This is a genomic window from Peptostreptococcus equinus (assembly GCF_027125355.1).
In the GTDB taxonomy this organism is placed as follows: domain Bacteria; phylum Bacillota; class Clostridia; order Peptostreptococcales; family Peptostreptococcaceae; genus Peptostreptococcus; species Peptostreptococcus equinus.
The window spans coordinates 57,672-115,342 of sequence record NZ_CP114052.1 but is presented as its reverse complement, the minus strand read 5'-3'; the positions used below and the strand labels follow the sequence as shown (position 1 = coordinate 115,342).

The 57,671-nt window shown below is 31.5% G+C and carries 43 protein-coding genes, 2 rRNA genes and 1 other annotated feature (1 of these 46 only partly in view); of the genes, 12 read left to right on the top strand and 33 right to left on the bottom strand.

What is annotated here, in order from left to right; genetic code table 11:
- Nucleotides 1-252 precede the first annotated feature (252 nt).
- Nucleotides 253-1,236, top strand: coding sequence for a biotin--[acetyl-CoA-carboxylase] ligase (locus tag O0R46_RS00680; protein ID WP_269311698.1), 984 nt, complete (start codon nucleotides 253-255; stop codon nucleotides 1,234-1,236).
- 56 nt (nucleotides 1,237-1,292) lie between these two features.
- Here O0R46_RS00680 and ftsH read toward each other — a convergent pair whose 3' ends face one another.
- The 11 genes from ftsH to O0R46_RS00625 all read right to left on the bottom strand — a co-directional run bounded on the left by ftsH (nucleotide 1,293) and on the right by O0R46_RS00625 (nucleotide 10,802).
- On the bottom strand, nucleotides 1,293-3,206 hold the full coding sequence (gene ftsH, locus O0R46_RS00675; RefSeq protein WP_269311697.1) for an ATP-dependent zinc metalloprotease FtsH: 1,914 nt from the start codon (nucleotides 3,204-3,206) through the stop codon (nucleotides 1,293-1,295).
- An 18-nt stretch (nucleotides 3,207-3,224) separates the two neighbouring features.
- Nucleotides 3,225-4,616: a tRNA lysidine(34) synthetase TilS gene (gene tilS, locus O0R46_RS00670; RefSeq protein WP_269311696.1), complete on the bottom strand. Its 1,392-nt coding sequence runs from the start codon at nucleotides 4,614-4,616 to the stop codon at nucleotides 3,225-3,227.
- Complete coding sequence (locus O0R46_RS00665) at nucleotides 4,603-5,031, bottom strand: YwiB family protein (RefSeq protein WP_269311695.1); 429 nt, start codon at nucleotides 5,029-5,031, stop codon at nucleotides 4,603-4,605. Before O0R46_RS00665 ends, tilS begins: the two co-directional genes overlap by 14 nt.
- Before the next feature lie 24 nt (nucleotides 5,032-5,055).
- Entirely contained in the window at nucleotides 5,056-5,862 is an 807-nt protein-coding gene (murI, locus tag O0R46_RS00660; RefSeq protein ID WP_269311694.1) for a glutamate racemase, read from the bottom strand.
- A 3-nt stretch (nucleotides 5,863-5,865) separates the two neighbouring features.
- On the bottom strand, nucleotides 5,866-6,543 hold the full coding sequence (locus O0R46_RS00655) for a GntR family transcriptional regulator (RefSeq protein WP_269311693.1): 678 nt from the start codon (nucleotides 6,541-6,543) through the stop codon (nucleotides 5,866-5,868).
- Entirely contained in the window at nucleotides 6,530-7,426 is an 897-nt protein-coding gene (ispE, locus tag O0R46_RS00650; protein ID WP_269311692.1) for a 4-(cytidine 5'-diphospho)-2-C-methyl-D-erythritol kinase, read from the bottom strand. The genes O0R46_RS00655 and ispE overlap by 14 nt, the downstream gene beginning before the upstream one ends.
- 127 nt (nucleotides 7,427-7,553) lie before the next feature.
- The gene (locus O0R46_RS00645) at nucleotides 7,554-7,811 is read right to left on the bottom strand and encodes a Veg family protein (protein ID WP_269311691.1); all 258 of its coding nucleotides are present in this window, start codon (nucleotides 7,809-7,811) and stop codon (nucleotides 7,554-7,556) included.
- A 110-nt stretch (nucleotides 7,812-7,921) separates the two neighbouring features.
- Nucleotides 7,922-8,416 (bottom strand): SEC-C metal-binding domain-containing protein, encoded by a 495-nt coding sequence (locus tag O0R46_RS00640; protein ID WP_269311690.1) that lies wholly within the window; start codon nucleotides 8,414-8,416, stop codon nucleotides 7,922-7,924.
- A 98-nt stretch (nucleotides 8,417-8,514) separates the two neighbouring features.
- Entirely contained in the window at nucleotides 8,515-9,231 is a 717-nt protein-coding gene (locus O0R46_RS00635) for a peptide arginase family protein (RefSeq protein ID WP_269311689.1), read from the bottom strand.
- A gap of 8 nt (nucleotides 9,232-9,239) precedes the next feature.
- Nucleotides 9,240-9,923 carry an RluA family pseudouridine synthase gene (locus tag O0R46_RS00630; RefSeq protein WP_269311688.1) on the bottom strand — a complete coding sequence of 228 codons (684 nt, stop codon included), beginning with the start codon at nucleotides 9,921-9,923 and terminating at the stop codon, nucleotides 9,240-9,242.
- A gap of 9 nt (nucleotides 9,924-9,932) precedes the next feature.
- A complete protein-coding gene (locus tag O0R46_RS00625) occupies nucleotides 9,933-10,802 on the bottom strand; it encodes a class I SAM-dependent methyltransferase (protein WP_269311687.1) in 870 nt (289 codons plus the stop codon).
- 225 nt (nucleotides 10,803-11,027) lie between these two features.
- On the opposite strand from O0R46_RS00625, the gene O0R46_RS00620 reads away from it, so the two are divergent.
- On the top strand, nucleotides 11,028-11,498 hold the full coding sequence (locus tag O0R46_RS00620) for a DUF1700 domain-containing protein (protein WP_269311686.1): 471 nt from the start codon (nucleotides 11,028-11,030) through the stop codon (nucleotides 11,496-11,498).
- Between the two features lie 43 nt (nucleotides 11,499-11,541).
- Here the strand turns inward: O0R46_RS00620 and O0R46_RS00615 are convergent, their stop codons facing one another.
- From O0R46_RS00615 to cysK, 5 genes are all read right to left on the bottom strand, one after another.
- A complete protein-coding gene (locus tag O0R46_RS00615; RefSeq protein ID WP_269311685.1) occupies nucleotides 11,542-12,498 on the bottom strand; it encodes a glycosyltransferase family 2 protein in 957 nt (318 codons plus the stop codon).
- A gap of 23 nt (nucleotides 12,499-12,521) precedes the next feature.
- Nucleotides 12,522-13,883, bottom strand: coding sequence for a DUF3329 domain-containing protein (locus O0R46_RS00610; RefSeq protein ID WP_269311684.1), 1,362 nt, complete (start codon nucleotides 13,881-13,883; stop codon nucleotides 12,522-12,524).
- A complete protein-coding gene (locus O0R46_RS00605) occupies nucleotides 13,884-14,315 on the bottom strand; it encodes a GtrA family protein (protein WP_269311683.1) in 432 nt (143 codons plus the stop codon). It abuts the gene before it with no gap.
- A 172-nt stretch (nucleotides 14,316-14,487) separates the two neighbouring features.
- Nucleotides 14,488-15,084 carry a serine O-acetyltransferase EpsC gene (epsC, locus tag O0R46_RS00600; RefSeq protein ID WP_269311682.1) on the bottom strand — a complete coding sequence of 199 codons (597 nt, stop codon included), beginning with the start codon at nucleotides 15,082-15,084 and terminating at the stop codon, nucleotides 14,488-14,490.
- A 23-nt stretch (nucleotides 15,085-15,107) separates the two neighbouring features.
- On the bottom strand, nucleotides 15,108-15,995 hold the full coding sequence (gene cysK, locus O0R46_RS00595; protein WP_269311681.1) for a cysteine synthase A: 888 nt from the start codon (nucleotides 15,993-15,995) through the stop codon (nucleotides 15,108-15,110).
- 430 nt (nucleotides 15,996-16,425) lie between these two features.
- Here cysK and O0R46_RS00590 point away from each other — a divergent pair, with 430 nt between their 5' ends.
- Nucleotides 16,426-16,992 carry a hydrolase gene (locus tag O0R46_RS00590; RefSeq protein WP_269311680.1) on the top strand — a complete coding sequence of 189 codons (567 nt, stop codon included), beginning with the start codon at nucleotides 16,426-16,428 and terminating at the stop codon, nucleotides 16,990-16,992.
- Nucleotides 16,993-17,076: 84 nt separating this feature from the next.
- Here the strand turns inward: O0R46_RS00590 and O0R46_RS00585 are convergent, their stop codons facing one another.
- The 4 genes from O0R46_RS00585 to pyrF all read right to left on the bottom strand — a co-directional run bounded on the left by O0R46_RS00585 (nucleotide 17,077) and on the right by pyrF (nucleotide 22,827).
- A complete protein-coding gene (locus tag O0R46_RS00585; protein ID WP_269311679.1) occupies nucleotides 17,077-17,634 on the bottom strand; it encodes a hypothetical protein in 558 nt (185 codons plus the stop codon).
- 166 nt (nucleotides 17,635-17,800) lie between these two features.
- Nucleotides 17,801-21,013, bottom strand: a complete 3,213-nt coding sequence (gene carB, locus O0R46_RS00580) for a carbamoyl-phosphate synthase large subunit (RefSeq protein ID WP_269311678.1) — start codon at nucleotides 21,011-21,013, stop codon at nucleotides 17,801-17,803.
- Between the two features lie 32 nt (nucleotides 21,014-21,045).
- Entirely contained in the window at nucleotides 21,046-22,095 is a 1,050-nt protein-coding gene (gene carA / locus O0R46_RS00575) for a glutamine-hydrolyzing carbamoyl-phosphate synthase small subunit (RefSeq protein WP_269311677.1), read from the bottom strand.
- A gap of 9 nt (nucleotides 22,096-22,104) precedes the next feature.
- Nucleotides 22,105-22,827 carry an orotidine-5'-phosphate decarboxylase gene (gene pyrF, locus O0R46_RS00570; protein WP_269311676.1) on the bottom strand — a complete coding sequence of 241 codons (723 nt, stop codon included), beginning with the start codon at nucleotides 22,825-22,827 and terminating at the stop codon, nucleotides 22,105-22,107.
- A gap of 492 nt (nucleotides 22,828-23,319) precedes the next feature.
- Here pyrF and O0R46_RS00565 point away from each other — a divergent pair, with 492 nt between their 5' ends.
- Nucleotides 23,320-24,726 carry a cell wall-binding repeat-containing protein gene (locus O0R46_RS00565; protein ID WP_269311675.1) on the top strand — a complete coding sequence of 469 codons (1,407 nt, stop codon included), beginning with the start codon at nucleotides 23,320-23,322 and terminating at the stop codon, nucleotides 24,724-24,726.
- A 204-nt stretch (nucleotides 24,727-24,930) separates the two neighbouring features.
- Here O0R46_RS00565 and rpoC read toward each other — a convergent pair whose 3' ends face one another.
- The 6 genes from rpoC to speD all read right to left on the bottom strand — a co-directional run bounded on the left by rpoC (nucleotide 24,931) and on the right by speD (nucleotide 36,665).
- A complete protein-coding gene (gene rpoC / locus O0R46_RS00560; RefSeq protein WP_269311674.1) occupies nucleotides 24,931-28,464 on the bottom strand; it encodes a DNA-directed RNA polymerase subunit beta' in 3,534 nt (1,177 codons plus the stop codon).
- 75 nt (nucleotides 28,465-28,539) lie between these two features.
- Nucleotides 28,540-32,289, bottom strand: coding sequence for a DNA-directed RNA polymerase subunit beta (gene rpoB / locus O0R46_RS00555; RefSeq protein ID WP_269311673.1), 3,750 nt, complete (start codon nucleotides 32,287-32,289; stop codon nucleotides 28,540-28,542).
- 413 nt (nucleotides 32,290-32,702) lie between these two features.
- Nucleotides 32,703-33,545: an agmatinase gene (gene speB / locus O0R46_RS00550; RefSeq protein WP_269311672.1), complete on the bottom strand. Its 843-nt coding sequence runs from the start codon at nucleotides 33,543-33,545 to the stop codon at nucleotides 32,703-32,705.
- Nucleotides 33,538-34,392 (bottom strand): polyamine aminopropyltransferase, encoded by an 855-nt coding sequence (gene speE, locus O0R46_RS00545; RefSeq protein WP_269311671.1) that lies wholly within the window; start codon nucleotides 34,390-34,392, stop codon nucleotides 33,538-33,540. Before speE ends, speB begins: the two co-directional genes overlap by 8 nt.
- 1 nt (nucleotide 34,393) lies before the next feature.
- On the bottom strand, nucleotides 34,394-35,854 hold the full coding sequence (locus tag O0R46_RS00540; protein ID WP_331275600.1) for an aminotransferase class I/II-fold pyridoxal phosphate-dependent enzyme: 1,461 nt from the start codon (nucleotides 35,852-35,854) through the stop codon (nucleotides 34,394-34,396).
- Nucleotides 35,835-36,665 (bottom strand): adenosylmethionine decarboxylase, encoded by an 831-nt coding sequence (gene speD, locus O0R46_RS00535; RefSeq protein ID WP_331275599.1) that lies wholly within the window; start codon nucleotides 36,663-36,665, stop codon nucleotides 35,835-35,837. The genes O0R46_RS00540 and speD overlap by 20 nt, the downstream gene beginning before the upstream one ends.
- 705 nt (nucleotides 36,666-37,370) lie before the next feature.
- Here speD and O0R46_RS00530 point away from each other — a divergent pair.
- From O0R46_RS00530 to ispF, 6 genes are read left to right on the top strand one after another with little or no spacing between them, the layout of a single operon-like run.
- Nucleotides 37,371-38,549 (top strand): CapA family protein, encoded by a 1,179-nt coding sequence (locus O0R46_RS00530; RefSeq protein ID WP_269311669.1) that lies wholly within the window; start codon nucleotides 37,371-37,373, stop codon nucleotides 38,547-38,549.
- Nucleotides 38,550-38,583: 34 nt separating this feature from the next.
- The gene (locus O0R46_RS00525; RefSeq protein ID WP_269311668.1) at nucleotides 38,584-39,810 is read left to right on the top strand and encodes an aminopeptidase; all 1,227 of its coding nucleotides are present in this window, start codon (nucleotides 38,584-38,586) and stop codon (nucleotides 39,808-39,810) included.
- A gap of 12 nt (nucleotides 39,811-39,822) precedes the next feature.
- Nucleotides 39,823-41,268, top strand: coding sequence for an MDR family MFS transporter (locus O0R46_RS00520; protein ID WP_269311667.1), 1,446 nt, complete (start codon nucleotides 39,823-39,825; stop codon nucleotides 41,266-41,268).
- Between the two features lies 1 nt (nucleotide 41,269).
- The gene (locus O0R46_RS00515; RefSeq protein ID WP_269311666.1) at nucleotides 41,270-41,812 is read left to right on the top strand and encodes a hypothetical protein; all 543 of its coding nucleotides are present in this window, start codon (nucleotides 41,270-41,272) and stop codon (nucleotides 41,810-41,812) included.
- A gap of 27 nt (nucleotides 41,813-41,839) precedes the next feature.
- Complete coding sequence (gene ispD / locus O0R46_RS00510; RefSeq protein WP_269311665.1) at nucleotides 41,840-42,511, top strand: 2-C-methyl-D-erythritol 4-phosphate cytidylyltransferase; 672 nt, start codon at nucleotides 41,840-41,842, stop codon at nucleotides 42,509-42,511.
- A 10-nt stretch (nucleotides 42,512-42,521) separates the two neighbouring features.
- The gene (gene ispF, locus O0R46_RS00505; RefSeq protein ID WP_269311664.1) at nucleotides 42,522-42,995 is read left to right on the top strand and encodes a 2-C-methyl-D-erythritol 2,4-cyclodiphosphate synthase; all 474 of its coding nucleotides are present in this window, start codon (nucleotides 42,522-42,524) and stop codon (nucleotides 42,993-42,995) included.
- A gap of 60 nt (nucleotides 42,996-43,055) precedes the next feature.
- On the opposite strand, the gene proS is transcribed toward ispF, so the two are convergent.
- From proS to O0R46_RS00485, 4 genes are all read right to left on the bottom strand, one after another.
- Complete coding sequence (gene proS / locus O0R46_RS00500) at nucleotides 43,056-44,501, bottom strand: proline--tRNA ligase (protein ID WP_269311663.1); 1,446 nt, start codon at nucleotides 44,499-44,501, stop codon at nucleotides 43,056-43,058.
- Between the two features lie 73 nt (nucleotides 44,502-44,574).
- Nucleotides 44,575-44,782 (bottom strand) — a binding site (T-box leader).
- 73 nt (nucleotides 44,783-44,855) lie between these two features.
- Entirely contained in the window at nucleotides 44,856-45,938 is a 1,083-nt protein-coding gene (locus O0R46_RS00495) for a PIN/TRAM domain-containing protein (protein ID WP_269311662.1), read from the bottom strand.
- Nucleotides 45,939-45,961: 23 nt separating this feature from the next.
- Nucleotides 45,962-47,344 carry a DNA repair protein RadA gene (gene radA / locus O0R46_RS00490; RefSeq protein ID WP_269311661.1) on the bottom strand — a complete coding sequence of 461 codons (1,383 nt, stop codon included), beginning with the start codon at nucleotides 47,342-47,344 and terminating at the stop codon, nucleotides 45,962-45,964.
- Between the two features lie 233 nt (nucleotides 47,345-47,577).
- Nucleotides 47,578-48,891, bottom strand: coding sequence for an APC family permease (locus tag O0R46_RS00485; RefSeq protein ID WP_269311660.1), 1,314 nt, complete (start codon nucleotides 48,889-48,891; stop codon nucleotides 47,578-47,580).
- A gap of 377 nt (nucleotides 48,892-49,268) precedes the next feature.
- Here O0R46_RS00485 and O0R46_RS00480 point away from each other — a divergent pair, with 377 nt between their 5' ends.
- A complete protein-coding gene (locus O0R46_RS00480) occupies nucleotides 49,269-51,191 on the top strand; it encodes an elongation factor G (protein ID WP_269311659.1) in 1,923 nt (640 codons plus the stop codon).
- 85 nt (nucleotides 51,192-51,276) lie between these two features.
- On the opposite strand, the gene O0R46_RS00475 is transcribed toward O0R46_RS00480, so the two are convergent.
- Nucleotides 51,277-54,732, bottom strand: coding sequence for a pyruvate carboxylase (locus tag O0R46_RS00475; protein ID WP_269311658.1), 3,456 nt, complete (start codon nucleotides 54,730-54,732; stop codon nucleotides 51,277-51,279).
- 517 nt (nucleotides 54,733-55,249) lie between these two features.
- On the opposite strand from O0R46_RS00475, the gene O0R46_RS00470 reads away from it, so the two are divergent.
- Nucleotides 55,250-56,020, top strand: a complete 771-nt coding sequence (locus O0R46_RS00470; protein WP_269311657.1) for a CAMP factor family pore-forming toxin — start codon at nucleotides 55,250-55,252, stop codon at nucleotides 56,018-56,020.
- A 111-nt stretch (nucleotides 56,021-56,131) separates the two neighbouring features.
- On the opposite strand, the gene rrf is transcribed toward O0R46_RS00470, so the two are convergent.
- Nucleotides 56,132-56,248: ribosomal RNA gene (gene rrf / locus O0R46_RS00465) — 5S ribosomal RNA — on the bottom strand.
- A 59-nt stretch (nucleotides 56,249-56,307) separates the two neighbouring features.
- A 23S ribosomal RNA gene (locus O0R46_RS00460) occupies nucleotides 56,308-57,671 on the bottom strand (it continues 1,535 nt past the right edge of the window).

The window sequence follows — 57,671 nt, the reverse complement described above, 5'->3', positions numbered from 1 at the left end:
GGCCCAATGACACTATCATTGAGTTTTTATCTATATTATATATAATTAAAAATTTCCTTTTAATTAACTTTTAACTTATGCTTAACAGTACTATTTTATCACCCTTATATCATATTATCAAGAAATATGAACATTATTATAATATTTAAAGAATTCCACTATACTATTAACTTAGTGAAATTATATTTTTTTTATGCTAGAATAAGTGTAAAGAAATTATTTAATTTTAATAATAAAAACAGGAGCAGTATGATGAATAATACAAAAGATTTAATTGCAGAAATACTATTAAATAATAGAGATACATATATGTCTGGAGAAAGCATTTCTGAGAGACTTAATATATCTAGAGCATCTGTATGGAAACACATTAACAGCCTAAAAAAAGAAGGTTTTATAATAGAGTCAAAAAATGGAAGTGGATACAAATTATTATCTACCCCTGAAAAAAACTTTTTACAATATGAATTATTACAAAAACTAAATACTAAATATATAGGTCGTAATATACATTACTTTGAAACTATAGATTCGACAAATTCACAGGCAAAGAAAATCGCCGATAAGTCAAGAGAGGGAACTTTGATAGTTTCTGATGAGCAAACTAAGGGAAGAGGTCGTATTGGGAAGACATGGATATCAAAACATGATGAGGGTTTATATTTTTCTCTGATACTCAAACCAGATATCCCCATTATAAAGGCTAATTTTATTACACAAGTGGCAGGTGCATCTATAATTAAAGCTCTCAAGAATCTAGGAATAAGTGCTACAATCAAGTGGCCAAATGATATTATTTTAAATTCAAAAAAAATATGTGGTATTTTGACTGAAATGGTGGCAGAAATAGATAAAATTTCATACATAGTAGTTGGAATTGGCATAAATCTAAAGGCAAAATCATTTGATAAAACAATACAATCAATTGCAAGCTCACTTTTGAACGAAGGATACACTATAAATAAAGTTGATTTATTAGTAGAATTTCTAAAGGAATTTGAGTATTTCTATAATGAATTTTTAAACTATAATTTTAAACCATGTTTGGATTTACTAAGAAACAACTCTGCTGTCATAGGTAAAGATATATATATAATAAATAAAGACAAAAAAACAAAAGTTCATGCAATTGATATTGATGACAATGCAAATTTACTTATAAGATATGAAAACGGAAAAATAGATACAATATATACTGGTGAAATTTCAATTAGAGGACTTGATTCATATATATAAATTTTTAAAATTAAAAATCCAACTATACTAAATGTATAGTTGGATTTTTGTATTAGCTATATTTCTTTATTATCTATATTTTTTACACTATCTTTTATTTCTTCTATCTCTTCTTTTACTTCTTGTGCCTCCATGATAGTCTCGGCCTTTAAAGGGAGAACCATATCATATGCATCCTTAAATTCTTTGTCATTTAAAGTTTCATATTCAAGTAGAGCCTTTGCTATATAGTCTACACGATCTTGATTTTCTAGTAAAATTTTTCTAGTTTTTTCGTATGCGTCAACTACTATTCTTCTAACTTCAGTATCTATTTCTGAAGCTACACCTTCCGAGTATTCCTTTGTATGACCAAAACTATTTCCTAAAAATACTTCATCAGAAGATGAGAAGTTAAGAGGACCAAGTTTCTCACTCATTCCATATTTTGCCACCATATTTCTAGCTAATTTAGTTACTCTCTCAAGGTCATTTGATGCTCCTGTAGATATATCATCAAGATTTATTTCCTCAGATACTCTTCCCGCTAATAGAACTATCAATTCTTGCATCATTTCACCCTTAGTTGAATAATATTTATCCTCCGTTGGCAACTGCATAGTAAATCCACCAGCCATACCTCTTGGTATAATTGTAACCTGATGAACTGGATCCATTAAATCTAGTACATGTGCGCATACTGCATGACCACCTTCATGGTAAGCTGTAAGTATTTTTTCTTTTTCACTTATAACCTTAGATTTCTTAGCTACACCTACTACTGTTTTAGTTATAGCTTCTTCAATGGTCTTCATATCCAACTTATCTTTTTTATTTCTAGCTGTTAGTATTGCTGCTTCATTCATTATATTTTCTATATCAGCTGGAGTGAATCCTGCAGTAGATTTAGCTAATGTGGCTAAGTTAACATCATCAGCTAGAGGTTTATTTCTTGAATGAACTTTAAATATTGCTTCTCTACCTCTAACATCAGGTGTTCCTACTACTACCTGTCTATCAAAACGTCCTGGCCTAAGCAGAGCTGGATCTAGTATATCTGGCCTATTTGTAGCAGCCATTATTATTATACCTTGATTTATACCAAAACCATCCATTTCAACCAACAACTGATTTAGAGTCTGTTCTCTTTCATCGTGTCCACCACCAAGACCTGCTCCTCTTTTTCTCCCTACAGCATCAATCTCATCTATAAATATTATAGCTGGAGCTTCTTTTTTAGCTTGTTCAAATAAATCTCTGACTCTAGATGCTCCTACACCTACAAACATTTCAACAAAGTCAGATCCACTTATTGAGAAAAATGGTACACCCGCTTCTCCTGCTACTGCCTTAGAAAGATAAGTCTTCCCTGTACCTGGAGGTCCTACCATTAATATTCCTTTTGGTATTCTTGCTCCTAACGATATATATCTTTTTGGATATTTCAAGAAATCTACTACTTCTTGTAATTCATCCTTCTCCTCTTCTAATCCTGCTACATCATCAAATACTACCCTATTTTTATCCGATGACTTATGTAATTTGGCCTTTGATTTTGAAAAATTCATCATCTTTCCGCCACCGCCTTGTGATTGGCTCATCATCACATAAAAAGCAAATACCATAAATAATATTAATATTAAAGTTGGAAGCATTTCTACTATCCAAGGAGTAGTAGGTTTTCCTTCACCATTTATTATCAAGTTATTTTTTTCTATTCCATTTAATAGGTCTGTAGAAAGTTTATCTCCTCTTACTTCTTTTGGAATATAAGATTTAAACTTTGTTTTTCCGTCTTTTAATGTTCCTTCAATTAACGTATCATCAACCATATGAACGCTACCTATCTGGCCAGTTTTTAATTGGCTATACATCTTAGAAAATGGTATATTTTCTACTTTCTCTTGGCTACCACCCATATATTGATATATAAGCGCTATTATTAAAATAATAGCCAAGTACGAGCCAACATTTCTTAGCATTTTTTTCAATAAAACCCCTCCTTGTGTTTACTCTATTATAAATTCGAGTATATTGTTTGTATTTTCATCTACTTTATAGTCAACATTTACTCTATACCCACATATACTTGCAATTATATCTTCACTAAGTAACATAAGTGTAGATCCTTTGTCTTCATTAGATATTTTCATGTCAGTAAAAAAGTTTTTTATCTTCTTCGTTCCGCCTGACAATTTTATTCTATCACCTTGACGTCTATTTCTCAACTTTATATTTTCTGATAATTTATCATAATCCAAATACTGTTTTTTATTTCCTATCAATCCTCTATCAAAATATTGTGAAGAGATTACATTGAATTTGAAGCTTTTATCTATTTCTTCTATATATACTTGACCTCTTAAATTATCTTTTATATTAACTGTGTATTCAAAATCATTCTTACTTATTTTTACTTCATCTTTGCCTATATATACATATTCTCTATGTCTTATTGCTTTTAATCCATTTGGCAAATCTAATTTTTTATTTAATTTATCCTCTTCAAATAATTCTAACAAATTATCAATATGCTTTTTACCTACAGAATTGCCTTTGCCTATTATCTCTTTTATAGTTTTTATTAATATTCTTGTTTTTATAGATTTATGCAAATCATTCATATAATCGGTAAATATATATGCACCACTTCTATATAATTTTACACAATTTTCATAGTTTTTTTCTACTTCTATGTCTATAAAATCCAAGTCTTGTCTAATGCTATGCCCCATTCTGACTAGGGTATCTACAATATTTTCGTTGAATTCTTTTTTCATATATGGAAGTATATTTAGCCTAATCTTATTTCTAGAATATATATCTTCCAAATTAGTCTTATCTATCTTAGGATTAAGCTCATATTCCTTGCAATACTCTTCTATATCCTGCCTATCTATGTCAAGTATGGGTCTAATTATCTTAGAATCTCTTATGTAATCAATGCCACATAATCCCTTTAAACCAGTTCCTCTCATTAGTCTCATCAAAATAGTTTCCGCTTGATCATTTTTATTATGACCAACCGCTATTTTATTTGCACCAAGCCTTTGTCTTACATCTTCAAATATCTCATATCTTAAAATTCTTGCTCCATCTTCAATACCTAGACCTTTCTCTCTACAGTATTGGGGAACATCTATGGATTTTATAAAACAAGGTATATCCAACTCATTACAAAAATTGGATGCATAAAGTGCATCCAAATGTGCATCTAAACCTCTTATTTGATGGTTTAAATGTACAGCATATAAGCTTAAATTATATCTTTCTGATAGTCTACTCAAAACATGCAATAAAAAAACAGAATCTGGCCCTCCAGATAGGGCTACAATAATAGAGTCATTTTTTTCTATTAAATTATTATTTTCAATAGTTTTTACAACTTTATCTATTATCATTACAATCCTCCGAGCTAATAATTATCTCAACTCTATTCTCTGAATCCATTAACTTATCTAAATTTAGTGAGTAGTGGAGTATAATTCTCATTTCTTTATCGCAAATCATTTTTTCTATTTTTTTAGTATGTATAACCATATCAAAAACGGCACTACCTGCATCATATATAGTTTTATGAATTTGATTTTCAATAAATATCATTTTAGAATTTATATTACCATTTCTATGGACTACAATCCTATCTTCAGATATTTTTATTAGACCTTTACTGGTATTTTCACCACTTATTTCATCAAATTTAACAAATATACTAGCAGATTTTTCTATCATAATTCCACTATAAGTTTCTTCAATAGTGTCAATTTGCTCTTTATTAATAATTTGCGATGTCCTAATCTTCAATTTTACATTCATAATTTCCTCATACCCTACTTTTGTTTAGTATTTATGTATTTCTACTTTTTTCAATCCTTCTATTTCTCTTTTCAAAAACTCACTTGCTACTTCTTCAAATTGCTCATTGATATCAGATACATAATACTGACATTTACCTTTTATTGTTGATTGAGTCTCCATATTATTTTCTTCTAAGATTTTCTTCAGATAGAGAGCTGTTTCCTTTGCTGGATTTATTAGTTTTACATCCATACCTACAGCTTCGCCAATTGTTCTCTTTAAAATTGGATAATGGGTACAACCAAGAACTATGGAATCCACCCCCTGTTCTACTAGCTCATCTAAATACATATGAGCAGCAACAGATGATATTTCTTTGTTTGCCCACCCTTCTTCTACTAATGGTACAAAAAGTGGACAGGCCTTCGCTATTACTTTTATATCTGGATTTCTTCTATTAATAGCCTTTACATATGCTTTTGAGCTAATTGTTCCCGCTGTTCCTATTACTCCTACTATATTATTCTTTGTATATTCACTTGCTGTTTTTGCACCTGGCTCAATTACCCCAACTATTGGTATTGTGAATTGAATTCTAGCTTCTGACAATGCTCTTGCTGTAGCCGTATTGCAAGCTATTACAATAGCCTTCACATTTTTAGTAATTAAAAAGTTTATTGCTTGAAAAGTATATTTTATTATAGTTTCCTTTGATCTAGGTCCATATGGTACTCTTGCTGTATCTCCAAAATAAATAGTATCTTCGTTCTCTAAATATTTATTTATTTCCTTTAGAACTGTTAGTCCCCCCAAACCAGAATCGAAAACTCCTATTGGTCTGTTATCCATAACTTACACCGTCTTATCTTGCATCAACTGTTCAATCATAAATTGCTCTGCCTTTTCTATATGTTCTCTAGCAAGCTTTTCTGCAAGATCTCCCTTTCCTTTCTTTAAAGCCTCTATTAGCTTTTTGTGTTCTTCTACAATATTTACGGCAGAATTATAATCTGACATATATTTTATTCTAAATCTGTATACAGTCTCCCATACTGATATTATCATTGATTTTAATCTACTGTTCCCTGAAGCGTCAAAAATTAACATATGAAAGTATTCATCCATTTTTAAAATATTCTCTAAATCATTTTGCTCTACATATTTTTCTAGGTCCTCAGAAATTTTTTCTAAAGTCTCTATTTGATCCTTTCTGATTCTTTCTGCTGCATAATAAGCTGCCAAACCTTCTAAACCAAGTCTAACTTCTAATACATCTATTAAATCTTTTTTGCTCATATCAGCTACATAAGCACCTTTACGAGGTAACATTATCACTAGCCCTTCTAATTCAAGTTTTCTAATGGCTTCTCTGACCGGTGTTCTACTAACTCCAAGTTGTTCTGCCAATTGAATCTCCATCAATCTCTCCCCTGGTTTTAATACACCTTCCATTATGGCCCCTCTAATATTTTCAAATACTACATCCCTAAGTGGCTTATAATTATCCAATTTTAATCTATTTATTCCCACAAATTTCAACCCCCTTTGTAGTCGGTTTAGTTATATAAGTTTGAGTGTATTTCTTTCTTAATTCTCTACTACATTTTTTTAAATCTCTTTCATCATTAAAAAAACCAAAAACAGTCGGTCCACTTCCGCTCATCATTGTCAGCTGAGCATTATATGATTTCATAATTTCTTGAATATCATCTATTTGGTGTGTCCATTTATTTGTGACTTCTTCAAGTACATTTTTCATCTCATAAGATAATGTTTCAATATCATTTATTTCTATAGCTTTTATTATTTTTTTATTATTAGGCCTATTGAATACATATCCTTGGCAATTCATTTCATCAAATTTGTTATAAACTTTTTTTGTAGATACAAATATATCTGGTTTACAGACTATAATTTTAATTTTTTCATTCAAGGGACTAATTTTTTCTAAGCTTGTTCCTTTTCCTACAGCTATGGATGTTCCTCCCTGTATACAAAAAGCTATATCTGATCCCAATAATTCAGATAGTTTCATTAGTTCATCTTCTGATAATCCTAAGTTAAATAAGTAATTCACTCCGACAAACACAGCTGCAGAATCAGCACTACCACCTGCCATACCAGCTGCAATCGGTATATTTTTCTCAAGGAAAATTTCAATATTTTCTTTTAAATCGAATTTTTCCTTCATCAAATACCAAGTTTTATACATAATATTTCTGTCATCTACTGGTATTATTGGATTTGAACAGACTAACCTAAAATCCTTTGATGTTTTTCTAATTACTATATTATCATTTATATCTACTGACTGCATTATCATCTCTACATCATGGTAACCATCTTCCAATATGCCCTTTATATCAATAGATAGGTTTATCTTACCCTTAGCTTTTAATCTGACAGATTTCATTTGTTCCTCCGTTCAATGTATTTATAATACAAAAATATCATATTAATTATACCATAAATTCCTATATAGTAAAAATAATTAAAGCCACCTATTAATAGGTGGCTTAGAATCATATAATTTCAATTAATTAACTAACTTTATTACTTTTAAAGACCTTAATTTTTACTGTTTCAGTCAATAAATCTGAATAGCTATAAGCTACTCTTTCATATCCACCTTCTCCATGACCAACTTTGATCACGAAAACACTAGGATATACTGTTTCAAGAACGCCCTGTTTAGTAACGATCTGCTTTCTGCCTTTGTTTGCTTTAAGCAAAATCTTCTTTCCCACATACTTTTCTAAAGTATGTCTGATATTGTCCAATGTCGCTGTAGTTGCCAAAATATCACCGTCCTTTTCCGTGTATACATTATTATACCACAGAAATCAAACTAGGTCAATGCTAACAGATTATTTTACAACATGAAAACCTTTTTGTCAACTTATTTTATTTATTTACCACAACATTTCTTATATTTTTTACCACTTCCACATGGACATGGGTCGTTTCTTCCTATTTTATCATCTTTTACTACTATTTTACTCTTATTATGTTCCTTTTGTATATTCTTTCTAAGATTAGCATCTAAGATTTCATTCCACCCCTTTAAGTTGTATAACCAATGAGCTTCAACGTCTACCATATTATAGTATAGTTTTTCCCAGTCAATTTTTATATTTATCTGAGTATCTTCCTCTATCTTTTCTAGATCTTGAGACATTTCTATACTCTCGTTAATTCCATCTAAAAATCCTAGGAAAAATACTGTACTCGTTCCATATTTTTCTGCTAAATCAGAAACTTTTCCTGCTATTATCTGAGTTTTGTTGTTTAATACATTTATATAAATATTAGTTTCAGACCTTAAAAATTCTTCCCAAAACTTTACTTCTTCTTGTTCATTTTCATGATTTTCACTTACTTCTTTCCACTTTTCGTATAACATCTTAACCCTCCGTATATTAGTCTAACCAACATGATTTTTATTCAATCTATTTGTACCTAGTAATAATAGCATAAATGCGATTTTTTTTCTAGTGGTAACTATATTAATAACAAGTCATTTAGAGCCTTAATTGCTCTTTCTTGCTCTATAAAATAAGGGCTGGTAGCAATAGTAATCAAGCTAGCTTCACCTATATATTCCCTTACTCTTTCTATTTTTTCATCATAATCTATATAATCCATATCTATTGAGAAAAAATCTAAATCTAAATCTAATACATATGGTCCTTTTACTATATTTCTAAGTGTATAAGTAGAATCTACTATAAATAACTCTGAAAATATGCCCAATTTCATAGCTGGATCAATAAAAGATCCAACATTTAGAACTTCATTTGTATATCTATTTACTTCATTCATATTGCTTATATCTACTTCATAGTTTTCTGCTGGTCTAGTATCTTTATGCTGGTCTACATGCAATAGTTTTAAACCTTTATTTATAAAATTTTCATTTAAAGCCTTGCACCAGAAATAAAAAGATTGATTGTGGTTGTCGAATAAGTATATTTGCTTGGCTGAATATTTATCTTCTACAATTTTGTACATATACTCGAGCCCTGTACATATATTTTCTACTCCATCTTCAATCTCTATGAACGATGGCATATTCCCCAATTTAACATCACTTAAATTTGCTTCTATTAATTCTGGCACATAAATTTTTTTATTTTCTCTTTCATCATAGGAAAATGCGTTGTTTCCAACAGCTTCTTTTATAAAAAAGCCTCCATAATTAAATTTTTTTGCACTCATAATATTACCTATTTAAAAATATTCCATGGATATATATCTGGAGGTTCAGAAATAAATGTCATTCTTTCCTTTGTAGTTGGATGATCAACTTGCATTTTATAAGACCATAATCCTATTTGCTGTCCAACTATTGCGTATTTTGAATATCTCTGATCACCAAATAGAGGATTTTTTCTAGATGAAAACTGTACTCTTATTTGATGAGATCTACCGGTGTGCAAGTCTATATTAACTAAAGACAATGTCATTTTAATTTTATCTGAATACTGACTATCTAGTAGTCTATAAGATAATTTTGCCTCTTTTCCACCTTTGTAATTTTTATCCACAACCTTAACCATATTTTTAGACTTATCTTTGAATAAATAATCAACATAATCCCCAGATTTTTCACATTTACCTACAATAACGGCCCTGTATGATTTACTTATTTTTCTAGTTCTAACTTGATTAGATAGTCTAGAAGCAGCCTTTGAAGTTCTTGCAAATATCATTACTCCTCCAACTGGTCTATCTAGTCTATGCACTAGCCCAATAAAAACATTGCCAGGTTTATTGTATTTTTCTTTTATATAATCCTTACACAAACTAATCATATCAATTTCACCAGTATTATCTGACTGAGATAATACATTTACTGGTTTTTCAACTACTAATAAATGATTGTCTTCGTAAATAACCTTTAAATCCATTGTTTCACCTTACTTTTCCCATCTACCAAATATACCACATGGTAGAATCATACCATTTCTTGAAGCTGGTATACCTACTTCTCCTGCATATATTTTTCCACCTTTTATTTTTTTCTCTATAGTGGATTCTAATACATTTTCAAGTACTATAGGTGAAAATCCTGTTGTATATGAGTTTATTAAGAAAAATAGAGGATTATCTGATAGCACTTGCATACATAAATTTACAAATTCAAAAAGTTTTTCTTCTATTTTCCAAACTTCTCCTTTTGGACCTCTTCCGTATGAAGGTGGGTCCATTATAATGGCATCGTACTTATTACCTCTTCTAATTTCTCTTTCTACAAATTTTACAACATCATCAACTATAAATCTTACTTTTCTATCTTTTAGTCCGGATGCTTCCAAATTTTCTTTTGCCCAATTTACCATACCCTTGGCAGCGTCCACATGACAAACTTCTGCACCTGCATATGCACAAGCTACACTAGCTCCTCCTGTATATGCAAATAAATTTAAAACCTTTATTGGTCTTTTTGCTCTTTTTATTTTTTCCATCATCCAATCCCAATTTGCTGCTTGCTCTGGAAATAAACCCGTATGTTTGAATCCTGTAGGCCTTATTTTAAAAGTAAGTGGTCCATAATTTATCAACCACTGTTCTGGATAAGGCTTCTTCACTTCCCAGCTTCCACCACCTTTATCACTTCTATGATAGTGTCCATGAGGATTTTTCCAAAGCGACCATTCTTTTGCAAAAGGCCATATAACCTGTGGGTCTGGTCGTCTTAATACATAGTCTCCCCATCTTTCTAACTTTTCTCCATTTCCCATATCTAAAAGCTCATATTCATTCCATCTATCTGCTAATAATAACATCTTATCTCCTTTATAAAATATAATCTTTGTTTCAAATATTAATATTATAACACAGAATTAGCTTAACTTACTCCTTTTAGGTAAATAATATTTTATCTACAAGAAACATATTATTTTTACTAATTAAATTAATTATATTTATCTTGCAAGCAGATAATATATAGAGTATATTATACTTAATTAATTTAATATAGGGTTAAGATATATTTTGTATAGGGGGATTTTATGGGCAAAACCAGTTTTTTAAAAATGTTACAAACTAGGATGCTTAGTCTAGGAGGATCAAAAGAAATTGTAAATCAAATAGTATCAGAAATTGCCATTAAATTTGATATTGGAAGAGCTAGGGGAAAAAGTGATTTTGATATTATAAATGAAATTGGTAGTATAGAGAGTATTGCTAAATCTTATTCTAAAAGATTTGGTTTTGAGAGGAATGACTACAGTAAGAAGATAAAATCCAATAAGATAATTAGTATCTTAAACAAAATAGAAACTACTGACTCATCTACAAGTAACCTGAGGGATGTTTTTAATAGCAGAAATCATGGTAAAAATTACACTATGATAAAAAATTCTAAAAAAATTAAGTCTACTGACCCTAAAAAATCTGATAAAAACAGTAATTTTACAATTTTAAAAGTATTAGGTATTATTTTACTGATAATTATTAAGTTATTATTTTCAGGAGATTAACGTATAAAAGCAGTCCCTTTTGTAAAAGTGACTGCTTTTATGTTTATATATATTTTTTATTTTTTTCATTTATATCTGAACTTTCTTTTACTATATACACTGGTCTATTTTTTACTTCTAAGTATGCTTTAGATAAGTACTGTCCTAATACCCCTATACTTAATAACTGTACTCCACCCAATAGGAATATAGAACAGATAAGTGTTAAAAATCCCTTTACTATTTCACCAAAAACAAAATACTTAATTATAAATATCAAAAATATAAGTATTGAGAAAAAGCATAACAAAAATCCCAACAAACTTGAAATCATTAATGGAACTGTAGAAAATGATATTATTCCTTCCATAGAGTATTTAAGAAGCTTGAAAAAATTCCATTTACTTTCACCTAATTCCCTCTCCACATTTTCATATTTTATCGTGGCATTATTATACCCGACCCACGAGAATATCCCTTTTGTGAATCTATTATATTCACTTAGGCTAAGAACCGAATCTACAAACTGTCTTGTCATCATTCTATAGTCTGTAGAATTGGCTTCCATTTTAACATCTGATATAGAATTTATAAAAGTGTAAAACTTTTTAGATAAATATGCTCTTATTTTATTTTCACCTTTCCTATCTGCTCTTACGGCACCTACACTATCATAAGATTCCTCAACGATTTTTCTTGACATCTCTTCTAATAGATATGGAGGATGCTGAAGGTCAGCATCCATTAGTACTATCAAATCGCCTTTTGAGTGTTGGAGACCAGAATATATAGCTGCCTCTTTACCAAAATTTCTTGAAAATGATACATATCTTGCTTTTTTATCAAAACTATTTATTTTTTTCAATTTTTCTAAAGTCCTATCTTTAGAACCATCATTTATAAATACGAACTCATAATCATTTATATGTTTATTTTCTCTTACATATTGAGATGTAATTTTATAAAATTTTTCTATTATATCTTCTTCATTATAACAAGGCACTACAAGTGATAAAAGCATATTCTCCCCCTCTTATACCAAGACTACTTTAAAACTATAGATTTAACGCCATAATATCTATCTAAAGATTTATTTATCCAAAACTCCTTGTCTTTACTAACTTCTCCAAGTTTGTATGCTGGCATATATTTATTTTCTGCAGGTAAAGCTGTTACTTCTATATTTTCTAGCTTACCTTTCTTCTTTTTATCTAATATATTGCTTTCTCTTCCAAAATATTGTTTATGATAAGTAATATTTGCTTTTATAGCATCTGGGTATGTCTGTCCAAAATATATTCCTGAATATATCATCATTCCTAGTGAAATTATTAAAAAAGCATATATATTTTTTTCCCTTAAATATGACAGACTTAATAATATAACCATTATGAAATAATAAACCGTACTTATCATGGCTCTAGCTGGAAATGTAGGAGACATTATCATAGCCATATATGCACCTACACCAGCTAAGAAAAATATTTCAATTTCCAAATTATTTCTCCAGTTTAAAATTCTATGTAATAATAAAAATATAATTGCAAGAATAGTCAAAACTACAAGTAATTCCTTAAAGTATAAGAACATTTTATCAAATCTATTTAACATTCTTGGTATAAAATATGGCGACTCTGGAAAAGCTCCTAGTCTTACAAAGTTACCTGGAGCAAAAATCATCAAAACAAACCCTATAAGAGAAGATGTAAACATTAAAATAAGGTCTAAGAAACCATCATATTTTTCTCTTTTTGTTTTGATAATATAATATAACAATACAAACATAAAGGCTGGTACAGAATTTTCATTAGTCCACCCAGATAAAAATGAAAGAATGATTCCTATAAATGTAATAAATACATTTCTTTTTACACCACCTTTCATCGCTATTCTTCTAGCTATTATCAGGCTTAATAATACCAATATACTAGTCCACATATAGTTTGCAGTGCCTATAATCCATAAAAAGTCTTGTCCGAATACAGGTGTAAATTTCCAAAACATAAAAAAACATAATAAAATTAAGATAAAAGATGAAAGCTCTTTCTTATATATAAATGAGTTACTATCTATATGATCACTTATTCTTGACATTGAATATGTTAAGTAAATAAAAATTCCAAAACCAATGGTATTTAAAATTTCAATTTGTGTTTTATTAAATAGTAGTAATTGAAGTTGTACAATTGTATGAGCCACAGTTCTCCCATTGGTATCATGATACCTCAGTATTTGAGTCTCAACAATATCAGAAATAGAAGATATCCTTCTAGTTGCATCAATAAACATATTATTAAAATCATCTGCAACATATGTTGTATATCTATTTAGCATGTACATAAAAGCTAAAATAAAAGATATTGAGATTATTGCGCCTAAATTTATTATATTTTTTTCTTTTTTCATTTAGCACCTCTTTCTATTAAAAATAAACATTTTTTGTATAATAAAATTAATAATAAATATTGTACAATCTACTATTAATTTAGAAATAATCGGTTTTAACCCTACATATATAGTCAATTTACCGACAAAAAATCCGGAACATAACATCTGGAATATACACAAGCCATAGTAAGAAAAAATTGTACTTTTTATATCTTTATTTTCTTTAAATACAAAATTCTTATTTAGCATGTAGTTAATAAACGAGGATATTGATCTGGCAACTATAGTTGCTATCCATATTTCCTTAGATGTACTATATCCCTTTAGATAATCTATCATCAATTTAAATATTCCAAAATCTATGATTGCTGATACAACCGCTACAGCACCATACTTAATTAACTCATACATGATTTTCATATATTGAGATTTATTTTCTTTAAAATTCATTTTTTCTTTCCTTATCTAAATTATTTTCTACTTTATAATATCATATTTTAGATAAAATTAATAGTTCTGTGATTGTCTACGCTTTAGTTAAACATAACTAAAAAAGTCCAAGTAAAACTTGAACTTTTTTGATGATAATATTTAAATTTGTTTTATATTTTTCTAATGTAATTTATATATAGTACATTTCTGATCCTACTACAGAATCCAATTCAATAACTTTTGAGTTTATTTTTTCATTCTTTGTTTTGACTATCTTACCTGGTATTCCAACTACAGTTGAATTTGCCGGTATATCTCTTAGCACTACACTATTGGCTCCAACCTTTACATTGTTTCCCAGTGTTACTGGACCTAATACTTTTGCACCTGAACCTATAAAAACACCATCGCCTATAGTTGGGTGTCTTTTTCCTGTATGATTTCCTGTTCCTCCTAGAGTAACACCTTGATACAAAATAACTCTATTTCCAACTTCTGCTGTCTCACCAATTACTACACCCATACCATGATCTATCATTATACTATGTCCTATTTTAGCACCTGGATGTATTTCTATTCCAGTAAAAAATCTCATTATTTGTGAGTTAAGTCTAGCCAAAAACTTTAATCCCATATTGCTCAATGCATGTGATACACTATGCCCAATTAAAGCATGTACTGAAGGATATATAATAAATACTTTTAGTCTATTAAAAAACTTAATTTTTCCTCCACCTGCTGCTGGATCATTTTCCAATATAAAGTCTATATTTTTAATCATTTTCATATCTCAACCCCCAATAAAACTACTTAAAATAGATTCATTGACATGTATTTTTCTGCTCCATCTGGGGCTACAGTCACAACTTTTTGATCTGGATATTTTTCTGCTAACATTTTTGCTGCTGCAATATTGGCACCTGCTGAAATACCTAATAAAATTCCTTCTTTTACAGCTACTTGTCTAGCCATATCAAAAGCCTGCTGATCACTAATTGTTAGAACTTCTTCGACCAAGTCTTTGTCAAAATTTTCTGGTATAAAGTTTGCACCTATACCCTGTATCTTATGTGTTCCTGCTTTACCTGTATTTATAAGTGCTGAGCTTTCAGGTTCAACACCGTATATCTTAATGCTCGAATTTTTTTCCTTTAGGTATTTTCCTATTCCACTGACAGTACCACCTGTTCCTATACCAGCTACAAATATATCTACATCTTGCAGATCTTCATATATTTCAGGTCCAGTTGTCTGATAATGATATTTTGGATTATCTGGATTGTTGAACTGTCCCAAAGATTTGTATTCATTGGTATCAAGCAGTTCATCCATCTTATCTATTGTTCCCTGCATACCATTAGCCGCTGGTGTAAGTATTAATTCAGCTCCATAAGCCTTTACTAAAGCTCTTCTTTCTTGGCTCATAGATTCTGGCATTATTATTGTTACGCCGTAACCTCTATTTTTACCTATCATCGCAGTAGCTATGCCTGTATTACCACTCGTAGCTTCTACAATTTTATCTCCTGGCTTTAATTCTCCTCTTTCTTCCATACCTAAAATCATTCCCATTACAGCTCTATCCTTAATAGAACCACCTGGATTTTTATTTTCTAACTTTACATATACATTTTTATTTATATTTGAGACATTTACCAATGGTGTATTCCCAATTAATTCTATAACATTATTCTTCATTTTAAATACTCCTTATCTACTGTTATTGTCACTCAAAATTTATTTACTTTTACCTAAATTAAAATATTTCTATTAACAGCAACAACAACAGCAGGAAACGCCTCCAAATGATCTAATATTATATTTTTCTAATTGTAAAAACATCATTTAAACATCTCCTTTTCTTATATATTACTAAAATAAGTTTAATTCCTATCATTTTACTAGGAATTAAACTTATTTTATATTATATTTTATTCTTTGTCAACTAAAATATCTAATTTTTTATATATTTACTTAAACACTAAAATAATTGCATTTTTTTAAATATAAAAGTCAAATTTTACACTTTATTTTTATGGAATATTTTAAATTATTAGATAAATTTGCTCAAAATTATAGTATATCAAATAAATTTATATTATAATCATAAAAAGGGAGAGTGATTTATATGGGAACAATACCAACTTATGAACAGGCATTGGATATTCTAAAAAAATATAACAAGGAACCTTTTCACATCCAACATGGTGAAACAGTAGGTTATGTGATGAGATATTTTGCAAAAAAATATGATCCAGAAAATGTAGACTTTTGGCAGATTGTAGGCTTATTACACGATTTAGATTTTGAAGAATATCCAGATGAACATTGTGTAAAACAGGTAGAAATAATGAAAGATGAAGGACTTGATCAATCTATAATAGATTCGACCATTTGTCATGGTTATGGTATGACAGGATCTACTGTAAAACCTGAAAAACAAATGGAAAAGATATTATTCGCTAGTGATGAATTAACCGGTATTATTGGCGCAGCTGCATTAATGAGACCCTCAAAAAGTGTATCAGATATGGAATTAAAATCACTAAAAAAGAAATTTAAAGATAAAAAATTTGCAGCAGGTTGTTCAAGAGATGTAATAAAACAAGGTGCTGAAAATTTAGGTTGGGAGTTAGATGAACTTCTATCAGAAACACTTAATGCTATGAAAGAAATGGAATCTCAACAAGCTTAAATTACTGTATAATTAAAAATACAACAATAAAAAACATCCTCCACAATATTTTTCTTAAATGGAGGATACTTTTTATGAGTACAATTATTTGATATTTTCTAGTTCATTCTGAATCTTCTCATCATATTCTTGTTCGTTTTGTATCGTTGTTCCATCTATTGCTTTTATATCATCTTTTATTGTTGATAATATTGATCTTTTTACTAAATTTCTTTCGCTTCGGCTCATTTTATCCATTTCTTCATTATTGTATTCCAAAAATAATATCCTTTCCTTACCATTTTTGTCCAGTACCCCTATTATCTTTCTATAGCCAGAAAATTTCCAATCTTTAGGTTGTACAGACTTTATAGTGGCTATTTTATTCTTATATTTATCATTTTTGTAATAAAACTCTACAGCCATTGGTCCTGTTATATTAGTATTTCTCTTTGCCAATAATATATTCTTAAATTCTTTTTTTAAATCCAAAGAATACCATCTATTATAATCAACTATTACACTAGAATTTGAATCACTGGTGTTTTCTTTGATATTACTATTACGTAATTTATCACTTTTTATATAAATGCCAATAGCAAGGACTAAGATTATTAATGCTATTGCTAAAATTAAATTTACTATTCCTTTATCTTTTAACATACTACCTCCTATAAAATTATATATATAATAACATTCTTTTTTTTTAGATGTGTTAAATACATATTGTTTTTGCGTTAAATAACACAAAAGCTAGCATTTTATTATTATAATGCTAGCTTTAATCTAATATCAAATTTTGTATTTTAAAATCTACTTACTATATATTTTATTTTATTTCGTCAAGCGCATATACTTTCATTAAATCTGAATTCACATGTTTTCTATTGACTGCAACCATTGCTTTTAATGTATCCAAAGATGTCATTATCTCCGTTTGAAATTCTATTGCGGTTCTTCTTATTTTAAAACCGTCTCTTGTAGAATCATTACCTTTTGTAGGAGTATTTACTATTATATCCACTTGCTTATTTCTGATTACATCAAGTATATTAGGCCTAGGTTCTTCCACCCTATTTACCACTTCACATTCAATACCTGATTTACTTAAAGATTTTGCTGTACCTTCAGTCGCTACAAATGTGTAACCTTGCTCATTCATTATTTTAGCTATCTCAATAAATTCTTCCTTATCATTATTATTTATTGTTGCTAAAACTTTTTTATTTTTGTCAGATACTCTTTGACCCGATGCCAAGAATCCTTTATATAAAGCTTCTTCTAAGCTTTCTCCTACACCTAGTACCTCTCCTGTTGATTTCATTTCCGGACCTAAGCTTACTTCAACCCTTGATAATTTTGACATAGAAAATACTGGTACTTTTACACATACGTACTTTGGTGTCTTGTATACTCCTGTTCCATATCCTAAGTCTTCCAGTTTATGACCTAACATACACTTAGTTGCTAAGTCTATAATAGGTACTCCACTCACCTTTGAAATGTATGGCACTGTACGGCTTGCTCTAGGGTTTACTTCTATTATATATAGATCTTCTTTATACTCAATAAACTGAATATTTACCATACCTATAACATTTAAATTCCTTGCCATAAGCTTTGTATACTCATATATTTTTTCTTTTATCTTTTGAGATATAGACTGGCTTGGATACATAGTAATACTATCGCCTGAGTGAACCCCTGCCCTTTCAAGGTGTTCCATTATACCGGGTATTAAAATATCCTTACCATCACATATAGCATCTACTTCTATTTCTCTACCTGTTAGGTATTTGTCTATTAGTACTGGATTTAGAGAATCTCTTTCAAAAGCATCTTCTAGGTATTGAGTTAGCCTTATTTCATCATAAGTTATTTCCATTCCCTGTCCACCTAGTACATATGATGGCCTAACAAGTACTGGAAAACCTAATTCTTTTGCCACTTCCAAACCTTCTTCTACTGACCAAATACCCTTACCTTTAGGCCTATTTATATTTAGTTTTTCTAGTAATTCTTCAAATTTTTCTCTATCTTCCGCAGCATCTATATCATTGAAATCTGTTCCTAAGATATTTATATTTTTTTCGTGAAGGAACTTTGCAAGTTTTATAGCAGTCTGACCTCCAAATTGTAATATAACTCCTTCTGGTCTTTCTTTTTCAATTATATTTAAAACTTCTTCCTCTGTCAAAGGTTCAAAATACAATTTGTCTGATGTATCAAAATCCGTACTTACAGTTTCCGGATTATTATTTATGATTATAGTTTCTATTCCCATTTTTCTAAGAGCCATAATAGAATGAACTGAGCAGTAATCAAATTCAATTCCTTGCCCTATTCTAATAGGACCTGAACCAAGTACTATTATCTTTTTCTTGTCACTTACTTCTACCTCATCAAACTGCTCATATGTAGAATAATAATAAGGCGACAAGGCATCAAATTCTCCACCACATGTGTCGACCATTTTGTAAGCTGGCTGAATTCCATATAATTTTCTAAGTTCTACTATATTTTCTGAATCTATTTTCATTAGGTCTCCTATGCCCTTATCTGAAAATCCTTTTTTCTTTAACTCAAGTAGATATTCCTTATTTAGGTCTTCTATTTTCATGGCTTTTAGCTTTTCTTCTTGATCTACTATCCATTTAAACTTATTAAGGAACCATTCATCCATACCAGTAATATGAGATATCATCTCTATCTTGTAACCTCTTCTAATCATTTCTGCTAGGTCAAAAATTCTTTCATCATCTGGCACTACTATGCTCTTCTTTAACTCTGATAGGGACTTTAGTTCAGATGCTTTATGAACTAATGAAAATTTTCCTGTTTCAAGAGATCTTATTCCTTTTAAAAATGCTGCTTCAAAGTTTGATCCTATACTCATTATTTCGCCTGTAGCCATCATCTTTGTTCCAAGTTTTCTATTCGCTTTTTTAAATTTATCAAATGGCCATTTTGGTATTTTTACTACTACATAGTCTAGTGTAGGCTCAAAGCATGCATTTGTTTTCTTAGTAACTGCATTTTCTATCTCATCAAGAGTATATCCAAGTGCTATTTTAGCTGCAACTTTTGCTATTGGATATCCAGTTGCTTTAGATGCTAGTGCTGATGATCTAGACACTCTAGGATTTATTTCTATTATTGCATATTCCATAGATTCAGGATTTAAAGCTATTTGAACATTACATCCTCCTTCAACACCTATTGCATTTATTATATCTAAAGATGCTGTTCTAAGCATTTGATATTCTACATTTGATAATGTCTGACTAGGTGCTACCACTATAGAATCTCCTGTATGTACTCCAACTGGATCTACATTTTCCATATTACATACTGTAATACAATTTCCATTTGAGTCTCTCATTACTTCATACTCTATTTCTTTCCATCCTTTTATACTTTTTTCAAGTAGACATTGAGTAACTGGGCTTAACTGAAGACCATGTGTTAGTATTTCTCTAAGTTCTGTTTCATCTTCTGCTATACCTCCACCAGTTCCTCCTAGTGTATAAGCAGGTCTTACAACTACAGGAAAACCTATAACTTTTGCATAAGTTAATCCCTCTTCTATAGTAGTAACTATATCACTTTCTATTACCGGCTGACCTATTTCATTCATAACATCTCTAAAGGTATCTCTATCTTCGCCTTTTTTGATGGACTCCACTGATGTTCCTATTATTTTCACTCCATATTTTTCTAAAATTCCAGCTTCATATAGTTCAACCGCCAAATTTAATCCAGTCTGACCACCCATTCCAGCTAATAGACTATCTGGTCTCTCTTTATCAATTATCTTTTCTATAAAATCTAATGTTAGGGGTTCTATATAAATATGGTCTGCTATTTCCTGATCTGTCATAATAGTAGCTGGATTAGAATTTATAAGAACTACCTCTATTCCTTCTTCTTTTAAAGCTTGGCAAGCCTGTGTTCCTGAATAATCAAATTCTGCAGCTTGCCCTATAATAATTGGTCCAGATCCTAATACTAATGTTTTCTTTATACTATCTATCTTAGGCATATTTCCTCTCCTTTACAAATACTAATCAATATTTACTCAGCTAATTCTAAGAATTTGTCAAATACATATTCACTATCCAGTGGTCCTGGGCAAGCTTCAGGATGGTATTGAACACAATATATTGGTAAATTTCTGTGTCTCATTCCTTCTACTGTGTTATCATTTAAATTTATTTGAGTAACTTCCATATCTTGTGGAACTTGGCTTACGTAATAACCATGATTTTGGGATGTTATAAATATTCTACCTTCTTCAAAATCTTTAACTGGATGATTGCCACCTCTATGACCAAACTTTAGCTTATCTGTCTTTCCTCCCAAAGCTATGGCTAGTATTTGATGACCTAAACATATACCTACTATAGGTTTTTTTCCTATTAATTTTTTTACTGTCTCTACTATATCTTGTAAATCTGCTGGATCTCCAGGTCCGTTTGATAAGAATATTAAATCTGGGTTTATAGCCAGTATTTCTTCAGATTTAGCTTGAGCTGGAAAAATGCTGATATCACAGTTTCTTTTTGCAAAATTCCTTATTATATTTGTCTTTACTCCAAAATCTATTATAGCTATTTTTTTACCTGTACCAGCTATGTGTTCAATTTCTTTTCTTCCAACTATTCTAACAGCTTGACTATTATCAAATTTATCTAAATTGGCTTTTATATCTTCTAACCTTTTATGTTCTGTAGTAATAATTCCTTTCATAGTTCCTTTATTTCTTAGAAGTTTTGTAAGAGCCCTTGTATCTATACCCTCCAAAGCTATTACCTTGCTTTGCTTTAAGTAAGTTTCTAAATCCATTTCGCATCTAAAATTTGATGGCAAATCGCTTTTTTCTCTTACTATAAAACCACTTACCTTTACACCTTCAGATTCCTTATCTTCTAGGTTAATTCCATAATTTCCTATCAATGGATATGTCATTGTAACTATCTGTCCATAATATGATGGGTCTGTAAGTACTTCTTGGTATCCTGTCATCGAGGTATTGAATACTACCTCTCCAACACTGTCTTCTATATATCCAAAAGCATTACCTTCAAAAATTGTTCCATCCTCTAAAATTAATCTTCCCTTCATATTGACCTCCTACATAAATACTGAATCTATTTCTTCTACTATTTGCTCTGCTGCTAAGACAGGATTTTGAGCTTGTGTAATCGGTCTACCTACTACTATTACCTTTGCACCATTTTTTACTGCCTCACTAGGTGTGACTACCCTTTTTTGGTCGCCAATATCTGATTTATTTGGTCTAATTCCTGGACATACTGTCATAAAATCTTCTCCACAGGCATCCACAATTTTTCCTACTTCTCTAGCTGAACAAACCACTCCGTCAAGACAAGCCGCTTTAGCTAATTTAGCTCTTTTTATTGCTATTTCTTCTGTATTTCCTAAGCAACCTATATCATGCAAATCTTCATTGCTTATAGATGTAAGAACCGTGACCCCAACTATTAATGGTTTTTCAATATTTAATCTAGAAGCTTCTTCTTTTGCCACTTGAGCGCATTGTCTCATAGATTCCATATCTGAAACATGTATAGTTATCATCCAAACACCATCTCTTACGGCTGCTTTTACAGCTGATTTCATCGTATTTGGTATATCATGAAATTTTAAATCCAAGAATATTTTCTTTTTCTTTTCTTTTAAATAATCTACCGTCTTTCCTTTAGATGCTATATAATTCTCCAATCCAACCTTGTATATTTCTACACTTTCTTCAAGAGAATCTATCAGTCTTACCGCCTTTTCATAATCGTCTGTGTCAATTGCTACTATTAATTTCTCTTTACCTATTGCCATTCTGTTCTCCTGTCCGATTAAGACTTTTGTGTATAAAAAAATCCTTATACCAGAGGTATAAGGATAATATACTTATATTAATATAGACAAATAGACTTGTAGAATCATTATTTGCCCGAACCTATCAGGTCGTATCCTTACTAGTCTCTCTGGACCAGCTTAAAAGACTTAATCAATTTTTTTATAAGCTATCGCATCTCTGTACGAACTCCCTGCTTACGTTAATAAATATAATATCATATATTTTTTTTGATTACAATAATTTTATAAGAGCATTTGTAAAATATTTTTTCATCAAGCATTAACCTCTCTATATAATTGTAAATAAAACCATTAAGTTTTCAATTAATTATCATATAGTTATTGTCTAAATATTGAATTTAATTATTCATCACTTCTTCCACAATGAATAATTTCACTTCATAAATTATTCATTTTGTGTTATAATTTAATAATTGTTATTTTTAAGTTAAATTATGTTAGGAGATGAAAATGAAATTAAGAAATAAAATATTAAATGTAAGTTTATTAAGTGCAGTGATGTTTGCTGGTAGTGTACTTAGTTCTAATGCTATGCCAACAAGTATATATAGTGGAGTTGACAGAGCTCAAACTTCAATTAAGTCCTCAGATATGATGGATAGTAAAGCAATCACAATTGCTAGTGGAGATTCTTATGCTGATGCATTATCAGCTTATAATATAGCATCTTGGTACAAAACTAAATTGATACTAGTATCTAAAGATACTGATTTATCCAATTTTATAAAAAATAAGCAGCCTGACAATATTTTTATAGTAGGTGGTCCATCTTCTTTGAATGGACTTGCTATTAATCAAATTAATGATTATGCATTAATGAATAATGTAAAAATAGAAAGAATATCTGGCATAGGTAGATATGAGACTAATATGGAAACATTAAAGAAAACAGGATATAAAACTGTAGGGGTTGCTGACGGTAGAAATTTCCCAGATGCTCTTTCATCAATAGGGCTACTTTCAAACAAACAGTATGGTCTTAAATTGGTAGATGGATCTATGCCCTATAATGCAAGTGGCCTATCAATAGCATATACTTTTGGTGGCACAAATTCAGTTCATCAAAATGGTGGAAAAAGACTTTTTGGTGGTGATAGATATACTACATCTCAAGCAATTAATAATGAGCTTGGTGTGCCTGAAAATATAGCTGTTAGTTTAGGAAATGACTTCCCAGATGCACTATCAGCATTAAATATAGTTATTGCTAACAAATCCAAAACAGCAAGCATGATAGTTGATAAATCACAAACTTATTTTACCGATGGACAAGCTAAATATGCAGTTAGTGCTAAAAGTGCTTATTTATTAGGAGGTCAGCTTCCAAGTGGAATTATACAGGAAATAAAGGCTATGCCAAAACTTATAAATAAACCTGCGGTAAAGCCTACTACATATTCTTATAAGCCTAACCCCCCAGCTTCAAAACCAGTAGTTGTACAATCAAATAATCCATCTGGTGTAACAGCTGCTAAATTAAATGCTGTGCTAAAAGGTCCTTGTACAGGAAAAGGACAGTTTATTATCGACTTGTCTAATAAATATAAGCAGGATCCCGCTTTAATGGTAAGTATTATGGGAGCTGAAACAGGGTTTGGTAGATATATTAGGCATACAAATAACCCTATGTCTGTTTTATGGAATAGAGCTGGACGTTCTACATATCCTACTATAGAAGCTGGTATAGAAGCTGGTATAAAAAATATAGCTACCAACAAAGCTTATAATAATTGTAGAGATTTTAATGCTTTTGCAAGAGTATACCTAGGATACGAATCGGCAGAATATAAAAATCAGTTAAATAAATACTATACTAGCCTAACAGGTAGGAATATCTACAGCGTTAGAGTAAGATAACTTGAATTTTTATCTATATATGTAATATAAAATATAAAAAACAGCTAAGTCTGATACATCAATTGTGTTGAGCTTGCTGTTTTTTTTATATTATAAATATTAATTCATTTTTTTAGCCATAAATTTCAGAAAAAAAAATAAATTATTTGAATAATAATCTAAAAATGACGTGGAGATAAATCTCCACGTCATTTTTATAATATATTAAAATTCTTCTACATCAAAATCTTCTGTATCTATATCGTACTCAGATTCTATTTCTTCTTTTTCTATAGCTATATTTCTGTATTTTTTCATACCTGTACCTGCTGGTATCAATTTACCAAGTATTACATTTTCTTTTAGGCCTATCAAGTGATCTTCTTTACCCTTAATAGCTGCATCTGTAAGCACTCTAGTAGTTTCCTGGAATGAAGCTGCCGATAAGAATGAATCAGTAGCAAGAGAAGCCTTAGTAATACCAAGTAATACTCTCTTAGCATTAGCTGGTCTTAAACCTTTAGAAATTGCTTCCTCATTACACTTATTGTAATTTAATACATCTTCATAACCACCCGGTAATAAATCTGTATCCCCTGGATCTTCAACCTTAACCTTAGACAACATCTGTCTAACTATTACTTCTATATGCTTATCATTGATATCAACACCCTGTAATCTATAAACTCTCTGAACTTCCTTAACTATATAGTCCTGAACTCCACCGATTCCGTTAACTCTAACTATATCATGTGGATTTATAGAACCCTGAGTAAGTGGATCTCCAGCCTTAACAAAAGCTCCATCCTTTACTCTTAGTCTTGAGCCATATGGTATCTGATATGCTTCAGATTGTCCATCTTCAGATGTTACTATTACTTCTTTTCTCTTAGCTGATTCATCTATTTCTACTTTACCAGATATTTCAGTGATTACTGCAAGTCCCTTTGGCTTACGAGCTTCGAAAAGCTCCTCAACTCTAGGAAGACCCTGAGTAATATCTCCACCGGCTACACCACCTGTATGGAATGTACGCATTGTAAGCTGAGTTCCCGGCTCACCGATTGACTGAGCTGCTATTATACCTACAGCTTCACCTATGTTAACTGACTTACCAGTTGCAAGGTTTCTACCATAGCACTTAGCACATACACCATGTTCAGTCTTACAATTAAGAACTGTTCTAATATGAACTGTTTCAATACCAGCTTCAACAATACTATCTGCCTGATCTTCTTGTATCATCTGATCTGCTTCAACTAAAACTTCACCAGTTTTAGGATCAACAATTGGATCTATAGTGTATCTACCAATAATTCTATCTCTAATTTCTTCTATTACTTCATTTCCATCCTTGATTGCAAATACCTCAGTTGTTTCTGTAGTACCACAATCAACATCTCTTACTATAACATCCTGGCTGACATCAACAAGTCTTCTTGTCAAATAACCTGAATCGGCTGTACGTAGAGCTGTATCGGCAAGTCCTTTTCTGGCACCATGTGATGAAGTAAAGTATTCCATTACGGATAAACCTTCACGGAAATTAGATTTAACTGGTATTTCAACTGTTTGTCCTGATGCATTGGCCATAAGTCCACGCATACCTGCAAGCTGTCTTATCTGATTCTTAGAACCTCTGGCTCCTGAATGTGCCATTATGAATATATTATTCATTCTATCTAGTCCATCCATTAGAGCATCTGTAACTTTTTCAGTTGTTATTGTCCAAGTTTCAATTACCTTTTCATATCTTTCTTCATCTGAAATAAGACCTCTTCTAAATGCCTTTTCATACTTGTCAACTAATTCCTCTGCCTTCTTGATGTATTCATATTTAGCTTCTGGTATATCCATATCTGCTACGGCAACTGTTATACCACCTACTGTTGAATACTTGTAACCCATAGACTTAACATAGTCTAATAGTTCTGCAGTCTTTGTATTTCCATGTTTTCTAAAACACTTATCTATTATTTTTCCTAGAGATTTTTTATCAGCTAGGAAATCAACTTCTAGTCCAAATGGATCCTCTTCTCTATTTACAAATCCTAAATCTTGAGGTATTCCTTCATTGAATATAAATCTACCAACTGTAGATTCAACTATTGAGTTTCTTCCATCTTCAAGAGTAACTTTTAGTTTAACCATAGCATGTAATTCTACGGCATGATTATAATAAGCTAATAATAGTTCATTGTAATCTTTGAATATTGATCCTGTTCCCTTTGCACCTTCTTGTGCTTCTATTGTTAAATAATATGAACCAAGAACCATATCCTGTGAAGGAGTAGTTATTGGAGCACCATCTTTTGGCGCTAATATATTATTTACTGAAAGCATTAGATATCTTGCTTCTGCCTGTGCTTCTACTGATAAAGGAACGTGAACAGCCATCTGGTCACCGTCAAAGTCGGCATTATATGCTGTACAAACAAGTGGGTGAAGCTTTATAGCCTTACCTTCAACCAAGATTGGTTCAAACGCCTGTATACCAAGTCTATGTAGAGTCGGTGCACGGTTAAGTAGAACTGGATGGCTCTTGATTACTTCTTCTAGAACATCCCATACTTCTGGTTTTACCTTTTCTACTATAGTTTTTGCGCTCTTTATATTGTGAGCATATCCTCTCTCAACTAACTTATCCATTACAAATGGCTTAAATAATTCAAGTGCCATCTTCTTTGGAAGACCACACTGATAGAATTTAAGTTCTGGACCAACAACGATAACTGAACGTCCAGAGTAGTCAACTCTCTTACCAAGTAAGTTCTGTCTGAAACGACCTTGCTTACCTTTTAACATATCTGAAAGTGACTTAAGAGGTCTATTTCCTGGACCAGTTACTGGTCTACCTCTTCTACCATTATCTATTAGAGCATCTACAGCTTCCTGTAGCATTCTCTTTTCATTTCTAACAATTATTTCCGGAGCTCCTAATTCAAGTAGTCTCTTTAATCTGTTATTTCTATTTATAACTCTTCTGTAAAGATCATTTAAGTCAGAAGTGGCAAATCTACCACCATCCAACTGAACCATTGGTCTTAAATCTGGAGGAATTACTGGAATTGCTTCAAGTATCATCCATTCAGGTTTATTTCCTGATTTCTTAAAAGCTTCTACAACTTCTAATCTTCTTATAGTTCTTATTCTCTTTTGACCAGTAGCATCCTTAAGATTTTCTCTAAGTTCTGCTGATTCAGCTTCAAGATCTATATTTTCTAATAATTTCTTTACAGCTTCTGCACCAATACCCACTTCAAAACTATATCCATACTTTTCAACAGCACTTCTATATTCTCTTTCAGTAAGCACTTGCTTGTAAGAAAGCCCTGTATCCCCTGCATCTGTTACTACATAGGAAGCAAAATAAAGTACTTTTTCAAGAGATCTTGGTGACATATCCAATAATAGCCCCATTCTTGAAGGTATACCCTTGAAATACCAGATATGTGACATAGGAGCTGCTAGCTCTATATGTCCCATTCTTTCTCTTCTTACTTTTGCCTTTGTTACTTCAACACCACATCTGTCGCAAACTACACCTTTATATCTTACTCTTCTGTATTTACCACAGTGGCATTCCCAATCCTTAGTTGGTCCAAATATTCGTTCACAAAATAGACCATCTTTCTCTGGCTTTAATGTTCTATAGTTAATTGTTTCTGGTTTTTTTACTTCTCCTCTTGACCACTGTCTAATCTTTTCTGGTGAAGCTAAACCTATCTTTATCGACTCAAAATTGTTTAATTCAAACAAGGAGTTCTCTCCCTTCTTTTGATACTAATATATATTATAGCTTTTTGCTATTTACTTTTACCCTTTGCCTACTACCTAAAATTCGTCATCTTCAAAATCATCTTCGAATTGATCAAAATCAGCGTCATCTTCATCTATTTCTTCAATAAAGTTAACTTCATCTTCATCCATTTCTTCGTCTTCGATTATAGCGTCTTGATCGTCCACTTCTTCAATCACATGAGTACTTTCTATATCTTCTGGAACTATGCTTTCGATTTTAAAGTCATCAGATACTTCTTCGTCAACTGATTCTTTTATATCTATTGCTAATCCTTCATTGTCTAATGCACTTACATCTAGACAAAGTGATTGTAATTCCTTCATCAGTACTCTGAATGATTCTGGCATTCCTGGTTCTGGTATATTTTCACCCTTTACTATTGCTTCGTAAGTTTCAACTCTACCCTTAACATCATCTGACTTAACTGTTAATATTTCCTGAAGAATATGAGATGCACCATATGCTTCAAGAGCCCAAACTTCCATTTCTCCGAATCTCTGTCCACCGAACTGAGCCTTACCACCTAGTGGCTGCTGAGTAACTAGTGAGTATGGTCCTGTACTTCTTGCATGTAGCTTATCATCAACTAAGTGGTGTAGCTTCAGGTAGTACATATAACCTACTGTGATTCTATTATCGAAAGTTTCTCCTGTTCTACCATCAAATAACTGTAATTTACCATCTCTTGGGTAACCAGCTTCTTCAAGAGCATCCATGATGTCATATTCGTTGGCTCCGTCAAATACTGATGTAGCAACATGCCATCCTAGCTTCTTAGCTGCTAAACCTAAATGTACTTCAAGTACCTGACCGATATTCATACGAGAAGGTATACCCTGTGGATTAAGTACTATATCCATAGGTGTTCCATCTTCCATAAATGGCATATCCTCTTCAGGAAGGACTCTTGAGATAACACCCTTGTTACCATGACGTCCAGCCATTTTATCTCCGACTTTTATCTTTCTCTTCTTAGCTATATAACATCTTACTAGTTCATTTACACCTGGCGATAAATCATCTCCATTTTCTCTAGTAAATATTCTAATATCGACTATTATACCAGATTCACCATGTGGAACCTTTAATGAAGTGTCTCTTACTTCTCTAGCTTTTTCACCAAATATAGCTCTAAGTAATCTCTCTTCAGCTGTAAGTTCAGTTTCTCCCTTTGGAGTAACCTTACCTACTAGTATATCTCCTGAATCAACTTCAGCACCTATTCTTATAATACCTCTATCATCAAGATTCTTAATGGCATTTTCACCCACATTAGGTATATCTCTTGTTATTTCTTCTGGTCCTAGCTTAGTATCCCTAGCTTCACATTCATATTCTTCTATATGAATTGTAGAAAGTCTATCTTCCTTTACTAGTCTCTCATTAATTAGTACAGCATCTTCATAGTTGTAACCTTCCCAAGTCATGAATGCTATTAGACAGTTTCTACCTAATGCTATTTCCCCAAGATCAGTGGCTGGACCATCAGCTATAACGTCTCCTGCCTTTACAACTTCATTTTTGCTTACTATTGGAGTCTGATTTACACAAGTACCTGAGTTTGATCTCTTAAACTTAAGTAATTTATATCTATCCTTATCTCCATTATCTTTCTTTATTATAATTTCATCAGCTGAAACTCTGTCTACTATACCAGAATTTCTAGCTACAACAACGGCTCCTGAGTCCTTTGCTGCTCTATATTCAATACCAGTACCAATTACTGGTGCTTCTCTTCTTACTAGTGGAACTGCTTGACGCTGCATGTTTGATCCCATTAGGGCTCTATTGGCATCGTCATTTTCCAAGAATGGTATCATAGCTGTGGCTACAGATACAACCTGCTTAGGTGATATATCCATGTAATCAACTCTATCTTCTGAAACCAATTCAACTGCACCTAGTACAGTTCTACAGATCACTCTGTGGTTTACGAAATGTCCTTCTTCGTCAAGTGGTTCATTGGCCTGAGCTCTTACAAACAAATCTTCTTCATCAGCTGTTAAATAATGTATTTCATCTGTAACTCTCTTATTTACCTTATCATATTTTCTATAAGGTGATTCTATAAATCCATATTCATTAATCTTAGCAAATGTAGATAATGAGTTTATAAGACCTATATTTGGTCCTTCTGGAGTTTCTATAGGGCACATTCTACCATAGTGTGAATGGTGAACATCACGCACTTCAAATCCTGCTCTTTCTCTTGAAAGTCCACCAGGTCCTAGTGCTGATAATCTTCTCTTGTGAGTAAGTTCTGATAGAGGGTTAGTCTGATCCATGAACTGAGAAAGCTGTGAACTACCAAAGAACTCTTTAATAGCCGCTGATACAGGTCTAATGTTTACAAGCGCCTGCGGAGTTATTGTATCCATATCCTGAACAGTCATTCTTTCTTTTATTACTCTTTCCATTCTAGAAAATCCTATACGAACCTGATTCTGTAGTAATTCTCCTACACATCTGATTCTTCTATTTCCTAGATGGTCTATATCATCTATATTACCTACTCTATCCTTACCATCTATTATATAGAATAGATTAAACTCATAATTAATAGATGCTATTATATCATCTAATAATATATGCTTTGGTACTAGAGTTTTGATATTTGTCTTTATTACTTCTTTTATTTCATCTTCATCATCGTACTTTTCAAGTATTTCCTTTAAAGTTGGATAATGAACATTTTCTTTTATTTCTAAATCTTCTATATCAAAGCTTATATGAGACTTGATATCTACAAAGTTATTTCCTATAACTTTTACTTCATGTTCTTCATCTATTTGAATCCAAACGGCATTTATTCCCGAATTTTGAATCTGTCTAGCTACATCTAGAGAAATCTTTTCTCCTTCTTTTACAAATACTTCTCCAGTTTCAGAATTTACCACATCTCTAGATGCTATCTTGTCCATTATTCTATAACAAAGGGCAAGTTTCTTATTGAACTTATATCTACCAACCTTTGCTAGGTCATACCTCTTTGGATCAAAGAATAATGCATTTAATAATGAAGATGCACTATCAACTGTTGGAGGCTCACCTGGTCTAAGTTTCTTGTATATTTCAACTAAACCTTCTTCTACATTAGTGGTATTATCTTTTTCTAGAGTGGCTCTTAGTCTATCATCATCTCCTAAAAGTTCTAGTATCTCTGCATCAGTTCCTATTCCCAATGCTCTAAGTAGTACAGTAACTGGCTGCTTTCTAGTCCTATCAACTCGTACAGATATTACTCCAGATGCATCTGTTTCATATTCTAACCAGGCACCTCTATTAGGTATTACTGTTGATGATATTAGTCTGCTACCTGTTTTATCTCTTTCTTCTGAATAGTACACACCTGGTGATCTAACCAACTGTGAAACTATAACTCTTTCTGCACCGTTTATTATGAATGTTCCTCTATCTGTCATTAGAGGGAAATCACCCATGAAAACTTCTTGCTCTTTGATTTCGCCAGTTTCTTTATTTATTAGCCTTACTTTAACTTTTAATGGCGCGCAATATGTAGTATCTCTTTCTTTACATTCTTCAATGTCATATTTTGGTTTTTCATCAAGTGAATAATCAACAAATTCTAATATTAGATTTCCTGTATAATCCTCTATTGGAGATATGTCTGTAAACACTTCTTTTAAACCTTGTTCCAAAAACCATTTGTATGATTCTACTTGAATCTCAATAAGGTTTGGCATCTCAGCTGTTTCCTTTATCTTGGAAAAGCTCATTCTGTTTCTTTTTCCAATCGTGACTGGATATGGTACCACTAACATTCACCTCACTAAATTAAATTTTTATTGCATTTGTTAATTTATGAGATCTACGATTAAAAATCCACCTTGTTTTAGATAATTAAATGCAACAGAAATTTATCCTCTCAAGCCCACTTTATTAACCGCAAATATTCAATATTAAAGCGTATTCATTTGAAAAATACGCGTACTTATACATTATAAGCAGTATATTATTATACCACTTGTCAATCAAGTTTTCAATAGCGTGTATACAATATCTTTATATTTTTTATAATATTTTTCCACATATTTTTCTTTATCTTAATAAATTCCATTTATTATTTTGTCCATTACTTTTAATCAATTTTATATTTATAACTATTTTATTTGTGCTCACCTATAAAACAAGGAATCCCAGCTTTTTGCTGGGATTCCTTGTTTTATAATGAAGATTATATAGTTAACAATAATTCTCTAATCATCTTACAAGCTGTAATAGTAGATACACCACTATGGTCATAGTGAGGTGATAATTCATTTACATCTATAGCTACTATATTAAGTCCTGAAAATTTATGTATAGCATTTATCAAGTCTATAGAACTTATTCCACAGGGTTCTGGCGTTCCCGTTCCTGGGAAAAATGCCGGATCTAATACATCTAAATCTATTGTAATATAAAGAGGCCTATTTCCTATAATCTCTAGATATTCATCAAGTTTTGAGAGATTGTATTTACACTGATATGTATGTTTTTGCGCAAATAAATCTTCATCTTTTGTCATTGAACGTATACCTAACTGAAATATTTTTCCATCCCCTATTAACTCATAGCATCTCCTAATCACCGATGCATGAGATAATTTTTCTCCTAGATAATCCTCTCTTAAATCTGCATGTGCATCTAGATGAAGTATACACAAATCTGGATATTTTTCATATACAGCTTCTACACACCCTAATGTTACTAGGTGTTCACCACCTATCATCAGAGGAGTTTTTGAATCTGTTATTATCATTTTTGTATTTTTATAAATCTCATCAAGAGCTCTTCTCGCATTTCCAAAGGGTAAATCTAAGTCTCCAATATCACAAATATTCTTTTCTTCTAAATCTTTTTGTAAAAATGGTGAATACGATTCTATACCGTAGCTTTCTTTTCTTACCTCTGCACTGGCAAATCTAGTTCCTGGTCTATAACTCACTGTTCCATCAAATGGAGCTCCAAAAATAACTATTTTTGCATCTTCATAATCTGTATCACAAGCCATAAAAGCGGGGTTAGCCTTAATCATTTTTTGACTCCTCAAGAAAATCTATTACATAATTAGGAAGTGCAAAACAAGCAGTATGTAAGTTAGTATTATAATATCTAGTTTTTAAACCTAATTCATTCCATTTTTTAGAATCAAATTCTAATGGATCATATTTTTTACTCGCAAATCCAAATAGCCAATGACCTGATGGGTATGTAGGTATATGAGCCTGATAGACTCTAGCTATTGGGAAAAATTCGTTGATTCGCTTATGAGCTCTCTGCATAGATTTAGCATAAGAAGAATAATAAGGACTTTCATGCTGGTTTACCAATATTCCATCCTCAGTAAGCGCCTTATAACAGTTTCCATAAAATTCCTTTGTAAAAAGTCCTTCACCAGGTCCAAATGGATCAGTACTATCCACTATAATTAAGTCATATTTACTTCCTTTATTTCTTACAAATTTTAAACCATCCTCGTAAAATAATTCTACTCTAGGATCTTTGAATCCTACTGATGTATTTGGAAAATATTCCAAACATACATCCACTACCAACTTATCAATTTCAACCACATCTATTTTTTCTATTGATTTATATCTTGATAGTTCACGCACTGTGCCACCATCGCCAGCTCCTATCACAAGTACATTTTTAATGTTTGGATTTGTAGCCATAGGCACATGTACAATCATATCATGATAAATAAATTCATCTTTTTCAGTCACCATAATCAAACCGTCTAAAGTAAAAAATCTACCAAATTCATTTGATTCAAATACATCTATTTGCTGAAACTGACTCTTATCAGCCAATAATTGCTCTTTTATTCTAATAGAAAATTTAACATCCTCAGTATGCATTTCACTATACCATAATTCCATATTATTTCTCCTTTACAACATATATATCATTCATTTGCATATCTTTTGTTCCCGTCATTTTACAACCTTTAGCCTTTGCAAAAATTATATAATCTACTATTTCCCTGCTTATTTTTTCTCCTGGTGCCAATATTGGTATACCCGGTGGGTATGCCATTACAAATTCCGTACTTATTCTTCCCACACTGTTTTTTATAGCGATAACTTCAGACTCTGAATAGAAAGCTTCTTGGGGACTAAGTTTCACTATTGGATCTATATATTCATGATCTGGTATTCCAATTTTAGACCCACTTTTTAGCCTTTTTATTTCAGATAGTGACCCAATTAATCTTTCTAATTCTAGTTCTCTATCTCCAACAGATACAATAGCAAGTATATTTCCTATATCTCCAAATTCTATCTGTATATCATATTCATCTCTTAATATATCATAAACTTCTATCCCAGCTAATCCTAAATCTCTAGTATGTATACTAAGCTTTGTAGTATCAAAATCATATACAGTATCACCGTTTATTATTTCTTTACCAAAAGCTCTATATCCACCTATTAGATTTATTTCTTCCCTAGCATAATCAGTCATTTTTATTACTCTTTCAAAAATTTCTTTGCCATTTAAAGCTAGATTTGATCTTGCTATATCCAGAGAAGCCATCAATAAATACGATCCGCTAGTCGTTTGACTGAGATTTATTATCTGTCTTGTATATGCGGAATCTGCACCCTCTCCTAATAATAAAAATGAACTTTGAGTAAGCGCACCTCCTGTTTTATGTACACTTACAGCAGCCATATCTGCACCTGCCTTCATAGCTGAAATAGGCAATTTCTCGTTAAAATAAAAATGAGTTCCATGAGCTTCATCTACTAAAACCAACATTCCAGCTTCATGTGCTATTTTTACAATTCGTTTTAAATCACTGCAAATACCATAGTAAGTTGGATTATTTACTAATATAGCCTTGGCATCTGGATGTTTTTCTATTGCTGATTTTATATCTTCAACAGACATACCTAGGCTTATACCAAGCTCTTTATCAACACCTGGATTTATATATATTGGTATTGCACCGTTTATTACAAGTGCATTTATAGCACTTTTATGTACATTCCTAGGCATTATGATTTTGTCATTTCTCTTTGTGGATGACAAGATCATAGCCTGTACTGATGATGTAGTTCCACCAATCATAAAAAATGCAGACTTTGCACCAAAAGCTTGAGCTGCCAACTCTTCTGCATCTTTTATTACTCCTGTAGGATGTGTCAGATTATCTAATGGCTTACTAGAATTATAGTCAACAGATACAGCATCACTACCAAAAAAATCTGTAAGTGCTTTATGACCCTTACCTTGCTTGTGACCTGGTACATCAAAAGATACTATTCTCTCTTTTTTATATTTTTCAAGAGCTTCTACAATGGGTCTTCTTTTTTGATTAGTATATATTTCTTCCACTATACACCTCTATCATTTCTCTTCTTAAATTTTCTAATATTGTGAGACGTTGCTTTGGCGAAAATTCACGAGGATCCTTATCAAATAAATAGTTTTCGAGTTCTAACTCTTTTATAAGCATTTTAGTATGAAAAATATTAGACTGATATACATTTACATCCTGTGCATCATATTTTTCCAAAGTCTCTTTATCTATATAATCCTGAATTGATGTAATGTCATGATCAATAAATATTTTTCTTCCATCTTCTTCTCTTGTAAAACCACGAACCTTATAATCCATAGTTATTATATCTGAATCAAAACAACTTATTAGAAAATTAAGTGCATTTAATGGCGATATTTTTCCGCAAGTAGCAACATCTATATCTACCCTAAAGCTAGAGATAGACTTGTCTGGATGATATTCCGGATACGTGTGTACTGTCACATGACTCTTATCTAGGTGTCCAACTACTGTATCACGAGTAGCTAAGACTTGTTCTTTTATATTAGTACTATGTATTTCATCCATAAAATTTTCTCCACCATTACAAGATGCATCCCTATCTTTTTTGGATATAGGCTCTTCAGCTATTAATATAGTCACACTTGCACCCTGAGGATCATAATCCTGTTTTGAAATATTAAGTACATGAGCACCTATTATTTCCGTTACCTTGCATAAAATTGCTGTAAGTCTCTCCGCATTATATTGCTCATCAATATAGGCAACATAATTATTTTGTTCTTCTTTCGTCTTTGCATAACAAACATCATAGATGTTAAAGCTCAAGGATTTAGTCAAGTTATTAAATCCATATAATTTCATTTTTTCCGACATATTTTTCCCTTTCTTAAAGTAAGTTTTTATCTTATGTTAAGATATACATTCATTTCACGGCATAAAAAAAAACAACTCATGAAAATGAATTGTACAAGGAAAGAATCTATATGTGTATTGATGGCAATCAAATATATTATAAAAATTATATATCTTTCTAAAAATCATGTAATCCTAGTTACTAATTTTAATAGAAAATAATCATAATATATGACCTAACATACGTATTTTGAGCCTATTCAGTAATAATACTCTTACTGCTCATGTTGATTCTTCACAAGTACTGCTTAATGCAATTTTATAGGATCTCTCCTACTTATAAATTGAGGATTTCACTCATCAACACGATATCACAATCGCTATCGGCATTTGACCGGGCTGTCCGTATGGCCACTTAAACTAAATTTAGCTTGGTCAGATGGGCCAGAATCTACTGGCAAATAGTTTGTGATGATGGACGCAAAAAACGCTTTAATCATCTGTTTTTTATAATACTATTTTTTTATCAAATATTCAAGCATAAAATAAATTAAAAATGTAAATTCTTCTGGAAACTATTTTTAAAACTTATATATTGTTCTTATTAAATTGTTGAGTAACTGTTCATTTTTCAATAAATTTATAGCTACTTATGTTATACTAATTTAAGAGAGCTAAATTAATTTATATTTATCTATAAGGGTGGGGAATTTTATGGATTTCAAGGATGAAAAAGGATTTATAGGACTTTCAATTTTTATTATGTTATTATTTATTGCTTCGGTTAGCTTTGTTTTCTTAAATACAATACATGGTAATAGTATTATTAAAGAAAAAAACTCTTATACACAAAAGTTTAAAAAAGTATCTTTTGTAGGAGTTGGAGATAACTTAATCCATGATTCTATTTATATTGCTGCTGACAGTCATGATGGCATAATTGGTGATGGTAAATACAATTTTGATCACTTTTATGAAAATATTAGCTCGGATATAAAAAAATTTGACCTAGCCTATATAAATCAAGAATCTATTATATCTGGAGATTCTTCAGGAATTAGTACTTATCCAAAATTCAATTGCCCACAGTCAATGATTCCTAGCCTTAAAAAAACTGGTTTTAATATAATAAATTTAGCCAATAACCACTCTATGGATATGGGTTCGCAAGGTATAAAAAATTCCGTGAAAATATGGAACCAAACTGATTTGTATCATGGTGGTTTATACGACAGTCAAAAATCAAGAAATATACCTCTTATTATTAGTAAAAACGGCATTAAAATAGCTATTTTATTTTATACCTATGATACAAATGGTATGCTGCCAGATAATGAGTACATGGTATCTTATTTAAACGAAAAAAATGTAAAAGAAGATATATCAAGAGTTAAGGGAAAATCAGATTTTATCATCGTCTCTACACATTGGGGAGATGAAGGCGTTGAGGATTTATCTAGCCAACAGATAAAATTTGCAAAGTTATTCAACGAACAAGGAGTAGATCTGGTAGTTGGAACTCACGCTCATAGAATACAAAAATCAGAATGGCTACAAGCTCAAAATGGAAAGAAAACTTTAATTTTCTACGGAACAGGAAATTTTGTTCACAATATGCTAAAACCAACTACATATTTAGAGGCTATGGTTTCGTGTGATTTTGTAATTGACGGAAATAAAAAATATATATCTAATGCCAAATTTACACCATTGGTATTTCACTTAGAAAGAACTAACTTTGGCTATGATGGAAGTGTCTATAGACTAGACAAATATCCTATTGATTTGGCCAACAAGCATATTGAAATGTATGGCCAAGGACAGTATAATATAAATCTATACAAAGATACATTAAAGAGATTAGTTCCAGCTGATATGCTGGATTTAAAATAGACTTATGTCTAAGAAAGTAAGCAAGGAGGAAATTATGAATTTAAATGAAAGAATCGATAAATTTGCACAACTTGTAGTTGAAGTAGGTGTAAATGTTAAGGAAGGTGAAATTCTACTAATTAGAGCTGATATAGAAGCAAAAGATTTTGTTAGATTATGTGTAAAACATGCATATGCCTTTGGTGCAAAGCATGTATATGTTGAATATAGCGATGATTTTATTACTAGAGAAAAATATTTAAATGCCCCAAGTGATGCATTTGATGAATATCCACAATGGCAAGCAGAAAAATATACTCAAATAGCAAAGGATGGCGGGTCTTTCCTATCAATCATTTCTAGTGATCCAGATATGATGATTGGTGTCGATCCAGATAGAATAGGAAGGTTTCAAAAAATTTCTGGTAAATATCTAAAAGAATGGAGATCATATACACTTTCAGACAAGGTTAAATGGTCAATTGTGGCAGCACCATCTGAAAACTGGGCAAAAAAAGTGTTCCCTGAATTAGATTCAAAAATAGCTTATGAATATCTATGGGAAAGTATCTTAGATTGTTCAAGAGTCACAGAAAATCCAATAAAAGAATGGGAAAAACATAATAAAAATCTTAAAGAAAGAACAGATTTACTAAATGAATTAAATTTCAAAGAACTTAGATACAAATCATTGAAAACTAATTTGACAGTAGGATTACCTGAAGGGCATATATGGTTAAGTGGTGATTCAAAAGATCCAAATTCAAACCCATTTAATCCCAACATACCTACAGAAGAAATTTTTGGTATGCCTCACAAAGACAAGGTAAATGGTAGAGTATATTCTACTAAACCTCTGATTTATGCAGGTAGTTTAATAGATGAATTTTGGATTGAATATAAAAATGGTAAGGTAGTAGATTTTGATGCTAAAATAGGAAAAGAAAATCTAAAAAATCTTATAGAAACTGATGAAGGTTCAATGAGATTAGGTGAAATAGCCCTAGTTCCTTTTGATTCTCCAATATCTAATAGAAACATAATATTTTATTCTACCCTATTTGATGAAAATGCATCTTGCCATTTGGCAATAGGTGCAGCTTATAGCTCTTGCATAAAAAATGGCGATAAATTTACTGATAAAGAAAAAGAAGAAAAAGGCGTGAATACAAGTACTACACATGTCGATTTTATGATAGGCGATAATACTTTGGACATAGTAGGAATAAAGGCAAATGGTGATAAGGTTCAGATTTTCAAAAATGGAAATTGGGCATTTTAGTCGGAGGTTATAATGAATACAGATAAAAAATTAATAGCCTTCGCCATATATGCCTGCTCATTTATGAGTGCCATAGAAATCACCATTGTAACAACTGCCATACCAGCAATAGTTAGAGATTTAAATGGTTTTAACTTATCTAGTTATCTATTCTCTATATACCTTCTAACATCTGCTGTATCCACAGCTGTGTTTGGTAAATTATCGGATGTCTATGGTAGAAAAAAACTTTTCCAATTATCTATACTATTATTCTTAGTTGGTTCCGTACTTTGTGGTTTATCTCAATCAATGATATTCTTGATAATATCTAGAGGTGTACAAGGTATGGGTTCAGGAGCCATAAACACTTTGAGTATGGCAACTATTGGGGATGTATTTGAAGTATCTGAAAGAACAAAAATACAGGGTTATAATTCTACTCTTTGGAGTGTTGGTAGTCTAATAGCCCCATTTATTTCTGGCTTAATGTTAATAAAACTTACATGGCACTGGATATTCTTTATAAATGTACCTATAGCTCTTTTAAGTTTATATTTAATCAATAGGTCTTATAAAGTAAAAGAGCAAAGCAAACCTCAAAAGCTTGATAGCAAGGGACTTAGTTTATTGACTATATTTATTATTTGCCTACTTCAGATCTTATCTATGCTTGAAAAACATCCAATATATGATTTAAGCGTGATATTCTTAATAGTAGTTGCGATAATAAGTATGATGTCATTTATTAATGTTGAAAAGAAAGTTGAAGAACCTGTACTTCCATTTAGATTATTTACTAAAGAAGTTCTTATAATTATGATTTTATCTTTCCTAAATTCTATGGTTCTAATAGCTATGGATGTATATAACCCGTCCTTTATGCAAAATGTAGGACAATATAGTCCAATAATGTCTACTACTACCATAGTACCTATGTCATTTTTCTGGGTAATAGGGTCAGTTCTTCTGGCAAGAGTTATATCTAAATATTCATTAAAGCATATACTAATAGTTAGTTTTGCTTTGCTTGATATAGGTTTATTAGGCTTAATATTCTTAAAACCAAATATAAACCTAGCTCTTATGGTTTTATTTTCATCATTTATAGGCTTAGGTTTTGGTGGAAGTTTTAATACATTGCTATTTGTAGTTCAAGAAAGCTTATCAAAAGATGATATCGGTATAGCTTCAGGATCTGTAATGTTTATTAGAACTCTTGGTCAGACAATAGGAATCAGTTTCTTTGGTACAGTACTCAACAGTTCCATAGTAAAATATTTTGATAATTCCAATATTAGTGTAGATATAAATTCTATACTTACAGATAAAACTATTCCAATAAATGATAAATTGACTTCATTATTTATTGGACACAACAATATATTTATCACATGCTTTATAATAGGATTTGCATGTATTATAATAACTATGTTCTTACAAGCAAACAAAAAAATTTCGGATTGGGAGATAAAATAAAATGAAAACAAGCACTTTAAAACAGCTATGGGTAGCTACCTTGGTAGGTATAGTATTTTCAATTGCTATCAATGCTATTAGTATCACAAAAACAGGTTTAGTAAATTCACTACCACAAATATTGTATGTTTTTGTATTGATGGGTGGTACATTTTTTCTAACAGGTTACATATCAAATTCTAGGGGTAGAGATACTAGAAATATGAGAATTTACGCTAAGAAATTAGACCAAAAAGGCAAATTAAAAATGGACGAACAGGCTGAACTTCTTAATCCTGGCAAGAAAAATATAAAGTCTTGGCTTTATCTTACAGAAAAATCTTTGATCCTAACAACTACAAAAGATCCGGATTTGATAGAAAAAACAGCTATACATATGCCATTTGCAAAAATCACAAAATTTGATAGATTTAAACCAACAGCATTCACAAGTGATGGTATTCGTATAAAGATGGTAAATGGAAATTATTATGAATTTTTAGTTGGCCATACAGACAAGTGGATAAACGCAATTGAAGAAAAGAAACAAGGTAAAAAATTCTAGTAATAATATATTTTGAGGAAAGTTCTTATGAATGATGTAATAATTGTAGCCGCTGGTTCCGGCTCTAGAATGAAACTGAACTATAATAAGCAGTTTGCTCTATTAAATGGCAAACCTATGATTGCATGGACTATAGAAAAGTATTATAATCACGAAAATATTGATAATATATATCTTGCTATTAGACCTGAAGACCAAGACCTTATGGAAAAAATTTTAAATAAATATAATTTAAATAGAGTAAACATAGTCTACGGAGGAAAAGAAAGACAAGATTCTATATACAATTGTTTAAAGCAAATGGGTAAATCTGATTATATACTGGTACATGATGGTGCTAGACCTTTCGTTGATAAGGATATAATTGATAGGTCTATAAAAGCCACTAAAATACATAAAGCTACCTGTGTAGGAGTTCCTTCAAAAGATACTATAAAGCGTGTAGATGATTCAGATATTATTAAAGACACACCTAATAGACAATTTTTATGGTGTGCCCAAACTCCACAATCGTTTGAAGCTTCATTGATAAAAAATGCTTACGAATATGCTTATGAAAATAATATTAGCGCAACAGATGACGCTAGTTTAGTTGAAGCTATAGGATATAAGGTTAAAATGGTAATGGGATCTTATGAGAATATAAAGATTACAACACCAGAAGACCTTGCCTATGGGCAATATATTTTAAATAAATAAGGAGGAAGCTATGAGAATAGGACTTGGTTATGATGTACACAAATTAGTAGAGGGTAGAGATTTGATAATAGGTGGTGTGAAAATTGACCATGAAACTGGACTCTTAGGTCATTCAGATGCAGATGTATTGACTCATGCTGTAATTGATGCTATATTTGGTGCGTTAGCAATAGGGGATTTAGGCAGACATTTCCCAGATACAGACCCACGATTTAAAGGAGCAGACAGCCTAAAGCTTATGGAATATGCCGCTGATAAAATGGATCAAATGGGCTATAAAATAGCTAATATTGATTGTACAATAATAGCTCAAAAACCAAAAATGGCTCCTCATTTAGAAGAAATGAAAATAAACTTTGCAAGAATTTTGAATACAGAACTTACAAATATAAATATTAAGGCCACAACAGAAGAAGGACTTGGATTTACTGGACAAAAACTAGGTATAGCATCTCAAGCTATATGCCTACTATTTGAAAAATAAAAACAATAATAAAAGACGTAGATAATATTATCTACGTCTTTTATTATATAAAACTAATTTTTAATATGCTTTTGCGAATATTGCCATATAGTCAGCCTTTTCACCTGTATAGAAACAAGTTTCTCCAAGTTCTTCTTGTTCGAATGGTATAACTCTCAGAGTTGCACCCGTTAACTCTTTTATCTTTGCTTCATTTTCTGCGTTATCTTTCCACATAACCTTAGCAAATCCATGTTTATTTTCTATTATATCAACGAACTCATCCATATTCTCTGCATGATAAATTCTTTCATCTCTATTCTTTCTAGCTTTTTCAAGCATATTAGACTGAATATCTTCAAGTAAATCACTAATTGTCTGCCCAATGTTATCTAACGAAGCCTCTGATTTAGATAATTCATCTCTTCTGAATAATAATGCTTGATTATTTTCTATATCTCTTGGACCTATTTCCACTCTTACTGGAATACCTTTCATTTCAGCATCATTAAATTTGTATCCTGGACTGTAGTTATCCCTATCATCAATTTCTACACTTATTCTTCTAGCCTTTAAATCATCAAAAATTTTGTTTGCTTCTTCCATTACTCCATCTTTATTAGCGGCTATTGGAACTATTACAACCTGAGTTGGAGCCATTTTTGGAGGTAATACCAGTCCTCTATTGTCTGAGTGCACCATAATTAGACCACCTATTAATCTAGTAGATACAGCCCAAGTTGTATAATATGGATATTCAAGATTTCCATTTCTATCAGAGAACGTTATATTGAATGCCTTACCAAAATTTTGTCCTAGGTAATGAGATGTACCAGACTGCAGTGCCTTACCATCTTTCATCATTGCTTCAATTGTGTAAGTATCATCAGCACCAGCAAATTTTTCACTCTGAGATTTCTTTCCTGGTATTACTGGCATAGCTAATATATCTTCTACTAAATCAACATACATATTTATAATCATTAATGTTTCATCTAGCGCTTCTTTAGCAGTTTCATGAATAGTATGGCCTTCATGCCATAGAAATTCTGAAGTTCTAAGGAAAGGTCTAGTAGTTTTTTCCCATCTAACAACTGAGTTCCACTGGTTATATAAAAATGGAAGCTGTCTGTATGAATTTAACCATTTTGCATACATATTACATATTATTGTTTCAGAGGTAGGTCTAACAGCTAATCTTTCTTCTAATACCTTATTTCCTCCTTGTGTTACCCATGCTACTTCTGGTGCGAAACCTTCAACATGCTCCTCTTCCTTATTAAGTAGACTTTCTGGAATCAATATTGGGAAGTACATATTCTTATGACCAGTTTCCTTAAGTCTTCTATCTACATATTCTCTTATTTTTTCCCATATGGCAAAACCATATGGTTTTATCACCATAAAACCCTTTACTGGTGCATAGTCAACCATATCAGTCTTTACTATTACATCAGTATACCATTGGGCGAAATCATCTTCCATTTTAGTGATTTCTTCAACAAATTGCTTTTCTTTTTTTGCCATTTTAATCCTCCTAATGTTAAATAAAAATTTTAACAGCCTTTGAAGAACATATAAAAAGCCCTTCATCTCTTATAAAAGAGACGAAAGGCTGTTAGTTTCCGCGGTACCACTCTTATTAGCTAAAAATAGCTCACTCGATAGAATATAACGGTTCAAACCGTGAAGATTTTTACCTCTTCAAGCTAAAAGGCTGGTTGGCTCACTTCTATTTAGGACATCTCACCTCTCGTCCCTCTCTGTAAAACTTTCATAAGTTACTATTCCTTTATTATCGCATTTATTTGGTATGACAACATAATATAATATATCTTTTATCTTGTCAATATAATATTCTATCAAGTTAATGTGTATATTTTATTTTATTTTAGCAAATATCATTCTACCTGCTGGTGTTTGAAGTATAGAAGTAACTACTACTGATCTAGTTTCTCCAATATTTCTTCTACCATTTTCTATTACAATCATTGTTCCATCATCTAGATAAGCTACTCCCTGCTGATTTTCCTTACCTTCTTTGACAATTGTAACCACCATTTCTTCACCTGGTATAGCTATTGGCTTTACAGCATTGGCAAGTTCATTAATATTCAGTACTTCTACACCCTGAACTTGTGCTACCTTATTTAAATTAAAGTCATTAGTCACGACCTTACCATTCAATATTGATGCCAATCTTAAAAGTTTTATATCAACTTCTGCTATATCATCAAAATCTTGATTTGTTACCTCTACTTCTATATTCCCTTGTTCTTGAATTTCATTCAATACATCTAGACCTCTTCTTCCACGAACTCTTTTTAAATCATCTGCAGAGTCAGCTATATGCCTTAATTCATCCAATACAAATTGAGGTATTACAAGCTTTCCTTCTATAAATCCGGTTTTACATATATCTGATATTCTACCATCTATTATTACCGAAGTATCAAGCACCTTTGGCGATTGATTTTTTTTATTTTTTCTACTGGTTTTTTCTATATCCTTTTTTTCAACCAATGATCTTCTCTTTCCCAAATTCCCCAACTCAAACTTGCTTCTGATTCCTATCCTAATTCCTATAAGTCCAAAAATAATATATGAAATAATTGATAATACCGGTCCTACTATATAAATTTTCTCAAGCAAGCTACTTAGCAAAAAGGCAATAAAAAAACCTACTAATAAACCTATCGATCCTAAAATTATATCTACCTGCGAATATACAGCCATCTCTTTATCAAATTTCTTCCCAAGTTGATACAACTTCTTACTGAAAACTGGTTCTGATATAAAACATATCAAACCTACTATCAAACCTGCAATAATGGCAGCTATTATACCATACGTATGATTTCCAAATTGGAGTTGCTTAATTGGATTCATAAGCGAAAGGTACAAAGTTGTCGTAATGGCAAGCCCAATGATAGCAAATAAAAACCTCTTTAATTTGCTAATCAATACTTTCACCTCCATTTAATTTTCTATTTTCCCAGTGCCTCAAATATAGCTTGTCGTAAATTTGAAATGGGCACTATAGTAATATCGCTATATTCTTTTTCTAGTTCTTTTAAATAATTACCTTTAGGTATAATTATTTTTTTAAATCCTAACTTCTGACATTCTATTATTCTTTTTTCGATAAAACTAACTGTTCTTATTTCTCCTGTTAACCCAAGCTCTCCTGTTACTACTACATCTGAACTAATAGCAATATTTCTAAAGCTAGATGCAATTGAAAGTGCTATACCTAAATCCATAGATGGTTCATTTATCTTTAATCCACCTACTATGTTTATGAATACATCGTGATTTTGTATTTGCATACCCACGACTTTTTCCAAGACTGCTAATATAAGTGCTACTCTATTACTATCTACACCCGTTGTAGTCCTTCTTGGATAGCCAAAATTTGTTGGTGCAACCAGAGATTGTAACTCTAAAAGCATAGATCTAGTGCCTTCTACTGTAGATACAATTACTGAACCTGATACATCTTTGGGTTTTTCAGAAATTAATACCTTTGAAGGATTTTCCAGTTCAACTAAACCTTTACTCTTCATTTCAAACACACCTAATTCATTTGTAGAACCAAATCTATTCTTTACAGCTCTCAAGAGTCTATATGTATTGTATCTTTCACCTTCAAAATAAAGTACTGTGTCAACCATATGTTCTAATAGTTTTGGACCAGCTAGAGAACCTTCTTTAGTTACATGTCCTACTATAAAACTTGTAATATCCTTTGTCTTAGATATTTTCATAAATTTTGATGTGACTTCCTTTATCTGACTAACTGTACCTGGAGCAGAATTTATTTCTGGGTTTAACATTGTCTGAACAGAGTCTACAATTATTATATCTGGCTTAAATTCATCTACTTGTGCTTCAATTAAAGACAGGTTGTTTTCTGTATAGATGTAGAGATTTTCTGAATCTACATCTAATCTTTTAGCCCTATTTTTTATCTGATTTTCACTTTCTTCACCAGATATATACAAGACCTTTTTTCTTGAGTTTGCTAAATTATTTGAAACCTGCAATAATAAAGTTGATTTACCTATGCCTGGATCTCCCCCAACTAAAACCATAGTTCCTGGTATGAGTCCACCACCTAGAACTCTATCTAATTCAGGAATACTTGTAGAAAATCTTTCGTCATTAATTGATGTTATAGATCCTATGCTGACAGGTTTAGAAGAATTATTTAACAAAGAACTGACCTTTGTATGATTCTTAATTACACTTTTTTCTTCTAACTCTTCAACGAAAGTGTTCCACTGCAAACATTCCGGACACTTGCCTAGCCATTTTGGGTTTTCATAACCACAATTTTGGCACACATACTTAGTTTTTATCTTTGCCATAAATTCTAACAACCCCCCCTTAAATATAGCTTAATAACGATATTTCCATTATAACATAATTATTCAAAATTATTATTTATAAAAAATTAAAAAACGAAAGTATCATTATAGTATATACACAACTTAGTTAATATAAAACTATTTTGATGAATTTAATAGTTTTACCCTACTAACTATAATATACAAATTAAAAAGAGACGGACCTTAAATAAAATATCCATCTCTTTTTGAATCTATTTAATTTTTTTATCCATTAACATGTATATTGGAAGTCCTAGCAACATTATTACTATACCACCAACTGCTAGTAAAGTACTTGTAAATAATTGGTTTATTAATACAAATAGTCCACTCGCTATAGCTAATATAGGAACTATAGGATAAAGTGGTACTTTATATGCTCTTTCAATATCTGGTTTTCTCTTTCTAAGTATTATTACACCTATAAACGATAATACTATAAATATCCATATTGAGAATACTGCAAAATCAGTCAACATATTGAATTGTCCTGACAAAGCATATAATGATGAAATAACTCCTAATATAATTAATGAATTTCCAGGTGCTCCACTCTTATTAATTTTTGAAATCATTTCACTCTTAGGCGTATGTTTATCCTGGCCTAGTGCAAATAAAACTCTAGATCCAGTAAATATATATGCATTAGTTGCACCAAATACTGAAATCATTATACCTACACCAATTATATTCGCGCCAACTGGTCCCAATATCTTTAGAGCTACAGCACTACCAGGAGACACGCTATTAGCAAGCTCACTAGCAGGTAAAACCCATAAGAATGAAACATTAATCAACAAATATATTGCAGCTACTATAGAGATACCTCCCAAAATAGCTTTTGGTAAATCTCTACCTGGATTTTTCATCTCACCTGCAAGCGCTGTCACATTTATCCATCCATCAAATGCAAAGAAAATTGCCATCAATATTTTACCAATAGATGAAACTGGATTGACTCCTTCTGCAATCATCGGACTAGTAATTGGATTATTTCCTTTTCCTAAGGCAAAACCAACTATTATAAATGCTACTAATACCAATACTTTACAGATTGTAGATATATTTTGTATCAGAGATCCAGATTTGCTTCCTAATGAATTTAAAAATACCAAAATTAAAATAGTAAAAATAGCAACTGGTAACTTCAGATACGATATACCTGATAAAACTACGAACTGATCTGCAAATACAACTCCTAATGCTGCAATCATACCAGGAAAAAATAGGACTGATTGAACCCATCCAGATACAAAACCTACCTTATCCCCATAAATTTCTTTGATATACATCATCATTCCACCCGTTTTAGGAATTACTGATGCTAACTCTGCTATTGTGAGTCCAGCACAAATTGTAATTATAGCTGCAAGAACCCATCCTAACATACCCAAACCTGGAGCTCCACCTGTTGCAGTATAAATAGCTTGAGGTTTAAAAAATACACCCGAACCTATTACGCCTCCTATTAAGGTAGAAAGAGCTGCGGTTAATCCAAGATTTTTTTCTAACTTGTTACTTTCCATAGGCTACCTCTTTTCTAATTCTAAATTATTTATTAGTAAAACTATTCTAACACAGCATTTACTTCATTACAACCATTAAATTAAAGTAAAGTATGTTTATTTTTTAATTTTCAAAACTAGTACCTTTTAAAAACTTTTATAAACTTTATTTTAATATGTATAATAAAATCTATAGTTTATTAAATATATCCTAATTTAAGTTTGCTTCATGAATATAAGTCTTATTTAAATAAAGCTTTATATGTATTTGTGCAATAAAAAAAATATTTAGAAAATTTGCTTTTTAATAAAGGGTTTTTAGGCATCAATATAGAATATTATAAATATTGATGTGTTGATTGCATGCACATAAAAATATACTTAAAGGTGGTGCTCTTATGAAAATATATAATAGTCAAAGTATAAGGAATATAGCAGTCTTAGGACATAGTGGCTGTGGTAAAACTAATTTGTTAGAAACCATAGCCCATGCCGCAAATATCAATAAAATTCCTAAATTAAGTTCTAATGTACAATCAACTTATAATATGAGCCTTATGCCCATAGAATATCAAGAAATAAAATTCAATTTTTTGGATACTCCAGGCTATACAGATTTTTCCGGTGATATGATATCTGCTCTTGCAGCTAGTGATGCAGCTATTATAGTAATAGATGCTACAGATCCTCTTCAAGTAGGAACAGAGAAAGCATTGGAGTTGAGTCAGGGTATACCTAAAATCATGTTTATAAATAAAATCGATAATGAAAAAGCTAGATATAAAGATGTGATAGAAATGCTTAATGACAAATTTGAAAATAAAATTGTTCCAATGATTTCACCAGAATTTAAAGACGGAAAATTCATCAAGCTTCATAATCTATTTGAGGATTACGAAGGTTTAGAGGGAGAATTTGTGGAACAAGCAAAAAAAGCATATGATGCACTTATGGAACTTGTAGCAGAAACCGATGATGAGTATTTAGAAAAATATTTTGAAGGTCAAGAATTAACTACTGATGAAATTAAACACGGTATAGTTACAGGTGTAAAAAGAGGAGATATTATACCAGTTATATCTGGATCAACAATCAACAATGTAGGTACAAATGAAATATTAAACTCACTTTCAAATTACATAGATCCAAAGTACTCAGATGAAAGAAATCCTTTTAAAGCAACTGTTTTTAAGACTTTTATAGATCCATTTGTAGGTAAAATTTCTTATCTAAAAATAACACAAGGAACAATAAAAAAAGACCAAGAAGTATATTATTTAAAGGATCAAACTAAAGAGAAAATATCAAATATATATACGATGCGCGGTAGTGAGTTAATAGAATTAGATAAGGCATTTGCTGGAGATATCATAGTTCTTACAAAATATCAAAAGTTAGCAACTGGTGATTGTATATCAACTGATAAAAATGAAATTTCTGACATAGAATTAGAATTTCCTAAACCACAGATTTACTATGCTATTAGTCCACAAAATAAAAATGATGATGATAAAATGTCTAATGTAGTAAATAAACTAGTAGATGAAGATCCTACTTTAGACTATTATAGAAATAAAGAAACACACCAAGCCCTTTTAGGAGGCCAAGGAGATTTACACATAAATACGGCTATAAATAAAATGAAAGATAAATTTGGCTTGAATATAGATATATCTGATATAAAGGTTCCTTATAGAGAGACTATCAAAGGTTCATCTGATGTAGAAGGAAAACACAAAAAACAATCAGGTGGTCATGGTCAATATGGTCATGTAAAAATTAAATTTTCAAGAAGTGATAAAGATTTTGAATTTACAGAAGAACTTTTTGGTGGATCAGTACCAAAATCATATCTTCCTGCAGTAGAAAAAGGCTTATTAGATTCTATGGAAAAAGGTGTCTTAGCTGGTTATCCAGTTACAAATATAAAGGCAATATTATATGATGGATCTTATCATGATGTAGATTCATCAGAAATGGCATTTAAGATGGCCTCATCAATAGCTTTTAAAAAGGGTATGGAAGAGGCTAAGCCAATTCTACTAGAACCTATTATGAAGCTAAAAATTACCATACCAGAAGAATATTTAGGTGATGTAATGGGTGATATGAACAAAAGAAGAGGAAAAATTTTGGGTATGGAATCAGATGGCAAGTCAAAGCAAGTATTAGAGGCTCTAGCACCACAAGGAGAAACTTTTAAATATTTAATAGATCTAAAATCAATGACTCAAGGTAGAGGATTTTTTGAAATGGAATTTGATAGTTACAGTGAAGTTCCTGCAAATGTAGCAGAAAAGATTATAGCAAATAAAAAATAGTATATTCAATTATTTATATTTATCAAAGAAAAATAACGCTGATTATCAGCGTTATTTTCTTTTTATTATTGAATTTTATGAGTTTTTATTCTTCTTCCTCATCATCATTTTCCTCAAACTGCATTAATAGTTGCTTATCTATTACCATATCATCTACATTTACCTTTATTTCAGAAATTGTACCTGATGTTTTTGCAACTATATTTGTTTCCATTTTCATAGCTTCAATTACTATTAAAGGCTGATTTTCCACTACCTTATCGCCTTTTTTCACTAGTATCTTGACAACTTTACCTGGAATACTTGCACCTACTTGATGTGGATCATTCATATCTGCTTTTTCTACATTTACAACCTTACCAGAATAGTTCATGTCTTTGACTTCTACTTCTCTTAACATACCATTTAATTCAAATGTAAGATTTCTTGTAGCATCTTCTTTAGGTTCTCCGATATCTACTAATTTTATAGTAAGATTTTTACCTTCTTCTATTTCAACTTCACATTCTTGACCTATATTTAAACCATAGAAAAATACATCTGATTCTAGTTCACTTACATCATTAAAATCTCTAACATGGTTAATATAATCATCAAATACCTTTGGATAAAGTGCATAACTTAATATCTGTCTCTTAGTTGGTTCTTTTACTTGTAAATCTTCTTTTATGTGTTTTTCAATAGCATCAAAATCTTCATCTGCTAGCAATGAACCTGGTCTAGCTGTAATTGCTGGTTCTCCCTTTAGTACTACTTCCTGTAGGGCCTTTGGTACTCCACCCTCTGGTTGGCCAATCATTCCCTTACAAAAATCTACTAGTGAATCTGGGAAAGATAAATTCTTACCTTCTTCAATAATATTTTCTTCAGTTAAACCATTCTTTGTCATAAATATAGCTAAGTCACCAACAACCTTTGATGATGGAGTAACCTTGATTATATCTCCTACTACTCTATTTGCAACTTTATAGTTTTCCTTTACTTCTTCAAATCTATTTACTAAACCTAATGAATCTGCCTGAGGTTTTAAATTAGTATACTGTCCGCCTGGTATCTCAAAATCATATATTTCAGCATTTGAATTTGTAAGATCACTTTCAAATTTATAATAAACTTTTCTTAAATCTCTATAATATTTACCAAGTTCATTATATCCAAACATATCTATCTGTGGATCCCTATCAGTAAATTTAAGAGCTTCTATTGTTGAGTTTAGAGATGGTTGAGACGTAATTCCTGCCATTGATTCTAAAGCTGCATCCACTATATCTACTCCTGCTTGAGAGGCCATTAATAACGTTGATACACCATTACCACTTGTATCATGAGTATGTAGGTGAATTGGTACACTTACATTTTGCTTTAAGGCAGTGATTAATTCATAGGCTGCATATGGCTTAAGTAAACCTGCCATATCCTTGATACCTATAATATCTGAACCTGCTGCTTCTAATTCTCTTGCCATATTTACATAATAATCCAATGTATATTTAGTCTTATCTGGATCTAGCACATCTCCTGTATAACACATAGCTGATTCAACTATTTTTCCAGTTTCGTTGGCAACATAAATAGATTGTTTCATATTTTCAACCCAGTTTAGTGAGTCAAATATTCTAAATACATCTATACCTGAATTAGCACTTTCTTTTATAAATTCACGTATTACGTTATCTGGATAGTTCTTGTATCCCACACCATTAGATGCTCTAAGTAACATCTGGAAATTTATACTCGGTATAGCCTCTCTTAATTTGTGAAGTCTGTTCCATGGTGATTCTTTTAAGAATCTATAAGCAACATCAAATGTTGCCCCACCCCACATTTCAAGAGAGAATAAATCTTTTTGATAATGTTCTGTAGCTTCAGCAACAGCCATTAAATCATGTGTTCTAAGTCTAGTAGCTATTAAAGATTGATGAGCATCTCTCATAGTAGTGTCAGTGAAAAGTAATTTCTTTTCATTTTTAATTTCTTTAATATATTCTTCTTTTCCTAACCTTAGAAGTTTCTCTCTACTACCTTCAATATTTTTGACTTGTCTGATTCTTGGTTCATATAGAGAATCAAATTCTCTTCTTTCACCGCATTTATTATCATTAACTACTACATTACCTATAAACTTAAGTAACTTAGTACCTCTATCTTTGCTTTCTTTAATATCAAATAGTTGAGGATTTTCATCTATAAAGTTTGTTGAACATTCCCCATTTATAAACTTTGGATCCAGTAACACGTTTACTAAGAAGCCTACATTTGTCTTAACTCCTCTAACTCTCATTTCCTTTATAGATCTTACCATCTTATTGATGGCTCCTTGGAAAGTTCTATCATGAGATATAGTCTTCACAAGTAGAGAATCATAGTATGGACTGATTGTAGCCCCTGTAAATCCATTACCACCATCTAGACGTATACCGGCACCTGAACCTGATCTATAAACTTGTATCTTTCCTGTATCAGGCATGAAATTTTTCTTTGGATCTTCAGTTGTAATTCTACACTGAATTGAATATCCCCTTACTTCTACATCATCCTGTGATTTAATATCTATCTCAGGATCGCTTAATTTGTAACCTTGTGCAATCCTAATCTGACTCTGAACAATATCTATACCAGTTACAAGCTCTGTTACAGTATGTTCAACCTGAACTCTAGTGTTCATTTCAATAAAATAGTGATTTCCATGTTTATCTACAAGGAATTCTAAAGTACCTGCATTTGAGTATCTTACATGTTTTGCTATCTTAACAGCATCTTCACATATTTTTTCTCTAATTTTCTCGTCTAATGAAAAAGCTGGTGCAAATTCAATGATTTTCTGATGTCTTCTCTGCACAGAGCAATCTCTTTCATATAAATGTACTATATTTCCATATTTATCTCCAAGAATCTGAACCTCTATATGCTTTGGATCTTCAATATATTTTTCAATAAATACTAAATCTTCACCAAATGCTTTTCTAGATTCACTTCTTGCATTTTCAAACTCTATTTCTAAATCCTCTTCACGGCGTACTATTCTCATACCTCTTCCACCACCGCCATTAGAAGCCTTTAACATAATTGGATAACCTATTTCAGAGGCTATTTTTTTTGCTTCTTTAAGTGATTTTAAGGCTTTTTCAACACCTGGTATTGTAGGCACATTAGCTTCGTGGGCCACTAACTTAGAATTTATCTTATCACCAAGTCTTTTCATTATACTAGAATCTGGACCTATAAATGTGATTCCATTTTCTTCACATCTACGAGCGAATTCAGCATTTTCAGATAAGAAACCATATCCTGGATGTATTGCATCAACTTTTTTTCTTTTCGCTAATGAAATTATTCCATCTATATCTAGATAAGCGTCAACTGGACCTTTTCCCTCACCAATAAGGTAAGATTCATCTGCTTTTGTTCTAAATAGACCATATTTATCTTCTTCGCTATAGATACCTACACTTCTAATTTGTAATTCAGCACAGGCTCTAAAAATTCTTATGGCAATTTCGCCTCTATTGGCTACTAAGACCTTATTAAACTTTTTAAGCATATTTTAACCTCCACTTTATTTTTTAATTCAATATATCTATTATATATCAATCTCACTTTATTTTAAATACGTTTTTTCAAATTTCTAATAAATTAATGAATTATGCTTTTTTATTTAAGTTAATAACATTATTTTTTGAGCATTCTAAATTTTTATAAAGTTTTCTGAAAATAAAATATTTATTGGACAATATTTTATGAAACTTAAGGACTAAAAAATTTCAATTTTTTGAAAGTAAAAATTTATTTGATGATGCATATTATTTTCTATCGGTTATCTAATTATATGTACTAGTTTATTTCTATATATTATATTTTACTTATTAATTTTTACTATTTGTTATAATTTCTCTTCAATATATATACATTTACTTAAACTTTTTTTTAATATATTGTTTTCTAAATCAATTAATTTGCATTGACATCACTTATTAATATTATATATAATAAAAGTAAATTAGTTAGAAATATAACTATTGTTTTTAACTAAAAATAATTATATTACTTGGAGGTTATATATGAAACTTAAAAAAAAATTAGTTAAAGTACTGGCTCTCACTATGATTTTGCAAACTTCTGCACCATTAATTAGCCAAAGTGTGTATGCCGAGGAGTTAAAGGAAAATTCTATCTCGACTCAAGAAAATATTGTTGAAAAAAGTCAAAATGAACTTGATGAACTTAAACCTACAGTAGAGGGTACAAAGTATGAATCTATGTTAAATAAGCTTGAAAAGTCTTCTGATGAGTTAGAAACAGATATACAGAACTACTCTTCAAATGGAGACAGAGCCAATCCTGAAACTATATATGATTTAAATAGCATAGGACCTAGAGTTGAATTATTATTGAAATCTATAGAAGCAATTAAATTTGCATCAGATGAACTTTCTACTAAAGTAGAAAAAGCACATAGCGAAATAGGATTTGAAATTGCTAGAGCAACAGTTAAAATTGCAAATCCTTTTGAAAGTGTAGATAATATACAAAAAGAAATAGATAAGTTAGATGCATTAATGAATAAATTATTATCTTATCCTGAAATAGGACCTGAAGATAAGGCTACAATATATGCCAAAGCCAAATTAAGAAAAGCTATATGGAACACTAGATTTGTAAGAGATAAGCAAATATTAGGAAAGAAATCATATACTACTTATAATAATTTAAATAAAGAAATAACTAAATCTGTTGGTATTCAATTAAACCCTAAAACAAAGGTAAAAGATGTAGATAATGCAGTTGATAATTTACAGAAAGCTTTAAATATTGCACTTAATGCTAAATAGTATTAAAAATAAATTTTATAATATAGCTTAAGCACCTTTATAGCGTTCTTAAGCTATATACAATAAAATATTAAATATAAAAGACTCTAGATAAAATCTAGAGTCTTTTTAACGTGGCTACGTCCTATTCTCCCAGGCAGCTTCCCACCAAGTACCTTCAGCGCTAAAGAGCTTAACTTCTGTGTTCGGTATGGGAACAGGTGTATCCTCTTTGCTGTAATAACCACATATTTAATTGAAAGTTTGTACCTTCAAAACTGAATATATTATGTATTATGTCATCTTTTTTGGTCAAGTCCTCGATCTATTAGTATCAGTAAGCTACATACATTGCTGCACTTACACCTCTGACCTATCAACCAGGTAGTCTTCCTGGGATCTTAACCTTGCGGTGGGAAATCTTATCTTGAAGTTGGCTTCGCGCTTAGATGCTTTCAGCGCTTATCCTTTCCATACATAGCTACCCAGCTATGCCCTTGGCAGAACAACTGGTACACCAGAGGTATGTCCATCCCGGTCCTCTCGTACTAAGGACAGATCTTCTCAAATTTCCTACGCCTGCGACGGATAGGGACCGAACTGTCTCACGACGTTCTGAACCCAGCTCGCGTACCACTTTAATGGGCGAACAGCCCAACCCTTGGGACCAACTACAGCCCCAGGATGTGATGAGCCGACATCGAGGTGCCAAACCTCCCCGTCGATGTGGACTCTTGGGGGAGATAAGCCTGTTATCCCCAGGGTAGCTTTTATCCGTTGAGCGATGGCCCTTCCATTCAGAACCACCGGATCACTAAGTCCGTATTTCTACCTTGCTCGACCTGTATGTCTTGCAATCAAGCTCCCTTTTGCCTTTACACTCTTCGTACGATTTCCGACCGTACTGAGGGAACCTTTGAGCGCCTCCGTTACCTTTTGGGAGGCGACCGCCCCAGTCAAACTGCCCACCAGACAGTGTCCCAAGACCAGATTCATGGCCTATGGTTAGAGTCCCAATACTACAAGGGTGGTATCCCAAGGCTGACTCCATCAAAACTGACGCCCTGATTTCATAGTCTCCCACCTATCCTGTACATGTAGTATCGAAACCCAATGTCAAGCTACAGTAAAGCTCCATGGGGTCTTTCCGTCCTGTCGCAGGTACCCGGCATCTTCACCGGGATTACAATTTCACCGAGTCTGTTGTTGAGACAGTGCCCAAATCGTTACGCCTTTCGTGCGGGTCGGAACTTACCCGACAAGGAATTTCGCTACCTTAGGACCGTTATAGTTACGGCCGCCGTTTACTGGGGCTTAAGATCACTGCTTCGATTGCTCTAACAGATCCCCTTAACCTTCCAGCACCGGGCAGGCGTCAGCTCCTATACATCGTCTTGCGACTTAGCAGAAACCTATGTTTTTGGTAAACAGTCGCTTGGGCCAATTCTCTGCGGCCCCATTTCTGGGGCACCCCTTATCCCTAAGTTACGGGGTCATTTTGCCGAGTTCCTTAACAACAGTTCTCTCGCTGGCCTTAGGATACTCTCCTCACCCACCTGTGTCGGTTTGCGGTACGGGTACCTTTAATCTCGATAGAGACTTTTCTCGACAGTGTGAAATCAGCTGCTTCGCTACTTAGTTTCGCTCCCATTCGTATCCTAGCATTAATCAA

What these genes read in the sequence shown, in the direction of transcription:
- O0R46_RS00680 (WP_269311698.1), top strand. Translation starts at nt 253, where the DNA reads ATGAATAATACAAAAGATTTAATTGCAGAAATACTATTAAATAATAGA.
- tilS (WP_269311696.1), bottom strand. Translation starts at nt 4,616, where the DNA reads ATGATAATAGATAAAGTTGTAAAAACTATTGAAAATAATAATTTAATA.
- O0R46_RS00665 (WP_269311695.1), bottom strand. Translation starts at nt 5,031, where the DNA reads ATGAATGTAAAATTGAAGATTAGGACATCGCAAATTATTAATAAAGAG.
- murI (WP_269311694.1), bottom strand. Translation starts at nt 5,862, where the DNA reads ATGGATAACAGACCAATAGGAGTTTTCGATTCTGGTTTGGGGGGACTA.
- ispE (WP_269311692.1), bottom strand. Translation starts at nt 7,426, where the DNA reads ATGAAATCTGTCAGATTAAAAGCTAAGGGTAAGATAAACCTATCTATT.
- O0R46_RS00640 (WP_269311690.1), bottom strand. Translation starts at nt 8,416, where the DNA reads ATGTTATACGAAAAGTGGAAAGAAGTAAGTGAAAATCATGAAAATGAA.
- O0R46_RS00635 (WP_269311689.1), bottom strand. Translation starts at nt 9,231, where the DNA reads ATGAGTGCAAAAAAATTTAATTATGGAGGCTTTTTTATAAAAGAAGCT.
- O0R46_RS00630 (WP_269311688.1), bottom strand. Translation starts at nt 9,923, where the DNA reads ATGGATTTAAAGGTTATTTACGAAGACAATCATTTATTAGTAGTTGAA.
- O0R46_RS00625 (WP_269311687.1), bottom strand. Translation starts at nt 10,802, where the DNA reads ATGTTATTATTAGCAGATAGATGGAATGAATATGAGCTTTTAGATATG.
- O0R46_RS00620 (WP_269311686.1), top strand. Translation starts at nt 11,028, where the DNA reads ATGGGCAAAACCAGTTTTTTAAAAATGTTACAAACTAGGATGCTTAGT.
- O0R46_RS00615 (WP_269311685.1), bottom strand. Translation starts at nt 12,498, where the DNA reads ATGCTTTTATCACTTGTAGTGCCTTGTTATAATGAAGAAGATATAATA.
- O0R46_RS00610 (WP_269311684.1), bottom strand. Translation starts at nt 13,883, where the DNA reads ATGAAAAAAGAAAAAAATATAATAAATTTAGGCGCAATAATCTCAATA.
- O0R46_RS00605 (WP_269311683.1), bottom strand. Translation starts at nt 14,315, where the DNA reads ATGAATTTTAAAGAAAATAAATCTCAATATATGAAAATCATGTATGAG.
- epsC (WP_269311682.1), bottom strand. Translation starts at nt 15,084, where the DNA reads ATGAAAATGATTAAAAATATAGACTTTATATTGGAAAATGATCCAGCA.
- cysK (WP_269311681.1), bottom strand. Translation starts at nt 15,995, where the DNA reads ATGAAGAATAATGTTATAGAATTAATTGGGAATACACCATTGGTAAAT.
- O0R46_RS00590 (WP_269311680.1), top strand. Translation starts at nt 16,426, where the DNA reads ATGGGAACAATACCAACTTATGAACAGGCATTGGATATTCTAAAAAAA.
- O0R46_RS00585 (WP_269311679.1), bottom strand. Translation starts at nt 17,634, where the DNA reads ATGTTAAAAGATAAAGGAATAGTAAATTTAATTTTAGCAATAGCATTA.
- carB (WP_269311678.1), bottom strand. Translation starts at nt 21,013, where the DNA reads ATGCCTAAGATAGATAGTATAAAGAAAACATTAGTATTAGGATCTGGA.
- carA (WP_269311677.1), bottom strand. Translation starts at nt 22,095, where the DNA reads ATGAAGGGAAGATTAATTTTAGAGGATGGAACAATTTTTGAAGGTAAT.
- pyrF (WP_269311676.1), bottom strand. Translation starts at nt 22,827, where the DNA reads ATGGCAATAGGTAAAGAGAAATTAATAGTAGCAATTGACACAGACGAT.
- O0R46_RS00565 (WP_269311675.1), top strand. Translation starts at nt 23,320, where the DNA reads ATGAAATTAAGAAATAAAATATTAAATGTAAGTTTATTAAGTGCAGTG.
- rpoB (WP_269311673.1), bottom strand. Translation starts at nt 32,289, where the DNA reads ATGTTAGTGGTACCATATCCAGTCACGATTGGAAAAAGAAACAGAATG.
- speB (WP_269311672.1), bottom strand. Translation starts at nt 33,545, where the DNA reads ATGATTAAGGCTAACCCCGCTTTTATGGCTTGTGATACAGATTATGAA.
- speE (WP_269311671.1), bottom strand. Translation starts at nt 34,392, where the DNA reads ATGGAATTATGGTATAGTGAAATGCATACTGAGGATGTTAAATTTTCT.
- speD (WP_331275599.1), bottom strand. Translation starts at nt 36,665, where the DNA reads ATGAAATTATATGGATTTAATAACTTGACTAAATCCTTGAGCTTTAAC.
- O0R46_RS00530 (WP_269311669.1), top strand. Translation starts at nt 37,371, where the DNA reads ATGGATTTCAAGGATGAAAAAGGATTTATAGGACTTTCAATTTTTATT.
- O0R46_RS00525 (WP_269311668.1), top strand. Translation starts at nt 38,584, where the DNA reads ATGAATTTAAATGAAAGAATCGATAAATTTGCACAACTTGTAGTTGAA.
- O0R46_RS00520 (WP_269311667.1), top strand. Translation starts at nt 39,823, where the DNA reads ATGAATACAGATAAAAAATTAATAGCCTTCGCCATATATGCCTGCTCA.
- O0R46_RS00515 (WP_269311666.1), top strand. Translation starts at nt 41,270, where the DNA reads ATGAAAACAAGCACTTTAAAACAGCTATGGGTAGCTACCTTGGTAGGT.
- ispD (WP_269311665.1), top strand. Translation starts at nt 41,840, where the DNA reads ATGAATGATGTAATAATTGTAGCCGCTGGTTCCGGCTCTAGAATGAAA.
- ispF (WP_269311664.1), top strand. Translation starts at nt 42,522, where the DNA reads ATGAGAATAGGACTTGGTTATGATGTACACAAATTAGTAGAGGGTAGA.
- proS (WP_269311663.1), bottom strand. Translation starts at nt 44,501, where the DNA reads ATGGCAAAAAAAGAAAAGCAATTTGTTGAAGAAATCACTAAAATGGAA.
- radA (WP_269311661.1), bottom strand. Translation starts at nt 47,344, where the DNA reads ATGGCAAAGATAAAAACTAAGTATGTGTGCCAAAATTGTGGTTATGAA.
- O0R46_RS00485 (WP_269311660.1), bottom strand. Translation starts at nt 48,891, where the DNA reads ATGGAAAGTAACAAGTTAGAAAAAAATCTTGGATTAACCGCAGCTCTT.
- O0R46_RS00480 (WP_269311659.1), top strand. Translation starts at nt 49,269, where the DNA reads ATGAAAATATATAATAGTCAAAGTATAAGGAATATAGCAGTCTTAGGA.
- O0R46_RS00475 (WP_269311658.1), bottom strand. Translation starts at nt 54,732, where the DNA reads ATGCTTAAAAAGTTTAATAAGGTCTTAGTAGCCAATAGAGGCGAAATT.
- O0R46_RS00470 (WP_269311657.1), top strand. Translation starts at nt 55,250, where the DNA reads ATGAAACTTAAAAAAAAATTAGTTAAAGTACTGGCTCTCACTATGATT.